55 protein-coding genes, 1 pseudogene and 1 riboswitch (1 of these 57 cut by a window edge) are annotated in these 56278 nt (G+C 72.5%); of the genes and pseudogenes, 34 read left to right on the top strand and 22 right to left on the bottom strand.

From position 1 onward, the window contains the following. The 4 genes from AB0J40_RS25675 to AB0J40_RS25660 form a co-directional block, all read left to right on the top strand. Nucleotides 1-8563 carry the final stretch of an amino acid adenylation domain-containing protein gene (locus tag AB0J40_RS25675; protein WP_364457217.1) on the top strand. Its footprint begins 9500 nt before the window's first position, so only the last 8563 of its 18063 coding nucleotides appear in the window; its start codon lies off the left edge, out of view; the stop codon is at nucleotides 8561-8563. Between the two features lie 2 nt (nucleotides 8564-8565). Further along, on the top strand, nucleotides 8566-8976 hold the full coding sequence (panD, locus tag AB0J40_RS25670) for an aspartate 1-decarboxylase (protein WP_364457215.1): 411 nt from the start codon (nucleotides 8566-8568) through the stop codon (nucleotides 8974-8976). A 97-nt stretch (nucleotides 8977-9073) separates the two neighbouring features. Beyond that, nucleotides 9074-10096, top strand: coding sequence for an ABC transporter substrate-binding protein (locus tag AB0J40_RS25665; RefSeq protein ID WP_364457214.1), 1023 nt, complete (start codon nucleotides 9074-9076; stop codon nucleotides 10094-10096). Between the two features lie 10 nt (nucleotides 10097-10106). Next, nucleotides 10107-10316: an MbtH family protein gene (locus tag AB0J40_RS25660; protein WP_364457212.1), complete on the top strand. Its 210-nt coding sequence runs from the start codon at nucleotides 10107-10109 to the stop codon at nucleotides 10314-10316. A gap of 8 nt (nucleotides 10317-10324) precedes the next feature. Here the strand turns inward: AB0J40_RS25660 and AB0J40_RS25655 are convergent, their stop codons facing one another. Next, complete coding sequence (locus AB0J40_RS25655; RefSeq protein WP_364457210.1) at nucleotides 10325-10933, bottom strand: dihydrofolate reductase family protein; 609 nt, start codon at nucleotides 10931-10933, stop codon at nucleotides 10325-10327. A gap of 75 nt (nucleotides 10934-11008) precedes the next feature. Here AB0J40_RS25655 and AB0J40_RS25650 point away from each other — a divergent pair, with 75 nt between their 5' ends. Beyond that, nucleotides 11009-11878 carry a LysR family transcriptional regulator gene (locus AB0J40_RS25650; RefSeq protein ID WP_364457208.1) on the top strand — a complete coding sequence of 290 codons (870 nt, stop codon included), beginning with the start codon at nucleotides 11009-11011 and terminating at the stop codon, nucleotides 11876-11878. On the opposite strand, the gene AB0J40_RS25645 is transcribed toward AB0J40_RS25650, so the two are convergent. From AB0J40_RS25645 to AB0J40_RS25635, 3 genes are read right to left on the bottom strand one after another with little or no spacing between them, the layout of a single operon-like run. Then, nucleotides 11861-13612 (bottom strand): ABC transporter ATP-binding protein, encoded by a 1752-nt coding sequence (locus tag AB0J40_RS25645; protein WP_364457206.1) that lies wholly within the window; start codon nucleotides 13610-13612, stop codon nucleotides 11861-11863. The two genes, AB0J40_RS25650 and AB0J40_RS25645, sit on opposite strands and share 18 nt — an antisense overlap. Continuing rightward, entirely contained in the window at nucleotides 13609-15273 is a 1665-nt protein-coding gene (locus AB0J40_RS25640) for an ABC transporter ATP-binding protein (RefSeq protein ID WP_364457204.1), read from the bottom strand. Before AB0J40_RS25640 ends, AB0J40_RS25645 begins: the two co-directional genes overlap by 4 nt. 53 nt (nucleotides 15274-15326) lie before the next feature. Then, on the bottom strand, nucleotides 15327-16181 hold the full coding sequence (locus AB0J40_RS25635) for a hypothetical protein (RefSeq protein ID WP_364457202.1): 855 nt from the start codon (nucleotides 16179-16181) through the stop codon (nucleotides 15327-15329). Nucleotides 16182-16225: 44 nt separating this feature from the next. Between AB0J40_RS25635 and AB0J40_RS25630 the strand changes: the two genes are divergently transcribed. Continuing rightward, entirely contained in the window at nucleotides 16226-16738 is a 513-nt protein-coding gene (locus AB0J40_RS25630; RefSeq protein ID WP_364457201.1) for a DinB family protein, read from the top strand. 248 nt (nucleotides 16739-16986) lie between these two features. After that, a pseudogene (locus AB0J40_RS25625) lies at nucleotides 16987-17670 on the top strand (hypothetical protein); the annotation flags it as partial. Between the two features lie 413 nt (nucleotides 17671-18083). Here AB0J40_RS25625 and AB0J40_RS25620 read toward each other — a convergent pair. Then, entirely contained in the window at nucleotides 18084-18653 is a 570-nt protein-coding gene (locus tag AB0J40_RS25620; protein ID WP_364457200.1) for a helix-turn-helix domain-containing protein, read from the bottom strand. A 48-nt stretch (nucleotides 18654-18701) separates the two neighbouring features. Between AB0J40_RS25620 and AB0J40_RS25615 the strand changes: the two genes are divergently transcribed. The 6 genes from AB0J40_RS25615 (at nucleotide 18702) to AB0J40_RS25590 (ending at nucleotide 24110) form a co-directional block, all read left to right on the top strand. After that, nucleotides 18702-19655, top strand: a complete 954-nt coding sequence (locus tag AB0J40_RS25615; protein ID WP_364457198.1) for a zinc-binding dehydrogenase — start codon at nucleotides 18702-18704, stop codon at nucleotides 19653-19655. A 16-nt stretch (nucleotides 19656-19671) separates the two neighbouring features. Further along, nucleotides 19672-20382, top strand: a complete 711-nt coding sequence (locus AB0J40_RS25610) for an MBL fold metallo-hydrolase (protein WP_364457196.1) — start codon at nucleotides 19672-19674, stop codon at nucleotides 20380-20382. Between the two features lie 126 nt (nucleotides 20383-20508). Then, the gene (locus AB0J40_RS25605; protein WP_364457194.1) at nucleotides 20509-21327 is read left to right on the top strand and encodes an ABC transporter permease; all 819 of its coding nucleotides are present in this window, start codon (nucleotides 20509-20511) and stop codon (nucleotides 21325-21327) included. Continuing rightward, on the top strand, nucleotides 21312-22013 hold the full coding sequence (locus tag AB0J40_RS25600; RefSeq protein ID WP_364457192.1) for an ABC transporter ATP-binding protein: 702 nt from the start codon (nucleotides 21312-21314) through the stop codon (nucleotides 22011-22013). Before AB0J40_RS25605 ends, AB0J40_RS25600 begins: the two co-directional genes overlap by 16 nt. Then, nucleotides 22000-23010 (top strand): ABC transporter substrate-binding protein, encoded by a 1011-nt coding sequence (locus tag AB0J40_RS25595; protein ID WP_364457191.1) that lies wholly within the window; start codon nucleotides 22000-22002, stop codon nucleotides 23008-23010. The genes AB0J40_RS25600 and AB0J40_RS25595 overlap by 14 nt, the downstream gene beginning before the upstream one ends. Further along, a complete protein-coding gene (locus tag AB0J40_RS25590) occupies nucleotides 23007-24110 on the top strand; it encodes an LLM class flavin-dependent oxidoreductase (protein WP_364457189.1) in 1104 nt (367 codons plus the stop codon). Before AB0J40_RS25595 ends, AB0J40_RS25590 begins: the two co-directional genes overlap by 4 nt. Here AB0J40_RS25590 and AB0J40_RS25585 read toward each other — a convergent pair. From AB0J40_RS25585 to AB0J40_RS25565, 5 genes are all read right to left on the bottom strand, one after another. After that, nucleotides 24107-24697 (bottom strand): class F sortase, encoded by a 591-nt coding sequence (locus AB0J40_RS25585; RefSeq protein WP_364457187.1) that lies wholly within the window; start codon nucleotides 24695-24697, stop codon nucleotides 24107-24109. The two genes, AB0J40_RS25590 and AB0J40_RS25585, sit on opposite strands and share 4 nt — an antisense overlap. Then, on the bottom strand, nucleotides 24687-25532 hold the full coding sequence (locus AB0J40_RS25580) for a DUF4397 domain-containing protein (protein ID WP_364457186.1): 846 nt from the start codon (nucleotides 25530-25532) through the stop codon (nucleotides 24687-24689). Before AB0J40_RS25580 ends, AB0J40_RS25585 begins: the two co-directional genes overlap by 11 nt. A gap of 19 nt (nucleotides 25533-25551) precedes the next feature. Further along, complete coding sequence (locus AB0J40_RS25575; protein ID WP_364457185.1) at nucleotides 25552-27360, bottom strand: glycosyl transferase; 1809 nt, start codon at nucleotides 27358-27360, stop codon at nucleotides 25552-25554. 95 nt (nucleotides 27361-27455) lie between these two features. Further along, a complete protein-coding gene (locus AB0J40_RS25570) occupies nucleotides 27456-28241 on the bottom strand; it encodes an IclR family transcriptional regulator (protein WP_364457183.1) in 786 nt (261 codons plus the stop codon). Between the two features lie 58 nt (nucleotides 28242-28299). After that, nucleotides 28300-28890: a helix-turn-helix domain-containing protein gene (locus tag AB0J40_RS25565; protein ID WP_364457181.1), complete on the bottom strand. Its 591-nt coding sequence runs from the start codon at nucleotides 28888-28890 to the stop codon at nucleotides 28300-28302. An 86-nt stretch (nucleotides 28891-28976) separates the two neighbouring features. Here AB0J40_RS25565 and AB0J40_RS25560 point away from each other — a divergent pair, with 86 nt between their 5' ends. From AB0J40_RS25560 to AB0J40_RS25545, 4 genes are all read left to right on the top strand, one after another. Continuing rightward, entirely contained in the window at nucleotides 28977-29909 is a 933-nt protein-coding gene (locus tag AB0J40_RS25560; RefSeq protein WP_364457179.1) for an oxygenase MpaB family protein, read from the top strand. Nucleotides 29910-29918: 9 nt separating this feature from the next. After that, complete coding sequence (locus tag AB0J40_RS25555) at nucleotides 29919-30944, top strand: LLM class F420-dependent oxidoreductase (protein WP_364457177.1); 1026 nt, start codon at nucleotides 29919-29921, stop codon at nucleotides 30942-30944. Nucleotides 30945-31065: 121 nt separating this feature from the next. Further along, nucleotides 31066-32379 (top strand): MFS transporter, encoded by a 1314-nt coding sequence (locus AB0J40_RS25550; RefSeq protein ID WP_364457175.1) that lies wholly within the window; start codon nucleotides 31066-31068, stop codon nucleotides 32377-32379. Next, a complete protein-coding gene (locus AB0J40_RS25545) occupies nucleotides 32366-33784 on the top strand; it encodes an aminotransferase class V-fold PLP-dependent enzyme (protein WP_364457174.1) in 1419 nt (472 codons plus the stop codon). The genes AB0J40_RS25550 and AB0J40_RS25545 overlap by 14 nt, the downstream gene beginning before the upstream one ends. A gap of 1 nt (nucleotide 33785) precedes the next feature. Here AB0J40_RS25545 and AB0J40_RS25540 read toward each other — a convergent pair whose 3' ends face one another. From AB0J40_RS25540 to AB0J40_RS25505, 8 genes are all read right to left on the bottom strand, one after another. Continuing rightward, nucleotides 33786-34058, bottom strand: a complete 273-nt coding sequence (locus AB0J40_RS25540) for a DUF6295 family protein (protein ID WP_364457173.1) — start codon at nucleotides 34056-34058, stop codon at nucleotides 33786-33788. A gap of 13 nt (nucleotides 34059-34071) precedes the next feature. Beyond that, complete coding sequence (locus AB0J40_RS25535) at nucleotides 34072-34812, bottom strand: dienelactone hydrolase family protein (protein WP_364457171.1); 741 nt, start codon at nucleotides 34810-34812, stop codon at nucleotides 34072-34074. Continuing rightward, the gene (locus AB0J40_RS25530) at nucleotides 34809-36494 is read right to left on the bottom strand and encodes an MFS transporter (RefSeq protein ID WP_364457169.1); all 1686 of its coding nucleotides are present in this window, start codon (nucleotides 36492-36494) and stop codon (nucleotides 34809-34811) included. The genes AB0J40_RS25535 and AB0J40_RS25530 overlap by 4 nt, the downstream gene beginning before the upstream one ends. Nucleotides 36495-36496: 2 nt before the next feature. Continuing rightward, a complete protein-coding gene (locus AB0J40_RS25525) occupies nucleotides 36497-36931 on the bottom strand; it encodes a MarR family transcriptional regulator (RefSeq protein ID WP_364457167.1) in 435 nt (144 codons plus the stop codon). Between the two features lie 63 nt (nucleotides 36932-36994). Further along, on the bottom strand, nucleotides 36995-38044 hold the full coding sequence (locus AB0J40_RS25520; protein ID WP_364457165.1) for a GTP-binding protein: 1050 nt from the start codon (nucleotides 38042-38044) through the stop codon (nucleotides 36995-36997). Continuing rightward, on the bottom strand, nucleotides 38041-38190 hold the full coding sequence (gene rpmF, locus AB0J40_RS25515) for a 50S ribosomal protein L32 (protein ID WP_364457163.1): 150 nt from the start codon (nucleotides 38188-38190) through the stop codon (nucleotides 38041-38043). Before rpmF ends, AB0J40_RS25520 begins: the two co-directional genes overlap by 4 nt. Next, nucleotides 38190-38444 (bottom strand): type B 50S ribosomal protein L31, encoded by a 255-nt coding sequence (locus tag AB0J40_RS25510; RefSeq protein ID WP_364457161.1) that lies wholly within the window; start codon nucleotides 38442-38444, stop codon nucleotides 38190-38192. The genes rpmF and AB0J40_RS25510 overlap by 1 nt, the downstream gene beginning before the upstream one ends. Then, entirely contained in the window at nucleotides 38441-39691 is a 1251-nt protein-coding gene (locus AB0J40_RS25505) for a GTP-binding protein (RefSeq protein ID WP_364457160.1), read from the bottom strand. The genes AB0J40_RS25510 and AB0J40_RS25505 overlap by 4 nt, the downstream gene beginning before the upstream one ends. A gap of 79 nt (nucleotides 39692-39770) precedes the next feature. Here AB0J40_RS25505 and rpmB point away from each other — a divergent pair, with 79 nt between their 5' ends. The 5 genes from rpmB (at nucleotide 39771) to cobA (ending at nucleotide 42042) form a co-directional block, all read left to right on the top strand. Further along, complete coding sequence (gene rpmB, locus AB0J40_RS25500) at nucleotides 39771-40007, top strand: 50S ribosomal protein L28 (protein ID WP_364457158.1); 237 nt, start codon at nucleotides 39771-39773, stop codon at nucleotides 40005-40007. Next, nucleotides 40007-40174 carry a 50S ribosomal protein L33 gene (gene rpmG / locus AB0J40_RS25495; RefSeq protein WP_086678646.1) on the top strand — a complete coding sequence of 56 codons (168 nt, stop codon included), beginning with the start codon at nucleotides 40007-40009 and terminating at the stop codon, nucleotides 40172-40174. Before rpmB ends, rpmG begins: the two co-directional genes overlap by 1 nt. After that, complete coding sequence (rpsN, locus tag AB0J40_RS25490; RefSeq protein WP_364457156.1) at nucleotides 40174-40479, top strand: 30S ribosomal protein S14; 306 nt, start codon at nucleotides 40174-40176, stop codon at nucleotides 40477-40479. Before rpmG ends, rpsN begins: the two co-directional genes overlap by 1 nt. Beyond that, a complete protein-coding gene (gene rpsR, locus AB0J40_RS25485) occupies nucleotides 40476-40730 on the top strand; it encodes a 30S ribosomal protein S18 (RefSeq protein WP_364457154.1) in 255 nt (84 codons plus the stop codon). Before rpsN ends, rpsR begins: the two co-directional genes overlap by 4 nt. Before the next feature lie 85 nt (nucleotides 40731-40815). Further along, nucleotides 40816-42042, top strand: coding sequence for a uroporphyrinogen-III C-methyltransferase (cobA, locus tag AB0J40_RS25480; protein ID WP_364457152.1), 1227 nt, complete (start codon nucleotides 40816-40818; stop codon nucleotides 42040-42042). A gap of 67 nt (nucleotides 42043-42109) precedes the next feature. Here cobA and AB0J40_RS25475 read toward each other — a convergent pair whose 3' ends face one another. Beyond that, nucleotides 42110-42988, bottom strand: a complete 879-nt coding sequence (locus AB0J40_RS25475) for an alpha/beta fold hydrolase (RefSeq protein WP_364457150.1) — start codon at nucleotides 42986-42988, stop codon at nucleotides 42110-42112. A 137-nt stretch (nucleotides 42989-43125) separates the two neighbouring features. Here AB0J40_RS25475 and AB0J40_RS25470 point away from each other — a divergent pair, with 137 nt between their 5' ends. Then, the gene (locus AB0J40_RS25470; protein ID WP_364457148.1) at nucleotides 43126-43968 is read left to right on the top strand and encodes a crotonase/enoyl-CoA hydratase family protein; all 843 of its coding nucleotides are present in this window, start codon (nucleotides 43126-43128) and stop codon (nucleotides 43966-43968) included. 13 nt (nucleotides 43969-43981) lie between these two features. Continuing rightward, entirely contained in the window at nucleotides 43982-45685 is a 1704-nt protein-coding gene (locus AB0J40_RS25465) for an AMP-binding protein (protein WP_364457146.1), read from the top strand. A gap of 96 nt (nucleotides 45686-45781) precedes the next feature. On the opposite strand, the gene AB0J40_RS25460 is transcribed toward AB0J40_RS25465, so the two are convergent. Both AB0J40_RS25460 and AB0J40_RS25455 read right to left on the bottom strand, forming a co-directional pair. After that, nucleotides 45782-46186, bottom strand: coding sequence for a hypothetical protein (locus AB0J40_RS25460; RefSeq protein WP_364457144.1), 405 nt, complete (start codon nucleotides 46184-46186; stop codon nucleotides 45782-45784). 34 nt (nucleotides 46187-46220) lie between these two features. Further along, nucleotides 46221-46730: a hypothetical protein gene (locus AB0J40_RS25455; protein WP_364457319.1), complete on the bottom strand. Its 510-nt coding sequence runs from the start codon at nucleotides 46728-46730 to the stop codon at nucleotides 46221-46223. A gap of 316 nt (nucleotides 46731-47046) precedes the next feature. On the opposite strand from AB0J40_RS25455, the gene AB0J40_RS25450 reads away from it, so the two are divergent. From AB0J40_RS25450 to trxA, 8 genes are all read left to right on the top strand, one after another. Beyond that, nucleotides 47047-47277, top strand: a complete 231-nt coding sequence (locus AB0J40_RS25450) for a hypothetical protein (protein WP_364457142.1) — start codon at nucleotides 47047-47049, stop codon at nucleotides 47275-47277. Nucleotides 47278-47290: 13 nt separating this feature from the next. After that, the gene (locus tag AB0J40_RS25445) at nucleotides 47291-47917 is read left to right on the top strand and encodes a CDP-alcohol phosphatidyltransferase family protein (RefSeq protein WP_364457140.1); all 627 of its coding nucleotides are present in this window, start codon (nucleotides 47291-47293) and stop codon (nucleotides 47915-47917) included. A gap of 264 nt (nucleotides 47918-48181) precedes the next feature. Then, the gene (gene gcvH, locus AB0J40_RS25440; protein ID WP_364457138.1) at nucleotides 48182-48568 is read left to right on the top strand and encodes a glycine cleavage system protein GcvH; all 387 of its coding nucleotides are present in this window, start codon (nucleotides 48182-48184) and stop codon (nucleotides 48566-48568) included. A gap of 115 nt (nucleotides 48569-48683) precedes the next feature. Beyond that, entirely contained in the window at nucleotides 48684-49154 is a 471-nt protein-coding gene (garA, locus tag AB0J40_RS25435) for a glycogen accumulation regulator GarA (protein WP_086679381.1), read from the top strand. Then, nucleotides 49151-49897 (top strand): MerR family transcriptional regulator, encoded by a 747-nt coding sequence (locus AB0J40_RS25430; RefSeq protein WP_364457136.1) that lies wholly within the window; start codon nucleotides 49151-49153, stop codon nucleotides 49895-49897. Before garA ends, AB0J40_RS25430 begins: the two co-directional genes overlap by 4 nt. Before the next feature lie 216 nt (nucleotides 49898-50113). Continuing rightward, the gene (locus AB0J40_RS25425) at nucleotides 50114-50587 is read left to right on the top strand and encodes a bifunctional nuclease family protein (protein ID WP_009078856.1); all 474 of its coding nucleotides are present in this window, start codon (nucleotides 50114-50116) and stop codon (nucleotides 50585-50587) included. A gap of 182 nt (nucleotides 50588-50769) precedes the next feature. Then, nucleotides 50770-51165, top strand: a complete 396-nt coding sequence (locus AB0J40_RS25420) for a MerR family transcriptional regulator (protein WP_364457134.1) — start codon at nucleotides 50770-50772, stop codon at nucleotides 51163-51165. Nucleotides 51166-51176: 11 nt separating this feature from the next. Beyond that, a complete protein-coding gene (gene trxA, locus AB0J40_RS25415; protein WP_364457132.1) occupies nucleotides 51177-51521 on the top strand; it encodes a thioredoxin in 345 nt (114 codons plus the stop codon). On the opposite strand, the gene AB0J40_RS25410 is transcribed toward trxA, so the two are convergent. Further along, on the bottom strand, nucleotides 51502-52113 hold the full coding sequence (locus AB0J40_RS25410) for a TetR/AcrR family transcriptional regulator (RefSeq protein ID WP_364457317.1): 612 nt from the start codon (nucleotides 52111-52113) through the stop codon (nucleotides 51502-51504). The genes trxA and AB0J40_RS25410 overlap by 20 nt on opposite strands. A 299-nt stretch (nucleotides 52114-52412) precedes the next feature. On the opposite strand from AB0J40_RS25410, the gene AB0J40_RS25405 reads away from it, so the two are divergent. Both AB0J40_RS25405 and gcvP read left to right on the top strand, forming a co-directional pair. Further along, a complete protein-coding gene (locus AB0J40_RS25405) occupies nucleotides 52413-52991 on the top strand; it encodes a MerR family transcriptional regulator (protein ID WP_308210239.1) in 579 nt (192 codons plus the stop codon). A 42-nt stretch (nucleotides 52992-53033) separates the two neighbouring features. Then, nucleotides 53034-53132: riboswitch (glycine riboswitch) on the top strand. 170 nt (nucleotides 53133-53302) lie between these two features. Then, nucleotides 53303-56179 carry an aminomethyl-transferring glycine dehydrogenase gene (gene gcvP, locus AB0J40_RS25400; RefSeq protein WP_364457130.1) on the top strand — a complete coding sequence of 959 codons (2877 nt, stop codon included), beginning with the start codon at nucleotides 53303-53305 and terminating at the stop codon, nucleotides 56177-56179. The last annotated feature ends 99 nt before the right edge of the window (nucleotides 56180-56278 follow it).

The following is a 56278-nucleotide window of genomic DNA, read 5'->3' as shown; positions in this document are numbered from 1 at the left end:
CAAGGGGGTCGTCCTCCAGCACTCGGGCGTCGCCAAGCTCGTGGCCACCCAGGTCGAGCGGTTCGGGATCGGCCCGCACAGCCGGGTGCTGCAGTTCGCGTCGCCGAGCTTCGACGTCGCCTTCTGGGACCTGTGCCTCGGCCTGCTTTCCGGCGGCCGCCTGGTCGTCGTCCCGGCCGAACGCCGGGTCGCCGGACCCGCGCTGACCGAGTACGCGCACCAGCACGCCGTGGACTTCATGATCCTGCCGCCCGCGCTGCTCGACGCCATGCCGGAAGACTGCGACCTGCCGCGCGACAGCGTGTTGCTGGCCGGTACCGAACGCGTGTCGCCGGAGCTCGTCAAACGGTGGGCGCCCGGACGGCGGATGTTCAACGCCTACGGCCCGACCGAAGCGACCACCAACTCCACACTCGGCGAAAGCGACCCCGTCGAGCTGGCGGACGCGACCGTCGTCCCGATCGGCGTCCCCGACCCCGGGACCCGGGCGTACGTGCTCGACGCCGGGCTGCGGCCGGTCCCGCCCGGCGTGGTGGGGGAGCTGTACCTGGCCGGGTCCGGGTTGGCGCGCGGCTACCTCGGGCGGCCCGGGCTGACGTCCGAACGGTTCGTCGCGGACCCCTTCGGCGAGGGCGGCCGGCTCTACCGCACCGGCGACCTGGTGAAGTGGCTGCCGGACGGACGGCTGGTCTTCCTGGGCCGCGCGGACGACCAGGTCAAGATCCGCGGCTACCGCATCGAACCGGGCGAGATCGAGACCGTCATCGCCGAGCACCCGGCCGTCGGCCAGTCCGTCGTGATCGCCCGGGACGGGCGGCTCGTCGCCTACGCCGTCCCGGCCGCCGGCCGCGACGAAGAGGCCGAGCTGGATCACGTCGGCGAATGGCGCGAGCTGCACGAGAACGTCTTCACGGAGGCGGCGTCCGGCGGCCTCGAGGAGAACTTCACCGGCTGGAACTCCAGCTACGACGGCTCCGAGATCCCCCTCGGCGAGATGCGCGAATGGCACGCCGCGACGATCGAGCGGATCCGATCGCTCCAGCCTAAGCGGGTACTCGAAATCGGCGTCGGCTCGGGGCTGATCCTCTCCCGGATCGCGCCGGACGCCGAGGCGTACTGGGGCGTCGACCTCTCCGAGAAGGCGATCGCCAACCTGCGGCGCGAACTCGCGGCGACGCCGTTCGCGGACAAGGTCCACCTCGCGGCCCGCCCGGCACACGACCTGGGCGAGCTGCCGGCCGAGCCGTTCGACACCGTGATCGTCAACTCGGTCGCGCAGTACTTCCCGAGCGTCGGCTACCTCGCCGAGGTGCTCCGCGCGGCCGCCGCGCGGGTCGCCCCGGGCGGGGTGATCTTCCTCGGCGACATCCGGAACCTGCGGTCGCTGCGGGCGTTCCGGACGGCGACCGAGCTGCGCCACGGCCGCCGGACCACGGCCGCGGTCGACCAGGCGATCGCCCGCGAGGGCGAGCTGCTGCTGGACCCGGACTTCTTCGCGACGCTGGCCCGTGAGCTGGACGGCTTCGACGACGTCGACCTGTGGGTCAAGCGCGGTCACGCGCACAACGAGCTGACCCGGCACCGCTACGACGTCGTCCTGCGGAAGGCGCCGAAGCCCGCGGCGGTCGAGGAGACCGTCGTCCCGTTCACCTCGCTCGACGAGCTGGTGCGGCTGCTCGCCGAGCGCCCGGCCCGGCTCCGGGTCACCGGGGTGCCGGACGCGCGGTTGTCCGGTGAGCTGGCCGCCGTCGCCGCGCTCGCCGAGGGCGATGCCGACGCCGCACTGTCCGCGTTGGACGCCGAGCCGTCCGGAGTGGACATCGAGAAGCTGCAAGACCTCGGCTACCGCGTCTTCGCGGCCCCGGCACAGGAGGGCTTCCTCGAAGTCGTGTTCACCACCGGCGAGCCGACGCGGATCCACCGGGGCAAGCCGGTCCGGGCCGCGCTGGAGACGCTGGGCAACCACCCGGCCGGGCAACGGGACACCGGCGCCCTGGTCTCGGCCCTGCGCGCCCACGTCCGCGACCGGCTGCCGCAGTACATGGTGCCGTCCGCGTTCGTCGTGCTGGACCGGCTGCCGCTGCTCGCGTCGGGCAAGCTCGACCGCCGCGCCCTGCCGAGCCCGGACACCCACGCCGGCACCGTCGGCCGCGCCCCGCGGACGCCGGTCGAGGAGGTCCTCTGCGGACTGTTCGCCGAGGTCCTCGACACCGCGTCGATCGGCGTCGACGACGACTTCTTCGCCCTCGGCGGGCATTCGCTGATGGCGACGCGCCTGGTCGCGCGGCTGCGCGCCGTGTTCGGCGTCGAGCTGCAGGTGCGGTCGGTCTTCGAGACGCCGACGGTCGCCGGGCTCGCCGCCTTGCTGTCCACTTCGGACACGTCGGCAGCCCGGCCCGCGCTGGATCGGGTCGAGCCGCGTCCGGACGTCCTGCCGCTGTCGTTCGCCCAGCAGCGGCTGTGGTTCCTGCACCGCTTGGAAGGTCCGTCGGCGACGTACAACATGCCGACCGCGGTCCGGCTGACCGGCGACCTCGACACCGATGCGCTGAGGCTCGCCCTGTCCGATGTGGCCGGCCGCCACGAGGCCCTGCGCACGGTCTTCCCGGAGGTCGACGGCCAAGCCCGGCAGCGGATCCTCGACGACGTCACGATCGCGCTGCCCACCCGCACGGTCACCGAGGCGACGCTCGCCGACGCCGTGTCCGAAGTGGCGCACACGGTGTTCCGGCTGGAGTCGGAGATCCCGCTGCGCGCGGAACTGCTGCGGCTCGGCGCCCGGGAGCACGTCCTCGTGCTGGTGTTCCACCACATCGCCTCCGACGGCTGGTCGACCGCGCCCCTGTGGCGAGACCTCGCGACGGCCTATACCGCGCGACAGGCCGGGCAGGCTCCCGGCTGGACGCCGTTGCCGGTGCAGTACGCGGACTACACGCTGTGGCAGCGGGACGTCCTCGGCGAGCCGGTGATCGAGCCGCAGCTGGCCTACTGGCGCGAAACCCTCGCCGGTCTCCCGGAGCGGATCGAGCTGCCGACCGACCGGCCGCACCCGGCCGAGGCGTCCTACCGCGGCGAGCAGTTCGCCTTCGGCTGGGACGCCGAGCTCCACAGTGGACTCGTCGAGCTGGCCCGCGCCTGCGGCGCGAGCGTGTTCATGGTCGTGCACGCCGGGCTCACCGCCGTGCTCACCCGGCTCGGCGCGGGCACTGACATCCCGGTCGGCACGTCCATCGCCGGCCGGACCGACGCCGCGCTGGACGACCTCGTCGGGTTCTTCGTCAACACGCTGGTGCTGCGTGTGGACACCGGCGGCGACCCGTCGTTCCGCGAGCTCGTCGCCCGGGTGCGGGACCGCAGTCTCGACGCCTACGCGCACCAGGACGTGCCGTTCGAGCGGCTGGTCGAAGCGCTGAACCCGGTCCGGTCGCTGGCGTACCACCCGCTGTTCCAGACGATGCTCGCGTGGCAGAACAACGCCGTCGCCGACCTCGCGCTGCCCGGCCTGGCCGTCGCGGAGGAACCGGTCCGCACCGGCACCGCCCGCGCCGACCTGACGTTCTTCGTCGGGGAACGACCCGGTCACCAGGCCGGGATCCGCGGCACCGCGGAGTACAACAGCGACGTCTTCGACCGCGCGAGCGTCGAGGCCATCCTGGACCGGCTCCGGATGCTGCTGCAGGCCGTCGTGGCCGACCCGGACACCCGGATCGGCGCGGTCGACCTGCTCACCGCGGCGGAGCACGAGCGGCTCGCCGCCGATCCCGCGACGCCGTTGCCCGCGGAGACGGCCGCCGGACTGTTCGCCGCGCAAGCGGCCCGGACGCCGGACGCACCGGCCCTGGTGTTCGGGGCCGAAACGCTCACCTACGCCGAGCTGGACGCGCGGGCGACGACGCTCGCCCGCGCCCTGCTCGCGCGCGGTGCCGGGCCGGAACGGGTGGTGGCGGTCGCGCTGCCGCGCTCGGCCGACCTCGTCGTCGCGCTCCTGGCGGTGCTCAAGACCGGCGCCGCCTACCTGCCCCTGGACCTGAACCATCCCGCCGAGCGCGTCGAGCTGATGCTCGCCGACGCCGATCCGCACCTGGTCATCGCCCGGGACGGCTTCGGAGACCGGCTCGTGCGGCCCGGCGACACCGGGCCCGAACCGGTGTGGCCGCCGATCCGCCCGGACCACCCGGCGTACCTGATCTTCACGTCCGGGTCGACGGGCCGCCCCAAGGCCGTCGCCGGTACCCAGCTCGCGTTGGCCAACCGGCTGCACTGGGGGCGCCGGATCGCCGGAGGCGTACGACTCGCGAAGAGCGCGCTGACCTTCATCGACGGCTCGACCGAGCTGCTCGGCGGGCTCGTCGCGGGCGACCCGGTCGTCCTCGCCGACGACGCGACCGCGACCGACCCGCACGCGCTCGCCGAACTCGTCCGCGCGTCCGGCGCCCAGGTGCTGACCGTGGTGCCGAGCCTGCTCGACAGCTTCGCCGAAGACGGCCCGGCCGGGGCGTTCGACACCGTGACGACGTGGATCACGAGTGGTGAACCGCTTTCCGAAGCGCTCGCCGAGAAGGTGCGGCGGCGGTGGCCGTCGGCGAAGCTGATCAACTTGTACGGCTGCTCGGAGGTGGCCGGCGACAGCCTCGCGCAGGACTGCGGGCCGGTGGCCATCGGGCGGCCGGTCGCGAACACCCGCGCGTACGTCCTCGACGCGGCGTTGCGGCCGGTGCCGCCGGGCGTCAGCGGTGAGCTGTACCTGGCGGGTGCAGGCGTCGCGCGGGGCTACCTCGGCCGTCCGGCGCTCACGGCCGAACGGTTCGTGGCGTCACCGTTCGAGCCGGGGGAGCGGGTGTACCGCACCGGCGACCTCGTCCGCCGCCGCGCCGACGGCGCCCTCGAGTTCGTCGGGCGGGCGGACCAGCAGCTGAAGATCCGCGGTTTCCGGGTCGAGCCGGGCGAGGTGGAAGCCGCGCTGACGGCCGACGCCTCGGTCGCCCGTGCGGTCGTGATCGCCCGCTCCGGCGCCCTGATCGCTTACGTCGCGCCGGCCGGGGACCCGGCCGCGCTGCGGGCGCGGCTGGCCGACCGGCTGCCGGACCACCTGGTGCCCTCGGCGATCGTCGTGCTGCCGGAACTGCCGGTGAACGCCAACGGCAAGCTCGACCGCGCCGCGCTGCCCGACCCGGTGGTCCGGACCTCGGGCCGCGAGGCGCGGACACCGGCCGAGCAGGCGCTGTGCGACCTCTTCGCCGACGTCCTCGGCGTGCCGCGGGTCGGCCCGGACGACGGCTTCTTCGCCCTCGGGGGGCATTCGCTGCTGGCGACGCGGCTGGTCAGCCGGATCCGCGCGTTGCTCGGCGTCGAGGTCCCGATCCGGGCGGTGTTCGACGCGCCGACCCCGGCCCGGCTCGCGGACCTCCTCGACCCGGGCCGGGAAAGCCGTCCGGCGCTGGTGCCGGCCGAGCGGCCCGCGGTGCTGCCGCTGTCGTTCGCCCAGCAGCGCCTGTGGTTCCTCGACCGGCTGGACGGACTGAGCGCCACCTACAACATCCCGTGGGCGTGGGAGCTGACCGGGCCGGTGGACGCCGACGCGCTGCGGGCGGCGCTCGCCGATGTCGTGGCGCGCCACGAAGTCCTGCGCACGATCCTGGTCGAGGACCGAGGTGCGCCCCGGCAGGTGGTGCTGGCCCCCGGCGACGACCGCGCGCGGCCGGTGCTGGTCACGGAGACGGCGGCCGACCTCGACGAGAGCGTCACGGCGGCGGCGTCGTACTGCTTCAGCCTGGACGCCGAGATCCCGGTCCGGGCGACCCTCGTGTCGGCCGGACCCGAGCGGCACCTGTTCGTCCTGCTGGTGCACCACATCGCGGGCGACGGCTGGTCGTTGCCGCCGCTCAAGCGGGACCTCGACACCGCGTACGCCGCCCGGCTGCGCGGTGGAAGTCCACAGTGGACGCCGTTGCCGGTGCAGTACGCCGACTACACGCTCTGGCAGCGCGAGATGTTCGGCCGGGCCGACGACCCGGACAGCATCCTCGGCCGGCAGGCCGCGTTCTGGCGGGACACCCTCGCCGGGCTGCCGGACGAGCTGGCGCTGCCCGCGGACCGGCCCCGCCCGGCGCGCTCGACGAACCGCGGTGCGGCCGTGCCGTTCACCGTGCCCGCCGAGGTCCACGGTGGACTTCGCGAGCTGGCCCACGGCAGCGGCACCAGCACGTTCATGGTGCTGCAGGCCGCCCTCGCGGCCCTGCTGACCCGGCTCGGCGCGGGCACCGACATCCCGCTCGGCACGCCCGTCGCCGGCCGGACGGACCACGCGCTGGAAGACCTGGCCGGGTTCTTCGTCAACACCCTGGTCCTGCGCACCGACACCGGCGGCGACCCGACGTTCCGCGAGCTGCTGGCCCGCGTCCGGGAGGCCGACCTGGCCGCGTACGCCCACCAGGACCTGCCGTTCGAGCACCTCGTCGAGCTGCTCAACCCGGCCCGGTCCCTGGCCCGGCACCCGTTGTTCCAGGTCATGCTCGCCGTCTACCACTCGGGGGCGGAGAAGGAGTCACTGCTGGGGCTCGACGCGTCCTATCGGGACACCGGCCTGCGCCGGGCGAAGTTCGACCTGTCGTTCGACCTCGTCGAGACACCCGCCGGCATCGAGGGCGACCTCGAGTTCAGCCTCGACCTGTTCGACGAGCCGACCGCCCGGACGCTCACCGAGCGCCTGGTGCGGCTGGTGACGGCCGTCGTCGCGGACCCGGACCGGCCGCTCAGCCGGATCGACGTCCTCGAACCCGCCGAGCGGCACCGGATCCTGCGCGGCTGGGGCGCGGGCGAGCCGCTGACGACGTCGGCGCCCACCGTGGTGGACCGGCTGGCCGCCCAGGTCGCCGCGACGCCCGGCGCGATCGCGGTGAGCGACGCTTCCCGCAGGGTCACCTTCGGGGAGTTCGCGGCCCGGACCGACCGCCTGGCCCGGTGGCTGGCTTCGCGGGGCGCGGGACCGGAGAAGGTCGTGGCGCTGGTGTTGCCGCGCTCGGCGTCGGTCGTCGAGGCGATCTTCGGCGTGTTCAAGACGGGTGCGGCCTACCTGCCGGTGGATCCGGACCAGCCGGTCGAGCGGATCTCGGCGATCCTCGCCGACGCCGGGGCGACGCTGGTGCTCACGAGCCGTTCGCTGGCTTCGCCCGTTCCCGGTGCGCTGTTCGTCGAGGACTTGCCTGAGGACACAGTGGACAGTTCCGTCGTACTCACCCCGCCGTCGCCCGCGAACCCGGCATACGTGCTCTACACCTCCGGCTCCACGGGCAAGCCCAAGGGCGTCGTGGTCCCGCACTCCGGGCTGGTGAACCTGTTCCACAGCCACCGCGAGACGCTCTACCGCCCGGCGGTCGCCGCGGCGGGCGGGCGCCGGCTGCGGGTCGGGCACGCGTGGGCGTTCTTCTTCGACGCCTCCTGGCAGCCGCAGCTGTGGCTGCTCGACGGGCACGAGGTGCACGTCGTCGACGACGACACCCGCCGCGACCCCGACCGGCTGGCCGCGGTCGTGCGCGAGTGCGGGCTCGACTTCCTCGAACTGACGCCGTCGCACTTCGCGCAGCTGGCCGCGGCCGGCGTCGTCGAGGACGGGAAGTGCGCCCTCGGGGTCGTCGGGGTCGGCGGGGAGGCCGTGTCACCGGCGCTGTGGGAGCAGCTGCGGTCGATGCCGGGCACCGAGGCGTACAACCTCTACGGCCCGACCGAGGCCACTGTGGACGCTCTGGTCGGTCGCTTCGCCGATTCCGATCGCCCGGTGGTCGGCCGCCCGGTGCACAACACGCGCGCGTACGTCCTCGACGGTGGCCTGACCCCGGTCCCGGCCGGTGTCCCCGGCGAGCTGTACCTGGCCGGCGCCGGACTGGCCCGCGGCTACCACGAACGGCCCGCGCTGACCGCCGGCCGGTTCGTGGCCGACCCGTTCGGGCCGCCGGGGGAGCGGATGTACCGCACCGGCGACCTGGTGCGGTGGCGGCCGGACGGGCAGCTCGAATACCTCGGCCGCACCGACGACCAGGTCAAGGTCCGCGGCTTCCGGATCGAGCCGGGCGAGATCGAAACGGCGCTGGCCCGCCACGACGACGTGGAGCAGGCACTGGTCGTCGTCCGCGAGGACCGGGACAAGCGCCTGGTCGCCTACACGACCCCGGCGACGGCGGATCCGGTGCGGCTGCGGGAGTTCGTGGCGCGGTCGCTGCCGGAGTACATGGTGCCCGCGGCGATCGTCCCGCTCGACGCGTTCCCGGTGACGCCCAACGGCAAGCTCGACAGGGCCGCGCTGCCGGTACCCGAGTTCGAAACCCGGGGCCGGGCCCCGGAAACACCCCTGGAAGAGACCCTCTGCGAGATCTTCGCGGAGGTCCTGGACGTCGGCGCGGTCGGTGCCGACGACGACCTGTTCGCCCTCGGCGGGCATTCGATGCTGCTCGTGCTCCTGCGCACCCGGATCGCCGAGCGGCTCGGGACCGAGCTCCCGATCGCCGAGTTCTTCCGTACCCCGACAGCGGCCGGCCTGGCCGCGCTGGTGACCCGAGACGCGAGGTAGAAGTGCACCGCACCCTGATGAACGCCAAGATCCACCGCGCCACCGTGACCCAGGCCGACCTGCACTACGTCGGGTCGCTGACGATCGACGCCGACCTGATGGCCGCCGCGGACATCGTCGAGGGCGAAAAGGTGCAGGTCGTCGACATCTCCAACGGCGCCCGCCTCGAGACCTATGCGATCACGGGAGAGCCGGGCACCGGGGTCATCGGCGTCAACGGCGCGGCCGCGCACCTGGTGCACCCCGGCGACCTCGTCATCATCATCACGTACGCCCAGGTCGACGAAGCCGAGCGGGCCGGCCACCGGCCGCGGGTCGTGCATGTCGACGCCGGCAACCGGCAGGTCCACTTGGGACACGACCCGGCCGAGCCGGTGCCGGGTGCGGAAGCCCAGCTGTCGGGTCGGAACTGACGCGCGTGGGCGTGGACACAGGTCGGCAGCGGTGGTTGCTTTTGACAGGGTTGCCTAAATAAGGTGTGCCTATCCTAAAGCTTGGCGAGAGGTTGACATGTCCGTGTTCCAAGGCGCCGCCGGGCTCAGCCGGCGTGGATTCCTGATCGGCACCGGCGGGCTCGCCGCGGCCGCGGCCCTCACCGCGTGCGGCGGCGGCACCGACAAGCCCGCCGCCTCCTCCGGCCCGTGGGAGTTCACCGACGACCGCGGCCAGAAGGCGGCGCGCGACCAGCGTCCGACGCGCGTCGTGGCCTACGTCAGCTCCGCGGCCGCGCTGTGGGACTACGGCGTCCGCCCGGTCGGCGTGTTCGGCCCGCAGAAGACGGCCGACGGCGGCAAGGAGATCCAGGCCGGCAACATCGACCTGAACGCCGTCACCTCGATCGGCAACGCCTGGGACGACTTCAGCATGGAGAAGTTCGCCGCCACCAAGCCGGACCTGGTGATCACCGGCCTCACCGGCGCCAAGCCGACCGACCTGTGGGTGCTCAAGGACGACCTCGGCCCCAAGGTGCAGCAGGTCGCGCCGATCGTCGCGCTCTCGGAGTACAAGGTCACGCTGCCGAAGGTGATCGAGCGCTACGAGCAGCTCGCGGTGGCCCTCGGCGGCGACGCGAACTCCGACGTCATCAAGAAGGGCAAGGACGACTTCCGGAAGGCGTCCGACGACCTCAAGGCGGCGATCAAGGCCAAGCCCGGCCTCAAGGTCCTGGTCGTGTCCAGCGACAAGGACAACCTCTACGTCTGCAAGCCCGAGTTCTTCGCGGACCTGGCCTACTACCGCGACCTCGGCCTCGACATCGTCAACGGCGCCGGCTCGGACGACTACTTCGAGACGCTCAGCTGGGAACAGGCCGGCAAGTACCCGGCCGACCTGATCCTGACCGACAGCCGCACGTACGCCCTGTCGCGCCAGCAGCTGGCGGCGATCCCGACCTGGGCGCAGCTGCCCGCGGTCAAGGCGAATCAGCTCGCCGACTGGTCGACCGAACCCCGGTTCAACCCGGTGCTCGCGGCCCCGGTCATCCGCAAGCTGACCGAGGTCGTCACGGGCGCCCGCACGGACGTCACCGCCTGAGGAGGCCCGCATGACCAACCCGTTCGAAGATCCCGACGGCACGTACCTGGTGCTGGTGAACGCCGAGAACCAGCACAGCCTGTGGCCGGAGTCCGTCGACGTCCCGGCGGGCTGGACGGTCGCGTTCGGCCCGGCGGCCCGTCAGGAGTGCCTGGACCACGTGGAAGCGAACTGGACGGACATGCGGCCCAAGTCCCTGGCCGACGCCATGGACGACTGAGCCCGTCCTCAGTGTCGGACGCGGTAGACCAGGTGCGTCACGGATTTCGCCGCTCGGGCCTCGACCTGCTCGAGGTCGAGCGGCGGGACGCCGTCGAACAGGCGTGAGCCCGCGCCGAGCATCAGCGGGACGACGTGCAGCCGGATCTCGTCGATCAGCCCGGCGGCGAGGTACTGGTTGACGGTCTGTGCACCGCCGTGGATGGAGATGTCCCCGCCGCCGGCGGCTTCGCGGGCGCGGTCGAACGCCGCCTCGATCCCCTCGGTGACGAAGTGGAACGTCGTGCCGCCGTCCATCGGCTGCGGTTCGCGGGGGTGGTGCGTCAGCACGAAAACCGGCCCGTGGTACGGCGGGTTGTCGCCCCACCAGCCCGTCCACGGCCGGTCCCAGTCGCCGCGCACCGGGCCGAACATGTTGCGGCCCATGATGAACGCCTTCGCGGTCATCATCCGCGCGAACTCGTCCGGGTGCTGTTCGGCGCCTTCGCCGTACCAGGCGTGCAGCTTGTCGCCCCAGCCGTCGCCGCCGTCGTCGCCGAACGGGCGCTGCTCGGTCTGGTTGTTCCCGGCGGCGTAGCCGTCGAGGGAGATCGTGAGGTCGCAGGTCACCTTCGTCATGGGGACCAGCTTGCAGTGCGCGATGCATGACGTCCAATGCCAAATCGGCCGCGAACGCATTGATAACGTTGATGAATGCTGAACCTGGTCCACCTCAAGGTGCTGGCCGCCGTGGCGCGGCACGGATCGGTGACCGAAGCGGCGCGCGAGCTGCACTATTCGCAGCCGTCGGTGAGCCACCACCTGTCCCGGCTGGAGGCGGCCACCGGCGCCCAGCTCGTCCAGCGGATCGGCCGCGGCATCCGGTTGACGCCGGAAGGCAGGCTGCTGGCCCACCGGGCCGCGGAGATCGTGGGCCGGGTCGACGCGGCGGCCACCGAGCTGGCGGCGCAGGTCGGCCTGCAGGCGGGCTTGGTCCGGCTGGCCGCCAACGCGTCCACCCTGGCCACGATCGTCCCGAAAGCCGCGGCCGCGCTGGCGCGGGAGCATCCGGGACTGCAGCTGAGCCTGGTCGACGAGCACCCGGTCGAAGCGCTGCGGATGCTGCGCCACGGCGAGATCGACGTCGCCGTCGTCTTCAGCCACCCCGGCAGCCCGGTCGAGGAGGGGTTCCGCCTGCGGCACCTCGGTGCCGACCCCGTCCACCTGATCAGCCGGAAAGCCGGTGACCGCCTCGAGAACCACCGGGACTCCGGGTGGATCGGCGGCTGCCCCCGGTGCCAGGAGGAACTGGGCGCGGTGTGCGCCCGGGCGGGCTTCAGCCCGCGCATCGCCTGCCTCAGCGACGACATGGTCGTCGTGCAGTCGCTGGTCGCCGCCGGAGCGGGCGTCGCCATCCTGCCCGGGCTCGCGCTGGAGGCTCACCGCCGACCCGGCGTCCACGCGACCGAAACCGGCTTCCGGCGCCGGATCCACGCCGCCACCTACGGCGAGCCGCCCGACCCGCCCGCGGTCGCGGCCGTGCTGGCCGCGCTCACGGACGCGGCGTCAGGCGCGCTGGCCTGACCAGGCCGCCCACAGCTTCGCGTACCGACCGCCCGCGGCGACCAGTTCGTCGTGGGTGCCGGACTCCACCACCGCGCCCGCGTCGAGGACCACGATCCGGTCGGCCGCCGCCGCCTGCGTCAGCCGGTGGGCCACCACCAGCGCCGTGCGTCCTTCCAGGGCCGCGGCGGCCGCCGCCTCCAGGACCCGCGAGCCCGCGCTGCCCGCCTCCGCCGTGGCTTCGTCGAGGATCGCGATCGGTGGGTCGGCCAGCACCAGCCGGACCAGGGCGAGCTGCTGGGCCTGCGTCACGGTCAGCTGGTGGCCGCCTTCGCCGACGACTGTCGCGAGGCCGTCCGGCAGGCTGTCCACCCAGGACAGTGCGCCCACTTTCGCCAGTGCTGCCCGGAGTTCCGAGTCGGTCGCCGACGGGCGCGCCAGGCGGAGGTCGTCGGACAGGGGTCCTGCGAAAACGTGGACCTCCTGGCTGATCAGCGCGACCGTCCGGCGGGTCGCCTCGGGTCCCAGCTCCTCCAGCGGGACGCCGCCGAGCGTGACCGAGCCCGTGGTGGGTGCGTGGATCCCCGCGATCAGCTTGGCCAGCGTCGTCTTGCCCGCTCCGCTCGCCCCGACCAGCGCCACCCGTTCACCGGGGGCGACGCCGAGGTCGATGTCGCGCAGCACCGGATGACCGTCCACATAGGAATAGCCGGCCGCCGCGGTCTTCACCGACGCGTCGACCGGCCGGGCCGGCCGCGCGGGCGCGGCTTCGGCGGGCAGGTCCGCGACGCCGATCAGCCGCGCGAGGCCGGCCGCGGCCGCCTGCGCGTCGTCGACCAGTGCCAGCGCCGTCGTGATCGGGCCGAAGAGGCTGTGGAAGTACAGCGCCGCGGCCGTCGCGCCGCCGACCGTCACCGCGTCCGCCCCGACCAGCAGGAACCCGGTGGCCAGCACGGCCGACAGCCCGACGAACTCCGCCAGGTTGAGCCGCGCGTAGAACCGCGTCACCAGCCGGATCCCGCGCAGCGCGAGCTCGACGGCGGTGTTCGACCGTTCGCGCACCCGGTCCAGGTGGGTGTCCGCCAGCCGGAACGCGCGGACGGTCTTCGCACCGCCGATCGTGTCCAGCAGCTGCTGCTGTTGCGCCCCGACGGCCTCGCGCTGGCTCGCGTACAGCGGTTTCGCGCGCGGCACGTACCAGCGGACGGTCCACAGCTGGATCGGCACGGCGACGAGCGCGGCCAGCAGGAATCGCCAGTCCAGCACCGCCAGCGCGCCGAGGGTGAGCACCACCGTCAGCACCGAGCGGCCCAGCTCGGGCAGTGCCTGCCGGACGGCTTCGGCGACGACCGAGACGTCGTTCGTCACGCGGGTGGTGAGGTCGCCGGACCCGGCGCGCTCCAGCTGGTCGAGCGGCAGGCCAAGGGCCCGCTCGACGAACCGTTCGCGCAGCTCGGCCAGCATCGTCTCGCCCAGCCGCGCGACCAGCGAGACACCGATCGCCGTCGCGACCGCCTGGGCGAGCGCGACGAGCACCAAGCCCACCACGGGCGCCACGAGCTCGGCCGCCGGGTGGCGGGTCGCGACCAGGTCGACGACCCGGCCGAGCAGGGGAGCGGTGAGCAGCCCGATCGCCGTCGCCGCGACGAGCATCGTGAACGCGGCCGCGGCCCGGCCCTTCGACCGGCCGGCGAGCTCGCCGACGACGGCGCGGATCCGGCGGCCGTCGGCCACGGGGAGGAGTTCGCGGGTCACGACAGCACCGCCGCCCGGTAGTCGGCGCGACCGGCCAGCTCGGCGTGGCTGCCTTCGCCCGCGATCCGCCCGTCGTCGAGGAGGACGACGCGGTCGGTCGCGGCGAGCAGCGCCGGGCTGGTGGTCACGAGGATGGTGGTGCGGCCGCGCCGCAGTTCGGCCAGGCCCGCGGCGATCCGGGCTTCGGTGACGGTGTCGACGGCGGTCGTCGGGTCGTGCAGCACGAGCACCGGCGCGTCCACGGCGAGGGCGCGGGCGAGCGCGACCCGCTGCCGCTGCCCGCCCGAGAGCGACCGCCCGCGTTCGCTGACGGCGGTTTCGACGCCGTCGGGCAGCGCCTCGGCCACCTCGTCGACGGCAGCGGCGGTCATCGCCGGTTGGGCCAGCGGCCCGGTGCCGCAGTTCTCGGCGACGGTGCCGGCGAACAGGTCCGCGTCGTGCGCGGCCACCAGCACCACCTCGCGAACCCGGCTGGGGTCCACAGTGGACAGGTCGACCGCGTCGACCGTCACCGTGCCGGTCGCGGGGTCGGCCGCGCGGCCCAGGCAGTCCAGGAGGTCGGTCGCGGCGGCCGGGTCGGTGGCGACCACGCCGAGCAGTTCGCCGGGGCGGGCTTCGAAGTCGACGTCCCGCAGCGCGCCGCGCCCGAGCGCGGACAGCTTGACGTGGCCCGCGGCCGGCGTCGGGAGCGTGGCGTCCCCGGCGTCGACGGCGGGGGGCGCGTTGAGGACGTCGGCGATGCGCCCGGCCGACGCCCGGCCCTGGGCGAGTTCGCCGTTGACCCACGAGAAGATCGAGAACGGCGTGATCAGGTACTGCGCGAGCCCGACCGCGGCGACGAGGTCGCCGACGCTGATGTCGCCCGCGGCCGCGAGGTTCCCGCCGACGAGCGCGACGACGGCGATGAAGATCCCGGTCAGCGCGAGCAGCGCGCCGTTGTGCCAGGCCTGGGCGCGCGCCGCCCGCAGCGTCGCCTTCAGCGAGTCCCGGCTGGTGCGGCGGTAGCGGTCGACGGCCGCGCGTTCGGCGCCGACGCCCTTGAGGACGCGCAGGCCGGCGACGAGGTCGGTGGCGACACCCGAGGCGAAGGCGGAGCGTTCCTGCTCGGCTTCGCTGCGGCGTTCGAGGGGTTTGCCGATCAGGTGCGCGAGGTAGAGCATCGGCGGCGTGCCGAGCAGCACCAGCAGGCCGAGCGGGACGCTCATGGTGAGCAGCACGACCGCGCTGACGAGCAGCCCGGCCAGCCCGGCGGCACCGAACGGCAGGACGCCGTTGACCTGGCCGACGCGCTTCGCGTCCGACGTCCCGACGCTGACGAGCTCGCCCGCGAGGGACTCCGCGCCGCCGCCGGGGTGCAGGACTCGGCGGCCGACGTCGAGGCGCAGGTCGTGGGCGGCGCGTTCGGCGGCGCGCTCGCCTAAGCGGGCGCCGAGGCGGTAGCTGGTCGACAGCACGGCGAAGAGCACGCCGAGGATCGCGAGCCAGAGGAGCAGCGTGCCCACCGATCCGCCCGCGACGGCCTGGTCGATCACCACGCCGATCACCACCGGCACCAGCGCCTCGCCGCCCTGGTGGCCCGCGGTCAGCAGCGCCGCGAGGGCCACCGATCGCCGTTGCCCGGTGATCGAACGGCGGAGGACTTCCCGTCCGGTCGTGCGCACCCGCGCCTCCCTGTCCTGTCGTGGGATAGGTAAGGCTAGTCTAAGTAAAGAAGTTACGGGAGCACGGTCGGCTTCGTCTCACTCGTGTCCGGCTCGCCGAAGCGGGCGAGGGCGAGCGCGGCGGCCACGGCGAGGACGAACCCGGCGATCGCCGGCACCGTGAACCCGGGGCGGGTCCGGTCGCCGAGCACGAGCACGCCCACCAGCGACGGGAAGACGGTCTCGCCGAGCACCATCATGGCGGTGCTCGTGGTGACGCTCCCGCGTTGCAACGCCGTGGCGTAGAAGAGCATCGCCATCCCGCCCGCGACCGCGACGGTGTAGGTCGCCGGGTCGGTGAGCAGGTCGAGCGGCGCGAGGCTGGGGATGATCCGGCCGGCGATGGCGACGACGCCGAAGCTGAGGCCGGCGACGAGCCCGAGCGCGGGCGTCCGGATGTGGCGGCTCGCCTTCCCGGCGGCGATCCCGGCGACGGCGAGGACGGCGACGGCCCCGATCAGCCCGAGCCGGAAGCCGAGCCCGACGGGATCGGAGCCTTCGCTCTCGGCGGCGGCACCGAGCAGCGCGAGCCCGGCGCACACGACGGCGACGGCGGCCCACTCCTGCGTCCCGAGCCGGACGCCGAGGAACCGTGCGGCGACGGCGGTGACGGCGAGACTGGCGGCGAGGGCGGCCTGCACGACGAAGAGCGGAAGGACGTGCAGGGCGGCGATCTGCGCGACGAACCCGAGGACGTCGAGGGAGAGGCCGAGCACGAACTTCCACTGCTTCAGGACCCGCACGAGCAGTTTCGGGTCGACGCCGGTGCCGGTCCCGGTGTCCGTGGCCTTGGCGGCGACCGACTGCATCACCGAAGCCACGCCGTACGCGATCGCCGCGCCGAGCGCGCAGAGCAGTCCCCACCACATGGCGATCACTCTATTTTGTCGGTGCGGTGGGGTACGTTGCGGTCATGTCGAACACGAGTTCGAAGACGCAGCGGTCGTGGCCCGGGCGCCTGGCCTTGGACGAGTTGCGCCTTCAGCTGGACTTCTTGCAGTTCCTCCGCGCGACGGCGGTGAACAAGCTGGCGGGGCTGCCGGTGGGGTTGGCGGTGGCCACGCCGTTGCCTTCGTCGCCGCGGTTGAGTGCGCTGGGGGTGGTGAAGCACCTGACGGCGGTCGAGCGGTGGTGGTTGTCGATCGAGGCCGGGGGAGCGGATCTGCCGTCGTTGTGGGCCGGGTCGCCGGATCCCAGCTGGGATCTGGGGCCGGACGACACGCCGGCGTCGGTGGTGGCGGCGTACAAGGCCGAGTGGGCGCGGGCGGAGAAGTCGCTGCGGCGGCTGGGGCCGGACGACCGGACCCGGCGGCGGGGGGAGTTCACGGTGCGGTGGGTGGTGGCCCATGTCGTCCAGGAGACCGCGCGGCACGTGGGGCATTTGGATCTGCTGCGGGAGCTGGCGGATGGGGAGGTGGGGGAGTAGAGCCTGGTTGCCGGCGGCCGCGGTGGTCTCGGCCGGAAATTCGCGTGACGTGTCCGGCTAACCTGGGTTCGTGGCCGTCGTCGCGGAATACCGCCGATTTACCGGCCCCCTGGCCCTTCGCGGGCGCCAGCGGGGTTCCGGTGTCACGCTCGGCACTGTCTGAACAACGTCCCGAACGGACCTCGCCGGGTGCCCGGGCCAGGGGAGCGCTTTCGCTCGCCCGTCCCGCTCACCCAGGAGGCTCCGTCATGCCCGAACCACTCACCCCCGCCCAGCTCACCCGCGACCTCGCCGTCCGCGATCTCACCGATCCCGCCGCCGGGCCGCACGCCCTTCAGCTCGTGGTCGACCTGGCCGTCTCCGCCGTGGCCCGCCCCGGCACCGAAATCCGGCGGTGGCTCGGCGACCGGATCGTCACCGTCGCCGACAACTACGACCACCTCGGCTACCACCCCGCCGACGTCACCCGCGACGCTCGCTACACCCGTTACGTCGACGACAGCCACGTCCTGCGCAGCCACTCCAGCGCCCTGATCCCCGCGGCGCTCCGCGCGCTCAAAGCCCGCCCCGCCGACGACGTCCTGCTCGTCTGCCCCGGCGTCGTCTACCGGCGCGACAGCATCGACCGCCTGCACACCGGCACCCCGCACCAGCTCGATCTCTGGCGCATCACCCGCGCGACCACCGACGGAACCGACCTCCAACGGCTCGTGAAATCCCTCGTCGAAACCCTCCTGCCGGGACGGCGATGGCGGCTCGAACCCCGCCGTCATCCGTACACAGTGGACGGTGCGCAGCTGGACGTCGAGCACCGAGGCGAGTGGGTCGAGGTCGCCGAGTGCGGGCTCGCCCACCCGGCCGTCCTCGCGCGGGCCGGGCTCGGGGACGGCTGGTCCGGCCTCGCCCTCGGCTTGGGCCTCGACCGGGTGCTCATGCTGCTCAAAGGCATCCCCGACATCCGCCTGCTGCGCTCGGCCGACCCGGCCGTCGCCGCGCAGCTCACCGATCTCGCGCCCTACCGGCCGGTCTCGGCACTGCCGCCGGTGCGTCGGGACCTCTCGATCGCCGTCGCGGCCGACGATCGGGCCGAGGACCTCGGCGACCGCGTCCGCACCGCCCTCGGCGAAGACGCCGACGTCGTCGAGTCGGTCGAGATCCGGGGGGAGACGCCGTGCGCGCGGCTCCCACCGCAGGCCCTGGCCCGCTTGGGCGCGGCGGAACACCAGAAGACCTCCTGGTCCGCCTGGTGCTCAGGCCCCTCGACCGGACGCTGTCCGACGCCGAGGCCAACGTCCTGCGAGATCGTGCCTACGCTGCCCTCCACCAGGGCAGCGCGTACCAGTGGTCACGCCCGGAGCCCTCGTAGCGCGAGGGCGGCGAAGCGTCGCGAAGCCGCGACGCGCGCGGCCGGTGACGCCGCTCGGATCCCGCTGTTGGCCATGAGGATCAGGACGAGGTCGTCCAAGACGACGTCGGCCCGCACCGCGCCCGCCTCCTGCGCGCGGCGGATCAGCTCCGCGATCGAGCGCAACGCCCGTTCGCGGTCCGCGGTGAAGTCGATCGCGTGCGGGAACGCCGCCGTGAACGCCGCCGTGAAGCCTTGGTCGCGCGCCTGGATGTCGCACAGCTTCTCGACCACCAGGGTGAGGCCGCGCCACGGGTCCGGGTCGGCCAGTCCTTCGTCCACGACGGCGTAGCACGCCCGCATCTGGTCGGTGAACGCCTCCGTGACCAGCAGTTCCTTCGTCGGGAAGCGGCGGTACAGCGTCGCCGGTCCGACGCCGGCGCGCCGGGCGATCTCGCGCATCGGGACGTCCAGGCCGTCGGCCGCGAACACCTCGCGGGCCGCCTCGAGGATGCGCGAGCGGTTGTCGCGGGCGTCGGACCGCAGCTTGTGAGGCAAAAGATCGACCACGCTCTCAGTTTAGCCAAGTGGACGCCGGCGTCCACTACCGTCGTGCGCATGAAAGCTATTGCGGTACAGGCGTTCGGCAGCCCCGAGGGGCTCGCGGTCGTCGACCTCCCGGACCCCGAACCGGGCCCCGGGCAGGTGCTGGTCACGACCGAGGCGATCGGCGTCGGCGGGGTCGACGCCGTGATCCGTAGCGGCGCGCTCGCCGCGTACGGCTTCCGGCCCGGCCACATCCTCGGCGGCGAAGTCGCGGGCACGGTGACGGTGGTCGGCGACGGCGTCGATCCGGCGTGGCTCGGCCGGCGCGTGTGGGCCTTCACCGGCACCGGCGGGGGCTACGTCGAACGGGCCGTCGCCGCGGCCGACACCCTCGTCGCCCTGCCGGAGACGCTGACCCCGGTCGACGCGGTGACGCTCGGCAGCTCCGGCATGGTCGCGCACTTCGCGCTGCGGCACGCGCACTTCGCCGACGGCGAGTCGCTGCTGATCCGCGGTGCGGCGGGCGGCATCGGGATCATGGCCGTGCAGCTCGCCGGCAAAGCCGGCGCGATCGCGGTGACGACGTCGTCGCCGGAACGCGGGCAGCGGCTACGGGACCTCGGCGCGACACAGGTGCTGAACCGCGACGGCGACGGCCCGGACACCTACGACGTCGTCCTCGACATCGCCGCCGGCCCGGCGCTGCCCGCGTTCTTCGCCAAGCTGAACCCGAACGGCCGCCTGGTGGTGGTCGGCGTCGTCGGCGGCGAACCGCCGGCGGACTTCGGCAGGGAACTGTTCACGGCGTTCCGCAGGTCCCTGTCGTTCGCGGTGTTCAGCGCGGACAGCATCCCCTGGACCGACCGGCGCGCGGTACTGGCGGACGTGTTCGCCGCCGCGACCCGCGGCGAGCTGACCTCGGTGGTCCACGAGGTGCTGCCCTTGGAAGACGCGGTGGCCGCGCACCGGAAGATGCGGGACGGCGAGGTGTTCGGACGGATCGTGCTGACCCCGTCGGAAAGCTGACCCGTAGGGTGGGGCCATGGCAGATCGGCTCTACTTCCGGCAGCTGCTCGCCGGGCGGGACTTCGCCGTCGGTGACCCGGTGGCGACGCAGATGGTGAACTTCGCCTACCTCATCGGCGACCGGGACACCCGGGATGCGGTGATCGTCGATCCCGCCTATGCCGTGCAGGATCTGCTCGACGTGCTCGAAGCCGATGGCATGCGGCTCACCGGCGTGCTCGCCACCCACCACCACCCCGACCACGTCGGCGGCTCGATGCTCGGCTTCGACCTGCCGGGCATCGCCGAACTCCTCGCCCTGCGGCCGGTGCCGATCCACGTCAACGGCGCCGAAACCGAGTGGGTTCGCCGCGTGACCGGGGTGGAGACCACCGATCTGCGCGCGCACGACCACGACGACGTCCTCGAGGTCGGGTCCGTTCCGATCCGGATGCTGCACACCCCGGGCCACACGCCCGGCAGCCAGTGCTTCCTCGTCGAGGACAAGCTCGTCTCCGGCGACACGCTCTTCCTCGAAGGCTGCGGCCGCACCGACTTCCCCGGCGGCGACGCCGAGGAGATCTACCGCAGCCTGCAGGCCCTCGCCGGGCTGCCCGGCGACCCGGTCGTCTACCCCGGCCACCAGTACTCGGCCGAGCCGTCGGCCGCGCTGTCCGACGTCAAGCGCACCAACTTCGTCTACCGGCCGCGGTCGCTCGACGAATGGAAGGCCATGTTCGGCGGCTGAGCAAGGGCGTTCCACGGGCTGAAACCCCGCGGTTTCACGGACTGGGCACCGATTGACTTGGCCCGCCCGGGGCCCGATGGTCGGGACCACTCAGGTCCCGAACATCCCCGTCCCCGGGAGAAATCCGTGTCGATCTCCACCACGGGCGTGCTCCCGCGCGCCCGGAAACGCGCCGAACGGCCCCCGCGCCGAAGCGCACACCGGCCCGACCTGCGGCGCTGGATCAGCCCGGTGGTGCTCGTCGCCGCCTGGCAGATCGCCAGTGCCACCGGCGTCCTGCCACCCGACAAGCTCAGTTCACCGTGGACGGTGGTGCAGGCCGGCGTCGAGGTCGCGCGCAGCGGCGAGCTCGGTGACGCCTTCGCCGTGTCGCTCGGGCGCGTCGGCGCCGGGTTCGCGATCGGCGCCCTCGTCGGCGCGGTGCTGGGCATCGTGTCCGGGCTGTCCCGCTGGGGCGAGGTGCTGGTCGACCCGCCGGTCCAGATGCTGCGCACGCTGCCGTTCCTGGGCCTGATCCCGCTGTTCATCCTGTGGTTCGGGATCGGCGAGGAGACCAAGATCGTGCTGGTCGCGCTCGGGGTGGCGTTCCCGCTCTACCTCAACGTCCACTCGGGAATCCGCGGCGCCGACCCGAACCTCGTCGAGGCGTCGCGGGCGCTCGGGTTCAGCCGCGCGGAACGGCTCTGGCACGTGGTGATCCCGGGCGCGCTGCCGCAGGCGCTGGTCGGGCTCCGGCAGTCGCTCGGGATCGCCTGGCTGGCGTTGATCGTCGGCGAGACGGTCAACGCCGACGCCGGCGTCGGCTACCTGATCAACAACGCGCGGGAGTTCCTGCGCACCGACGTCGTGGTCGTCGGCCTCGTCCTGTACGCCCTGCTCGGCCTGGTCACCGACGCGCTGGTTCGGCTGCTCGAACGGAAGGTGCTGCGGTGGCGAACCCGGTAGCCGAGGTCCGGAACCTCACGAAGAAGTTCGGCGACCGGACCGTCCTGAGTGGACTGGAGCTGACCGTCGGACGCGGCGAGTTCGTCGCCCTGCTGGGCCGCAGCGGCTCCGGCAAGTCGACGCTGCTGCGGGTGCTCGCGGGCCTCGACGACGACGTGGACGGCCAGGCCACCGTGGCCGGAACCGTCTCCGTCGCCTTCCAGCAGCCGCGGCTGCTGCCCTGGCGGAAGGTCTGGCGCAACGTCGTCCTCGGCCTGCGTCAGGACGGCGTCTCGAAGGCCCGCAACCGCGCGCTGGCCGAGAAGGCCCTGGCCGAGGTGCACCTGACCGGGCACGCCGACGACTGGCCGCTGACGCTGTCCGGCGGCGAGGCCCAGCGCGTCTCGCTGGCCCGCGCCCTGGTCCGCGAACCCGGCCTGCTCCTGCTCGACGAGCCGTTCGGCGCCCTCGACGCGCTGACGCGGATCGCGATGCACGGGCTGGTCGTGGACCTGTGGCGGCGGCACCAGCCCGGCGTGCTGCTGGTGACCCACGACGTCGACGAGGCCCTGCGGCTCGCCGGCCGGGTCCTGGTGCTCGACGGCGGCCGGATCGTGGCCGAGCACCGGCCGCGCGAAGCCGATCACGACGACCTTCGCCGGCGCGTGCTGGCGGACCTGGGGGTGACCGAAGATGCGGTGGCGTAACGGAATCGCGGTGGTCGCGGCGGCACTGGCGCTGGCCGGGTGCGGCTCGGCGACCGGTGCCGATCAGGCGGCCGTGCCGGGCCCGGTGAGCGCGGCGGACCTGGCCAAGGTGACGCTCAAGGTCGGCGACCAGAAGGGCGGCGTGAAATCGCTGCTCACCGCGGCCGGCCAGCTCGACGGCACGCCGTACAAGATCGAATGGTCGACGTTCACCTCCGGTCCGCCACTGCTCGAAGCTGCGTCGGCCGGCGCGATCGACACCGGCCGCGTCGGCAACACGCCGCCGATCTTCGCGGCCGCGGCGAAGGCGAAGATCAAGGTCATCAGCGTCTCGCGCAGCAACGTGGAGCGGGAGGCCATCCTCGTCCCGCCCGATTCGACGCTGCCGAACGTCGCCGCGTTGAAGGGCAAGACGATCGGGGTCGCCAAGGGCTCGTCGGCCCACGGCCAGCTGCTGAACACGTTGCACAACAACGGGTTGTCCACGAAGGACGTGAAACTGAGCTTCCTGCAGCCGTCGGAGGCCTACGCCGCGTTCACCCAGCACACGATCGACGCCTGGGCGATCTGGGACCCCTACACCGCGCAAGCCCAGATCGAAGCGCACGCCCGGGTGCTGGCCGACGGCCGGGGCGCCTCGAACGGCCTCGGCTTCCTGACCGCGAGCACCGCCGCGCTGGCCGATCCCGGCAAGAACTCGGCGCTGCGGGACTTCGCCGTCCGGGTCGTCAAGGCGCAGAAGTGGGCCGACACGCACCGGCCGGACTGGGCCCGCGCGTGGGCGAAGGAGACCGGGCTGAAGCTCGAAGTCGCGCAGAAGGCCGTCGACGCGGGCCGCGACCGGCCGATCGCGCTGGACGATTCCGTGGTGGCGTCCGAACAGCAGCTCGCGGACGCGTTCACCGAAGAGAAGACGCTGCCGGGCAAGGTGGACTTCGCCGCGTTCGCCGACCGGCGGTTCGCCCCCGAGCTGGACCAGGCTAGGAGCAACGGATGACCATCGCGCTGCACTGGTTCCTGCCCACCAGCGGCGACGGCCGCACGATCGTGGAGCGCTTCCACGCCAACCGGTCCCAGGGCCCGTCGGCGCAGCGGCAACCCGACCTGGACTACCTGGCCCAGGTGGCGCGCGCCGCCGAGCGGCAGGGCTTCGAAGGCGTTCTCACCCCGACCGGCACGTGGTGCGAGGACGCGTGGCTGACCACGGCCGCGCTGATCCGCGAGACGAAGCGGCTGAAGTTCCTCGTCGCGTTCCGCCCCGGCGTCATCTCACCGACCCTGGCCGCGCAGATGGCCGGCACCTTTCAGCGTCTCTCGGAAGGCCGGGTGCTGCTCAACATCGTCACCGGCGGCGACGCGGTCGAGCAGCGGCGCTTCGGCGACTGGCACGACCACGACGCCCGGTACGCGCGCACGGACGAGTTCCTGACGATCGTGCGCGGCGTCTGGTCCGGGCAGCCGTTCGACTTCGCGGGCGAGCACCTGCGCGTCGAAGGCGCGACGACGCTGGCCGCGCCGGACCCGGTGCCGCCGATCTACTTCGGCGGTTCGTCGCCCGCGGCGCTGCCGGTCGCCGCGCGGCACGCCGACGTCTACCTGACCTGGGGCGAGCCGCCCGCGCAGGTCGCGGAGAAGATCGGCAAGGTACGCGAGCTGGCGGGCGACCGGCCGATCCGGTTCGGCGTCCGGCTCCACACGATCTCGCGCGACACCTCGGCCGAGGCGTGGGCGGAGGCGCAGAAGCTGCTGGACGCGTTGAGCCCCGAGCAGGTCGCCAAGGCGCAGGCGCAGCTGGCGGCGAGCGAGTCGGTCGGGCAGCAGCGGATGGTCGCGCTGCACGGCGGCCGGACCGACGGCGGCGTGCGCGGGCTGGAGATCCACCCGAACCTGTGGGCGGGCGTCGGCCTGGTCCGCGGCGGCGCGGGCACCGCGCTCGTCGGCAGCCACGAAGAGGTCGCGGACCTGATCGAGGAGTACCACAGCATCGGCGTGCGCGAGTTCGTGCTGTCGGGCTACCCGCACCTGGAGGAGGCGTACTGGTTCGGCGACGGCGTCCGGCCCGAGCTGGCCCGGCGCGGGCTGCTCAAGGAGTACTAGCCCCAGCGGGTCGAGGCGTAGACGACGATGTTGTCCCGATAGGACCGTTTCGCCGCGTCGAAGCTGCCGCCGCAGGTGATCAGCCGCAGCGCGCTGCCCGGTGCGGGCCCGTACACCGCGTCGGTCGGGAACGCGTTCTTCGGGTAGCGCTGGACGGCGTCCACGACGAACCGCGCCTGGACGCCGTCCGACCGCCCGACGAACACCTCGTCGCCGTCGCGCAGGTCGCGCAGCCGGAAGAACGGCGCCGGGCCGGACCGGGAGTCGACGTGCGCGGCGATCACCGCCGGCCCGGGGTCGCCCGGCACCGGGCCGGCGGCGTACCACCCGACGTCCTCGAAGCGCGCCGGTGCTTCGAGCTGGTGGTCCGCGCCCAGCCCGAGCGGGACGAGCGCGGGCGCGTCGACGCCGATCGCCGGGATCCGCAGCCGCACCGGGCGGACGTCGGCCGCCGTGGGCAGCGGCTTCGGCCCGGTCGCCACCTCGGTCGTGGTCACCACCGCCGGCGGTGCCACCGGTGCCGGCGCCGGGGCACAGCCCGCCACGAGCAACGCCGCGACGAGCAGTGCTCCGAGGTCAGCGCGCACGAGCCGCCCGGCGTCCCACGAGCAGCGCGGCCAGCAGCCCGATCGCCGCGAAGGCGGGCCAAAGCGGCGACCCGGACGGCGACGCCGTACCACCGCCACCGGTTTCGACGCCCAGCTTCGGCGGCTCGGGCAGCGAAGCGCCGTCGGAAATCGGGTTCGCCTTCAGCACGCCGTTGTTCTCGAGGACGAACACGCTCGTCGAACTGCCGGCCTTGACGTCGATCTCGGGGCTGGTCTTGGCCGTGCCACTGCGCAGCTGCAGCGGCCAGCGCCCCTCCGGCACGTCGACGTAGGGCGAGGTGAAGCCGTAGGGCGCGTCCTTGGCGAGCAGGACGCCGGGGCCGTCGACGGAGACCGGCGCGATCGCCGCCGACCCTTCGACGATCCGGAGCCGGCCCTTGCCCGCCGCGGGCGCGGTGAGGTCGTCGGTCACCAGGGTGCCCTTGAGCGTGTTGCCGGGACCGTTCGCGAAGACCAGCAGCGAGTACGCGGACTGCCCGGCGATCTCGATCGTCGCCGACAGCGCGGGCGGGGTGCTCGACGCGGCGTCGGCGGGGCGCATCGACAGCGTGTACTTGCCGGGATCGAGTGAGGAGTACGGCGTGACGGCGCCGTAGCCGGCCTTGCGGATGACGACCTTCTCGGCCTGGCCGAACGGCGCGAAGTAGATGTCGACCGGCGGGACCTTGGGGGAGAGGTGGCCGACCCGGATCCAGCCGACGCCCGGGCCGGGGGCGGTCGCCGCATCGGCCGTGACCGGCGTCAGCGCGACGAGGAGGAGGGCCGCGGCGGTCAGCCCGCCGGGTCTGAGCAGGAGCTGGGGCAGAGTGCGCATCGTCGGGCCTCTTTTGCCGTCAGGGGGAGGAGAACGGGACGAGCAGTCCCGGGGGTGCGAACAGCGGGTAGGTGACCAGCACGCCGCCGCCGGTCCGGGTGACCGACGAGGGGCGGAACAGGTCGCGCTGGCCGGTGTAGAACGCGGCCGCGCCGTCTTCGCCGCCGGTCAGCAGCACCCGGCGGCGGGGTTGCCCGGCGGGGTCTTCGCCGGGGACTTCGGGGAACGCCGCGACCCGGACCGGCTGCAGCGCCGCGAGCGCGGCGATCGTCGCGATCAGCCGGGGGTCGACGCGGCCCGCGCGCAGCGGGCCGGCGGCGTCGGAGGTGACCGTGATCCGGGTCGAGGCCAGCAGGGCTTCGCCCGCGTGGGCGCGGGCCGACGATTCCGAGGGCGCGGCCGGGTCTGCGGGCGGCAGCCCGAGGCGCGAGACGGTGACGCGGTCGTCGCCGGTGCCGAACACCGCGGTCGCGGCGGCGGTCTCGAACGCGGTGCCGATGTCCGGGTACCGGTGCCGCAGACCGGTCTCGCCGGCGGTGAACACGGCCCAGTCGGCGGGTGGGCAGCGGTCGGCGCACGCGGCGGCCGAGACGAGCATGCCGGTCGGCCAGCCCGCCCTCGCCAGCTCGGCCCAGGCGGCGTCGCCGACCAGCAGGCGGGAGCCGGAAGCGTTGACCCGCAACCAGTCCCGTGCCTCGGCGAGGGGTCCGCTCGGGCCGGCCGCGGGCCGCAGAGCGGGGTAGCCGTACGCCCAGCCGACGGCGATCGTCGCGGCCAGCACGACCGCGGCCAGTGCGACACCGGTGCCGCGCCGCGTTTCCCACCGGTGGGCCGCGCCGCGCTGCCGGGTCACGGCCTGGACGACGCCGGCCAGCAGCAGCGGCGTCACCGGCAGCAGCAGGGCGAGCACCGCGGTGTCCGGGACCCCGGGCACGAGCAGGGTGCCGGCCAGCAGCAGGCCGGACACGGCGAACGGCCGCAGCGACCGCACCGCGAGGGCGGCCACCAGCGCGACGGTCGACAGGACCGCCCAGGACGGGTCGAGCGCGACCCAGTCGGCGACCGAGGGACGACCGGCGGCCGCGAGGTGCGGCCGCAGGAGACCCGCCGCGGGACCGAACGCGAGGCCGAGCCCGAGGTTGAGCAGCACCGCCACGAGCGCGGCCCGCACGGGCGCGCGCCGCACCAGCAGCCAGCCGGCCGCGGGCAGGAAGACCAGCGCCAGCGGCGAAGTGAGCACCGCCGCCAGCAGGCAGAGCGCGGCGAAGACGTCGTGCCGGATCCGCGCGCCGGGCCGGGTGAGCAGCACCAGCGCGCCCAGCGCCCACACCGCCGCCAGGTGCTCGACGACGACCAGCCGCTGCAGGCCGAGCGCCAGCGGGGACGCCGCGAGCAGCAGCACCGCGGCCGCCGCCGCCCACCGCGTCAGGCCGAGCCGGCGGGACAGGACCCACAGCAGCAGGGCGCCGGCCACCGCGACGACGAGCATCGCCTCGCGGACCGCCGCGAGCGCCGTGGCCGAGCGCCCGAAGGCGTCCGAGAGCATCGTGTACGCCGAAAGCTGCCACCAGCCGAACGGGCTGGCCCCGGCGCCGCCCGCGTCGGTGAAGGCCGTGAGGTGCCCGAGCGCGTACGCGTGCGCGACGTTCGCGGCTTCGGCGGGCAGGGCGGGTGCCGGCGCGGCGAGGTAGAGCACCCGCAGGCCGCCGGCCAGCGCCAGCAGCGCGAGCACGGTGTCGAGCGACAGCAACCGGTGCGCGGCCGCCGGTTCGGAGAGCGTCGCGGGGGAGCGGCCCGAAACCGTCGTCCCCCGGCTGTGCTGGGCCATTGGACGGATCGTAGCCGCTCCCGATCAGCCGTCCAGCTCGGGAGGGTTACGTCAGCCGGTCGGCCCAGTGACTGCGAAAGCCTTGTCCCGCAAGATTATTTCCGACTGTCCGGAGTGGATCCGGAGAGTGTCCGGGTCAACGCGAGCGCGACCGTCCGGACGGCGGGCGCGACCCGTTCGGTCCGCATCCGGTTGGCCCAGCCGGAAATCGAGACCGCGGCCACCGCTTCGCCGCGCGCGTCGAGCAGCGGGCTCGCCGCGCACACGACGCCGACGCCGGATTCCTCGCGCTCCAACGCGATCCCGTCTTCGCGGACCCGCGTCAGCTGACGGCGCAGCAGACCGGGCGCGGTGATCGTCTTGGGGCTCATCCTGGGCAATCCGGCGTCGATCACCTTGTCCACCACGGATTCCGGAGAAAACGCCAGGATCGCCTTGCCGACTCCGGTCGCGTGCGCGGGGAACCGGCCGCCGATGCGCGACGGCAGGGTCGGCGCGTCCGGGCCGCGCAGCACGTCGAGGTAGACGACCTCGGTGCCCTCGAGGATCGCGAGGTGGACGGTGTTGCGGGTCGCCTCGCGCAGGTCGGCGAGGTACGGCCGGGCCGCTTCGACCAGCCCGCGGCGCGGCGAGGCCAGTTGGCCGATTTCGAACAGCCGCAGCCCCAGCCGCACCGCACCCCCCTCGCGGGTGAGCAGCCCCGTGTCGGCGAGGTGACCCGCCAACCGGTGCACGGTCGTCTTCGCCAGGCCGGTCCGGCGGGCCAGCTCGGAGACGCCGAGTGCCTCGTCGCCCGGCCGGAAGGCCTCCAGTAGCGCGGCGAGCCGGGCCGCGACGAGACCGTCGCCGCTCGCGCCGTCGTTCCGCCCAGCGGTACGCATGGGTTGAGTGTGCCCGATCTCCCGCGCGACTGTCACGAGGTCGGCAAGGAGGTGGACGTCAGTGGTCGTCGGCGCCGAGCACGAGTTTCACGCAGTGGGCGACGAGCCGCTCGCGCGAGACCTTCAGCGAGCCGTCGAGGTAGGCGATGAAGACGTTGCTGAGCGCGCCCACCAGCCCGATCGCGACCATCCGGCGTTCGGTCTCGTCGCCGTGGGACAGCTGCTCGCCGACGAGCGCGGCGAACACCGGCAGCAGGTGCAGGCCCCGGCGGGTGAGCGCGGGGTCGGTCAGCGGCGCGAGCAGCAGGATCCGGCCCTTGCGGGGGTCGTCGACGATCAGCTCGACGAACGCGCGCACGGCGTGCTCGGCGCGCAGCACCGGGGTCGGCGCGTCCCGGACCGCGTCGACGAGGGCCTGCCGGGCCTGCTCGCCGACCTGCTCGTAGACGGCGGCGACGAGCTCCTCGCGGTCGGTGAAGCTCTCGTAGAAGTAGCGCTCGGTGAGCTTCGCGTGCCGGCACACGGCGCGGACGCTCGTCCCGGCCGAGCCCTCGGTGCCCAGCAGCTCCAGGCCTGCGGAGACGAGCTGCGCGCGCCGCTGCGCCTTCCGGTCGTCCAGGGTCGTGCCCGCCCACGTGCGGCCCGGCATGATCACTCCTCGGTTGACTACGTGTGTTGTCAGATCCTAGCCTGACAACAGCCGTGGTCAGTTTCGACTCGACGAGGAGTGCGCCGATGGACGTCCCCCAGCCGCTGGGCCCCGACTCGCTGACGTGGAAGTACTTCGGCGACTGGCGGGGCCTGCTCATCGCGCTGTGGGCGGGGTCCATGCAGAACATGCACCCGGGCCTCGGCGCCGGCGTCGAACAGCACTCGCGGTTCTTCGAGGAGCGCTGGCAGCGGCTCTTCCGGTCGCTCTACCCGATCGGCGGGGTCGTCTACGACGGCCCGCGCGCCCACCGGACGGCCCTGGAAGTCCGCGGCTACCACGACCGCATCAAGGGCGTCGACGCGCGGGGCCGCCGCTACCACGCCCTCGACCCGGACACCTACTACTGGGCGCACTCGACGTTCTTCGTCAGCACGATCCTCATCGCCGACCACTTCATGGGCGGCATCGGCGAGGCGGAGAAGCGGCGGCTGTTCGACGAGCACGTCACGTGGTGGCGGATGTACGGCATGACCATGCGGCCGGTGCCCGAAAGCTGGGAGGACTTCCAGCGCTACTGGAAGCACATGTGCGCCGAGGTCCTGGAGGACAACAAGGCCACCAGGGACGTCCTCGACCTGCGGGGGATCGCCAAGCCGCCGTTCCTGCCCTGGCTGCCGGACCTGCTGTGGCGGCCGGTGAGCGCGGTGATCGCGAAGAACTTCGTCTGGCTGACGATCGGGCTCTACGACCGCGAGATCCGCGACCTGCTCGGCTTCCGCTGGTCGGAGCGGGACGCCCGGCGGCACCGCCGCGTGGGCAAGCTGATCAACGCCGTGTTCAAGCTCGTCCCGCACGACCGCCGGTACCACCCGCGGGCCCGCGCCGGCTGGCGCCGCGAGCGCGGCGAGGTGGCTCCGGACGCGCCGGTGGTCGAGACTCCACCCAGGAACCTGCCGCCGCTGTCCGAGCGGGGCAAGCCGGAGCACTACGCGCCGAACGTCCGTCGAACCACCTAGGAGGCATTCGTGAAGCTGGGATTCCACGTCGGGTACTGGGGCAGCGGCCCGACCCCGGGCGCGCTGGAAGCCGTGGTGAAGGCCGAGGAGCTCGGCTTCGACTCGGTGTGGACGGCGGAGGCGTACGGCTCGGACGCGTTCACGCCGCTGGCCTGGTACGGCGCGTCCACCAGCCGGATCCGGCTCGGCACGAACATCGTGCAGATGTCCGCGCGCACCCCGACGGCGACGGCGATGAGCGCGATGACGCTCGACCACCTCTCCGGCGGCCGGATGGTGCTCGGGCTGGGCGCGTCCGGCCCGCAGGTCGTCGAGGGCTGGTACGGGCAGCCGTACCCGAAGCCCCTGGCGCGGACGCGGGAGTACGTGGACATCGTGCGGCAGGTGATCGCGCGCGAGGCCCCCGTGACGATCGACGGCCAGCACTTCCAGCTCCCGCTCAAGGGTGGCACCGGTCTGGGCAAGGCGCTGAAGCCGACCGTGCACCCGCTGCGCAAGGAGATCCCCATCTACCTGGCCGCGGAGGGCCCGAAGAACGTCGCCCTCTCGGCCGAGATCGGCGACGGCTGGCTCCCGCTGTTCTTCTCCCCGAAGAGCAACGGCTTCTACAAGGCCGCCCTGGAGGAGGGCTTCGCCCGCGAAGGGGCGCGGCACACCCTGGAGACGTTCGAGGTGCCGTGTTCGATCCCGGTGATCGTGCACGACGACGTCGAGGAGGCGGCGAGCTGGATCAAGCCGTCGCTGGCGTTGTACATCGGCGGCATGGGCGCGAAGAGCGTGAACTTCCACCACGACGTCTTCGCCCGCCTCGGCTACGAGGACGTCGCCGACAAGGTCCAGGAGCTGTACCTGGCCGGCCGCAAGGACGAGGCGACCGCGGCGATCCCGACGTCGCTGGTCGAGGACACCTCGCTGATCGGGCCGCCGGCGAAGATCCGCGACGAGCTGCAGGCCTGGGAGGAAACGGTGGTCACGCAGCTGCTCCTGCGCGGTGACGCGGCGGCACTGGAGAAGATCGCCCGCGCGCTCGGCTAGCGCGGGCCCCTGTCGTGGCCTTGGTCACGACGATGGCACGATTCCCCTCGACCACTACCGGGTGCGCGCCGAGATCGAATACTCATGGCCTGCACCCGGTACGCCTGTTTCGAGGAGGACCATGGCGACGCTGTCCGGCCGGACGAGGTTCCGCTATTCGCTCGGCTCGTTCGTCACCGGGTCCTTCGGCACGGTGCCCGGCCTGGTCCTGGTCAAGTACCTGACCGACACCATGGCCGTGCCCGCCGGCTGGGCCGCCGCCATCGTGTTCGTGCCCAAGGCCTGGGACTTCTTCTTCAACCCGGTCGCCGGCCGGCTGTCCGACGCCGACCTGCTCAAGACCGGCAGCCGGCGCCGCTTCCTGCTGATCGGCGGTGTCGGCGTCGCGATCCTGTTCGCGGCGATGTTCGCCCACCCCGGCTTCGGGAACCCGCTGCCGGACGCGCTGTACGTGGCGGTCCTGTTCGCCGCCTGCGCCACGGCGTACGCGCTGTTCCAGGTCCCGTTCAACGCGCTGCCCGCCGAGCTGACCGAGGACGCGACCGAGCGCACCAAGCTCACCAGCGTCCGGATCGGCGTGCTGGCCGTGACGATCCTGGTCTGCGGCGGCGGCGCCCCGGCGATCACCGCCGCGATCGAGGGCGTCGCCGGCTACCGGGTGATGGCCGTGGTGATCGGGCTGATCGTGCTGGCCGCGACGCTGCTGGTGTACTTCGGGCTCAAGGACGCGCCCGTCGGTTCGCTGCGGCCGAACACCGTGAGCCTGAAGGAACTCGTCAGCACGCTGGCCGGCTGGCGGCCGTTCCGGTGGCTGCTCGGCACGTACTTCATCCAGGCGCTGGGCATCGGCACCGTGCTCGCCGCGATCCCGTTCTTCGCCCAGCGCATCCTCGGCGACGACGCCTACGGCACGATCCTGTTCGTCATCTTCGTCGGCCCGGCCCTGGTCACCATGCCGCTGTGGCCGCGCCTGGGCGACCGCGTCGGCAAGCTGAACGGCTTCCGCCTCGCGACCGGGGCGTTCGCGATCGGCCTGCTGGGACTGGTGTTCGCCCAGTCGATCCCGCTGGTGCTGACGTTCGTCTTCGTGGCGCTGTGCGGCGTCGGGTACGCCGGGATCTCGGTGTTCCCGCTGGCCATCCTGCCGGACCTGATCACCGCCGAGGAGGAACGCACCGGCGAGACCCGCGCGGGGATCGCGGCCGGCGTGTGGACGGCGGGGGAGACGCTCGGGCTGGCCTTCGGCGGCGGGCTGTGGGCGCTGATCCTCGCGTTCGGCGGGTACGTGTCGAGCACGGACGCCACGGCGTTCCAGCCGCACAGCGCGATCGTCGCGATCCTGATCGGGTCGTCGGTCATCCCCGGCCTGCTGATCGCGCTGGCGCTGCCGCTGCTGCGGCGCAAGGTCCTGGAGCCGCGGCATGAGCCGGCCTGACGACGTCCTCGCGGAACTGCGCGAGCTGCGGGCGGGTGACCTGCCGACGCACGGCGGCCGCACCCTGGCGTACGTCTACGACAGTGGTCTGTCCGAAGTGGACTCCCTTGGCGCGGCCGCGCACGCGCTGGCGTCGTCGGCCAACGGCCTCGACCCGACGGCGTTCCCGAGCCTGCTGCGCATGGAGAACGACCTCGTCTCCGCGGCTTCCGCGTTGCTCGGCGACGTTCCCGGCGTGGTCGGGTCCGTGACCTCCGGCGGCACGGAGTCGTGCCTGCTGGCGGTGCTCGCGGCTCGGGACGCGCACCCGGAGATCGCGGCGCCGTCGATCGTGCTGCCGACGACCGCGCACGCGGCGTTCCACAAGGCGGCGCACCTGTTCGGGCTGCGGCGGATCGACGTCCCGGTCGACCCGGTGACCTTCCGCGCCGACCCGGCGGCGATGGCCGCGGCGATCGACGGCTCGACGGTGCTGGTGGTGGCGAGCGCGCCGTCGTACGCGCACGGCGTGCTCGACCCGATCGCCGAAATCGCCGCGGCGGCTTCGGCGCGCGGGGTCCGGATGCACGTCGACGCGTGCATCGGCGGCTGGGTGCTGCCGTACTTCGCCCGTCTCGGCGCCGACGTGCCGCCGTTCGACTTCCGCGTCCCCGGCGTCACGAGCATCTCGGTGGACCTGCACAAGTACGCGTACTGTCCAAAGGGGACGTCGGTGCTGCTGCACGCGTCGGCGGAGCTGCGGCGTTCGCACTACTTCGCCAGTGCGGCCTGGCCCGGCTACACGATGCTGAACACGACGATCCAGAGCACCCGCTCGGGCGGTCCCCTCGCGGCGGCGTGGGCGGTGGTGCGCCACCTCGGCTCCGAGGGCTACCTGGCGTTGGCGGAGTCCACGCGGGAAGCGGTTTCCCGGATCCGGTCCGGCATCTCCGAAGTGCCGGGCCTGCGGGTACTGGGCGACCCGGTGTCGACGCTGATCGCGTTCACCGGTGCCGAAGACGGCTTCGACCTGTTCACCGTGGCCGACGAGATGAAGGTCCGGGGCTGGTACGTCCAACCGCAGTTCGCTCATCTGTCGTCGCCGGTGAACCTGCACCTGACGGTGACGGCGGCCAACCACGGCAGCGAGAAGGAGTTCCTGACCGACCTCGCGGCTTCGGTGGACGCGGCCCGCGCGGCGGGACCGGTGGTCGTCGATCCCGCCGTCGCCGAGTTCGTCGCCGCGTTGGATCCGGAGACGCTGACGTCGGAGCAGTTCGCGGGCCTCCTCGCCGCCGCGGGTCTCGGCGGCGCTTCGCGACTGCCGGACCGGATGGCGGAGATCAACGCGCTCCTCGCAACGGCACCGGCGCCGTTGCGGGAGCGGCTGCTGCTCGAGTTCCTGGGCGCGCTCTACACGCCCTGACTCACTGGTTCCGCGAAGCCAGGCCGGCGGGCGCCGACTTGACGGCCGCGTGGATGGCGTCCGCCAGCGCGAGGGCGTCCTCTTCGGTGAGTTCCAGGGCGACGCGAGCCGACGGGCCCAAGCCCGGATTCCGGAAGTCGATGTTCACCGTGTGCGCGTACGGCGCGTGGACCGGGTGGTCGACGTACACGGTTCCCTCGTTCAGCCGGAACCAGCCGCGGGCGCCCTTGCCGCTGCCCTCGAGTTCGAACTTCTCCGTCAGGTAAGTGCACATGAGCGAGGTCCTCTCAGGCGGTCAGCGTGCGGGAGTAGAAGTCGAGGATGCGTTCCCAGCCGTCCTTGGCGGCTTCCGGCCGGTAGCTCGGGCGGTCGACCGCGAAGAACGCGTGGCCCGCGCCCGCGTAGGTGTGGAACTCGTGCTCCTTGCCCAGCTTCTCCAGTTCGGCCGCCAGCACGGCGACCTCGTCCGGGCTCGGGAACTGGTCGTCCGCGCCGAAGATGCCCAGCAGCGGGCACGACAGCTGCGGGGCCAGGCCCAGCAGCGGTTTCATCTGCTTCATGGCCTCCGGCGGGTCGTTGACGACGAAGGCGCCGTAGCAGTCGACGGCCGCGTCGAGGTCCAGGGAACACGCGGACAGGAACGCGTGCCGCCCGCCCGAGCAGTGCCCGATCACGCCGACCCGGCCGTTGGCGTTCTCCAGCGCGCGCAGGTAGTCCGCCGCGCCCGAGACGTCGCCGACCAGGCGGTCGTCCGGGATGCCGCCGGCCGCGCGGACGGTCGCCGCCGCGTCGTCCGGGTCCGCGCCCGGCGCTTCGCGCGTGTACAGGTTCGGGCAAAGCGCGTTGTAGCCCTCGACGGCGAAGCGGCGCACCATCTCCTTCGTCGCCGCGTCGTAGCCGGGCATGTGGTGGATCACCACGACGCCGCCGCGCGGGGTGTCGTCGGTCGGCTTGGCCAGGTACGCCTCGAGCTCGTCCCCGCCGTGGCCGGTGATGGTGACGGTCCCGGCGACGATCTCGTCGGTCATCGGTTCTCCTTCGATCCCTCGGGGGTGTGGAAGTAGCGCTTGCCGCGCGAGGCGGACGCCACCGCGGCGACGACGGCCATCACCGCGGCCGCGGTGAACACGACCACCAGGCCGTGGTGGAACGGGCCGGACACGAGCCGCGGGAAGAACTCCCCGCCGGTGAGCGCGCTCCGGTCGGCCGGGGAGAGGCCGGCCAGGACGTCCGGGCCGAGCAGGTGCCCGACCGGGTTGCTGCCGAGGAACGCCGCGAACAGCGTGCTGACCGGCGGCAGCTGGGCGACGCCGTCGGCGACGGCCGCCGGGACGCCGTGGGCCTGCAGCCCACCGGTCAGCGTCTGCGGGAGCGACGAAGCCAGCCCGGCGATCATCAGCGAGAAGAACACGCCGATGGACAGCGACGTCCCGGAGTTCTGGAACGTCGCCCGCATGCCGGAGGCGACCCCGCGCTGCTCGGTCGGCACGCTGCTCATGATCGCCGACGTGTTGGGCGCGGAGAACATACCCTGGCCGATCCCGCTGACGACGAGCAGCGCGGCGAACGCCGGGTACGGGAAATCGACGGGCAACGCCAGCAGCCCGAGGAACGCCGCCGCGACCAGCAGCAGGCCGCCGGTGGAGAACAGCCGCGCCCCGAACCGGTCGGACAGGTAGCCCGACACCGGCCCGGCGACCAGGAAGCCCACGGTCAACGGCAGCAGGTAGATGCCCGCCCACAGCGGTGTCCGCTCGTAGTCGAAGCCGTGCAGGGGCAGCCAGATGCCCTGCAGCCAGATGATGAGCATGAACTGCATGCCGCCACGAGCCACCGAAGTCAGCAGCGCGGCGATGTTGCCGGCGGCGAACGCGCGGATCTTGAACAGGCCGAGCTGGAACATCGGCGCGGCGACCCGGGTTTCGATGACGCCGAACAGCAGGAGCAGCAGCACGCCGGCGCCGATCCCGCCGAGCACCCACGGGTTGCCCCAGCCGGTGGCGGCGCCGCCGTGGGGCTGGATGCCGTAGGTGATCGCGGCGAGCAGCACTGCGGTCCCGGCGGCGAAGGTGACGTTGCCGCCCCAGTCGACCTTCGCGCGTTTCGGCGTCCCGACCTCGCGGAGGCTGCGGATCGACCAGATCGTGCCGAGCAGCCCGAACGGGACGCTCACCCAGAACACCGCGCGCCAGTCGATCTCGGCGAGCAGCCCGCCGACGACCAGGCCGAGGAACTGCCCGGCCAGCGCGGTGATCTGGTTGACGCCGAGCGCCATCCCGCGCTGCTCGGCGGGGAAGGCGTCGGTCAGGATGGCGGCCGAGTTCGCCGTCAGCATCGACCCGCCGACGGCCTGCACGACCCGCCAGCCGATCAGCCACAGCGCGCCGCCGCCGGCGTGGAACGGGTCGAACGACAAGGCCACCGACGCGACGCTGAAGACGACGAAGCCGAGGTTGTACATCTTGACCCGGCCGAACATGTCCCCGAGCCGTCCGAGCGTCACCACGAGCACGGCCTGCACCAGCAGGTAGCCGAGGATCATCCAGAGCAGGTAGCCGATGTTGCCCGGGGCGAGCGGGTCGAGGCCGATGCCGCGGAAGATCGCCGGCAGCGAGATGATCACGATCGAGCCGTCGAGCGCGGACATCAGCACGCCGAGCGTGGTGTTCGAGAGCGCGACCCACTTGTAGCGGCTCGGGGCTTCGGTCACCGTCACAGCTCGTCCGCCAGCCGTTCGATGAGCGGGATGGCCGTGATCAGCTCGCGTTGCTCGGCCGCGGTGAACTTCTCGGCCAGCGCGCTCGCCATCTTCCGCGTCGTCCGCGAACGGCGGTCGGTGAGCAGCTTGACCCCGGTTTCGGTGACCGACATCAGCACCTTGCGGCCGTCGGAGTCGTCCTTGCGCCGCTCGACGAGCCCACGCTCGACCAGCCCGGCCAGGGTCACGCCCATGGCCTGCGGCTTGACGCGTTCGAGGTCGGCGAGGCACCCCGGGGTGGCCGGGCCCTCCCGGTCGAGCCGGGAGAGCACCGACCGTTCGGGCAGCGTCAGCTCCCCGACGACGTACCCCTGCCGCAACCGCCGGATCACCCGGCCCAGCGCGACGCGCAGGTCCGCGCTCGCCTGGAGGAGCTCCTCGTCCGTCACGATAGTCAACCTAGACTGATAAACCTGGGTTGATCAACTCGGACGTTTCGCCCGGTCGGCTGCTTAGTGGACGTGCACGGGCTCCCACTCGGGGAACGGGTCCGGCCCGTTTGCCTCTCCGAGGCAGCCGCGCAGGGCCGCGAGGAGCGCCTCTCCGGCCAGGTCCACGCCGATGAACACCAGTTCCTGCCGCGGTTCCGCGGCCACCCCCTGCGGCTCGAACCGCACCACCGCGCCGGCCTGGGACCACAGCCCGGTCACCCCGGGTCGGGACGCCAGCGCGAAGAACCCCTTGCTCCGCAACACAGTCCCGAACTCGCCCGAGTCGAGCCGCCGCGTCACGAAGTCCCACAGCGCCACCGGGTCGAACGCCCGCGCGGCGCGGAAGACGACGCTGGAGATGCCGTACTCCTCGGTCTCCGGCACGTGGTCGCCGTTCAGCTCGGCCACCCAGCCGGGCGCCTCCTGAGCCCGTTCGGCGTCGTACCGGCCGGTCCCGAAGACCCGGTCGAGGGGCACCTTCCCGAAGCTGCCGGTGACGACGTCCGCGGCGGGGTTGAGCCGCCGCAGCATCGCCACCAGGCGGTCGGCGTCGGGGACGAGGTCCGTCTTGTTGAGCAGCAGGACGTCGGCGAACTCGACCTGGTCGATCAGCAGGTCGCCGACCGTCCGCTCGTCGCCTTCGTACTGGTCGAGCCGGCGCTCCACGAGGGAGTCGCCGCCGGCCAGTTCGCGGGCGAAGCTCGCCGCGTCCACCACGGTCACCATGGTGTCGAGGTGGGCGACGCCGTCCAGGAACGTGAACGTCGCCGCCACCGGCATCGGCTCGGAAATCCCGCTCGACTCGATCAGGACGTGGTCGAAGCGGTCGTCCGAGCAGAGCGCGGCCACCTCTTCGAGGAGATCCTCCCGCAGGGTGCAGCAGATGCACCCGTTGGTCAGCTCGACGAGGCGCTCGCGCGAACGCACGAGCGCCGCGTCGATGTTGACCTCGCTCATGTCGTTGACGATCACCGCGACCCGCAGCCCCGCCCGGTTGGCGAGGATGTGGTTGAGCAGAGTCGTCTTGCCCGCGCCGAGGAAACCGGACAGCACCGTGACCGGAACGGTCACGAGTGGAAGTGCCGCATCAGCCGGCGCGGAACCAGCCGGACCTCGCCGCCGACCTTGATCGGCACCAGGTCCGGCACCGCCGCCTTCCACTGCGACCGCCGGGAGCGGGTGTTGCTGCGCGACTTCTTCCGCTTGGGGACGGCCATCAGCGCGTCCCCCGCTTCCCGTAGCGGCGGTGGAACTTCTCGACCTGGCCGGCGCTGTCCATGATCCGCTGGGTGCCGGTCCAGAACGGGTGCGACCACGAGCTGATGTCGACCATGACGAGCGGGTAGGTGTTCCCGTCGGTCCACTCGATCGTCTTGTCGGAGGTGATGGTCGAGCGGGTCAGGAAACCGTCGCCGGTGGACGAGTCCTTGAACACCACGGGGTGGTAATCGGGGTGGATTCCGGTCTTCACTGGTCTTCCTTTCGGTTCGCCGCGGTCGCGTCGTGCCGCGCCGGGTCGGGTTCGGCGTCCTCGCACGGTTCTTCGTGCCAGTCGCCGAACGGGTCGGGGTAGCGCGCCCACGCCTCGGGTCCTGCCGCGAGTTCCTCTTCGGTCAGTAGAGCGCCGCGCAGGGCCGCATCGATCTCGTCGGGCGTTGTCTGGTCCGTCACGACGACGAGCTCCTGCGCGCGGTCGCCGTGCACCGGGTGCCACCGCAGGGACGCCAGCGTCCGGCGCTCGGGGGAGACGTCCGTCCACTCCGGACCGTCCGGGGCGGCGAGCCACGGCCCGGCGTGGCCGATGCCCAGCCCGCCGCCCGCCGACTCGATCCAGAACGCGACGTCCGGCCGGCTCGCCACCCACGCGCGCCCGCGGGTCCGGACGACGCCGTCGAGCAGCACGTCCAGCGCGTCGTGCAGCCGCTCGGGGTGGAATGGCCGCTGCGCGGTGAAGGTGACCAGCCCGATGCCGCAGTCGACGTGCACCGGCGGCTCGCCGCGCAGGAGGGCGCCGTGCATGTCGGAGACCTCGCCGCGGCGGGCGTCCGCGGGCACGGCGTCGAGCACGCTGTGCCCGTCGATCCGGGTCAGCTCGACCCGCGGGACGGACGGCGCGACCCGGTCGAGGACCGCGGCCGCCTTCGCGGCGGTCCACGCGTCGGGGGCCGCGCCGGCCAGCACCAGGACGTCGGCGAACTCGGCCTGCGAGAGCGCCACCTGGGCGACCGTGCGCTCGTCCTCGGGGCTGGCCTGCAGGTTCCGTTCGGCCAGGACGTCGTCGCCGGTCGCGTCGGCGAGGAAGGTCGCGCAGTCGACGACGGTGAGCACCGCGCGCAGGTCGACGTCGTCGCGCACCGGGTGGTCGCCGACCAGGACGTTGCGGATCGCCCAGCTCACCGGTTCCGGCTCCATGGCCTCGTCGAGCCGGACGACGATCCGGCGCACCTGCGGCATCCGCGCGAGGCGCCGCAGCAGCGGGAGCAGGTCTTCGCGCAGCGTGCAGGACACGCAGCCGTGCGCCGGCTCGAGCACGGTCAGCTGGTCGCGCTGCTCGAGCCGCAGCCGGCGGCGGACGACGCCGGAGTGGATCTCGCGCAGGTCGTGGTGGACGACGGCGGTGCCGGGCTCGGCCACGCGCAGCAGTTCGGCCAGCGCGGCGTTCGGGCCCGGGGCGAGCCCGCTCACGAGGACGAGCGGGACGCGGGGGTGGTGGGTCACTTGCGCTCCAGGAATACGGGCGGGGTACGGTGCGTCAGAGTAAATGAAAACGACAACCACTATCAACTAGGGAGGTCCCGTGTCCGCCGTGTGCCAGGTCACCGGCCGCAAGCCGGGCTTCGGCAAGCAGGTCTCGCGCTCGCACCGCCGCACGTCCCGGCGCTGGGAGCCGAACCTGCAGAACCGTCGCTACTTCGTGCCCGGTGAAGGCCGCTGGGTGCGGCTGCGCGTCTCCGCCAAGGGCATGAAGACGATCGACAAGCGCGGCATCGAGGCCGTCGTGGCCGAACTGAAGGCAAGGGGAGTGAAGCTGTAATGGCGAAGAGCACCGACGTCCGCCCGATCATCAAGCTGCGGTCCACCGCGGGTACGGGCTTCACGTACGTCACGAAGAAGAACCGGCGGAACGACCCCGACCGGATGGTCCTGCGCAAGTACGACCCGGTCGCGCGCAAGCACGTCGAGTTCAAGGAAGAGCGCTGATGGCCAAGAAGTCGATGATCGCGAAGAACGAGCAGCGGAAGGTGGTCGCGGCGCGGTACGTCGAACGGTGGCGCTCGTTGAAGGCGGTCATCGCGTCGCCGTCGGCGTCCCCGGAGGAGAAGGCTTCGGCGGTGGTCGCGCTGCAGAAGCTGCCGCGTGACGCGAGCCCGACGCGCATCCGCAACCGCGACGCCGCCGACGGGCGCCCCCGCGGCTACCTGCGGAAGTTCGGGCTGTCCCGGGTGAAGGTGCGGGCGGCCGCCCATCGGGGCGAGCTGCCCGGCGTCACGAAGTCGAGCTGGTGAGCGGGATGCCGAAGCCGAACCGGGACCGCCCGGGCAAGCGCAAGGTGAACCTGTTGCACGCCAACCGGATCACCGAGGTCGACTGGAAGGACGTCGATCTGCTCCGGAAGTTCATTTCGGACCGGGGCAAGATCCGCGCCCGCCGCGTGACGGGGCTGACCCCGCAGCAGCAGAAGCGGGTCGCGACGGCGATCAAGAACGCGCGGGAGATGGCCCTGCTGCCGTACCCGGCACCGGGCCGGACCAGCTGACGGCGTCACGCCACCCGGGAGGTTCCCGGGTGGCGTGACCCACGCTGGGCTGGCGCACGGGTGGACCGCCAATAAACTCCCGCCCATGGACGACCCGCACTACCTTTCCGGCCTCCAGCTCACCGGCCGCCGCGTTGTCGTGTTCGGCGGCGGCACCGTGGCGCAACGGCGGCTACCGCGGCTGATCAGCGCGGGCGCGCGCATCGAACTGGTGTCGCCGCACACGACGCCGTCGGTGCAGGGGATGGCGGACGCGGGCGAGCTGGTCTGGCACCAGCGCGGCTACACCGAGGGTGACCTTCGGGCTGCTTGGTACGCCCTGGCCTGCACGAACGACCCCGAGGTGAACGCGGCGATCTGCGCCGAGGCCGAGCGCGAGCGGGTCTTCTGCGTCCGCGCCGACGAGGGCGAGTCCGGTTCCGCGGTCACCCCGGCGTCCGGCAGGCACGGCGGCCTGCTGTTCGGCGTCCTGTCCGGCGGCGAGCCGCTGCGCTCCGCGGCCGTCCGCGACTCGATGCTCGACGGCCTCCACAACGGCACGATCGAAGACGGCCGTCAGCCGCACCCCGAGGGCACCCTGCCCGGGGTGGCCCTGGTCGGCGGCGGCCCGGGCGACCCGGAGCTGATCACGGTCCGCGGCCGCCGGCTGCTCTCGCGCGCCGACGTCGTCGTGGTCGATCGCCTGGGGCCGCGCGAGCTGCTCGACGAGCTCGCCCCCGAGGTCGAGGTCGTCGACGCCGCGAAGATCCCCTACGGCCGGGCGGCCAGCCAGGACGTCATCAACCAGACGCTGATCGAGAAGGCCAAGGAAGGCAAGTTCGTGGTCCGCCTCAAGGGCGGCGACCCGTACCTGTTCGGCCGCGGCTTCGAAGAGGTGCTGGCCTGCGCCGAGGCGGGCGTCCCGGTGACGATGGTCCCGGGCATCACGAGCGCGTTCGCGGTCCCGGCGGTGGCGGACGTCCCGGTCACGCACCGCGGCGTCGCCCACGAGGTGGTGGTGGTCTCCGGCCACGTCGCCCCGGGCGACGACCGGTCGCTGGTCGACTGGGAGCTGCTGGCCCGGATGCGCGGCACGATCGTGCTGATGATGGGCGTGGAGCGGCTGCCGCAGTTCGCGAAGGCCCTGCTGGACGGCGGCCGCCCGGCGGACACCCCGGTGGCGATCGTCGAGGACGGCACCATGCGCACCCAGCGCACCCTGCGGTCCACATTGGACACGGTGGTCACGGACGCGGCGGCTTCGGGCGTCCGCCCGCCGGCGATCATCGTGATCGGCCCGGTGGCCGGGCTCGCTCCGGTTCGCGCTTCCTGAGGGGCGCGGCGGCGGTGAGGATCGCGCGGCCGGTCCGCCGGCCCCGGTCACCCACACCAGCGGCAGCTCAGTCCTCGTAGCAGCTCGCCGCGAAGTCCCGGATCGCGTCGGACAGCCGGGTCGGGTCGAACCTCAGCTCCACCGGGCTGCGGGCCTGGACGAACTCCGCGTCCGGCATGTCGATCGCGAGGGTGTCCGCGTCGCCGAACGGGTGGATCGGGTCGCCCTGGTGGCCGATCACCAGCGCCCGCGTCGTGATCTTGCGGCGGACCGACTTCGGCGGCGCGATCCGGCCGAACAGCACCCCGTGCAGCAGCGCCGCCATCGGCGCGGGACGCTGCGAGAGCGTGTCGGTCACGACGTCGACCCACTGGTTGCCGTGCGGCACCAGGGACGCCGCCAGCGCCACCGCCTGGACCGTCACCGGCAGGAACCGGGCCGCCATCAGCAGCGGCGCGAACGTGATCAGCCCCGCCACGATCGCGTTGTCCAGCACCGGCATCTCGACGATCAGCCCGCGCACCCGCGAAGGGTCCTTGACCGCGACTTCCAGCGAGACGTTCGCGCCCAGCGACGTCCCGCCGATGACGGCCGAGGAGACCTCCAGGTGGTCCAGCAGCGCGAGGGTCTGCTCCGCGAACGACGGCATCGAGTAGAGCCACGACTCGGTCGGCCGGTCGGAGTCGCCGTGGCCGAGCAGGTCGAGCGTGACCACCCGGAACCCCGCGCGGGCCAGCCGGCGCGCGAGGGGCGCGTGCATCCGGCGGGTCAGCATGATGCCGTGGGTGAGCACGACGACGCGGTCGCCGCTGCCGAACTCCGTGTACCAGAGCCGGTGCCCCTCGTGCTCGAACGAGCCGGTCAGCTCGATCGGGCGGGACGCGCGCCGCGCCGGGGCGGCGGGGGGATCGGGCTCGATCGCGGTCGCGCTGCCGGCCGGGCTCATGTCCCACCGTCCTTCCCTGTGTCGTGATCGCCTGCGTTCAGGAAAACATCCCCTGACCACGTTGGCACAGTGACTCGCGCGTCAGTTGACAAGGCGCCAATGGCGGCCCGGCGCGGTCATGGGTGAAGATGACCCCCATGACCGCTACTGCTGACAGCTTGCCCGACCTCGTCTCCCTGAAGGTCGACGTCGCCGGCCCCGTGGCCGAAGTGACGCTTCTCGGCCCGTCGAAGGGCAACGCGATGGGCCCGGACTTCTGGCGCGAGCTGCCGCTGGTCTTCCGCGCGCTGGACGCCGACCCGCAGGTCAGGGCGGTCGTGCTGACCGGTGGCGGCAAGCACTTCTCCTACGGCCTCGACCTGCCGGCGATGATGGGCGACTGGGCGCCGATGCTCGGCGGCGAGAACCTGGCCGGCCCGCGGACGGCCTTCCTCGACCAGGTCCGGTCGCTGCAGGCGGCGGTCAGCTCGATCGCGGAATGCCGCAAACCGGTCGTAGCGGCCGTTTCGGGCTGGTGCATCGGCGGCGGGGTCGACGTCGTCGCGGCCGCGGACGTCCGGCTGGCCAGCGCGGACGCCAAGTTCAGCGTCCGCGAGGTGCGTGTCGCCATCGTGGCCGACCTCGGGAGCCTCCAGCGGCTCGCCTCGATCATCGGCGAGGGCCACCTGCGGGAGCTGGCCCTGACCGGCAAGGACATCGACGCCGCGCGCGCCGAGAAGATCGGGCTCGTCAACGACGTCTACGCCGACCAGGACGCGCTGCTGCAGGCCGCGCGGGAACTCGCCGGGGAGATCGCTGCGAACCCGCCGCTCGTGGTGCAGGGTACGAAGCAGGTACTGGCGACGAACACCGAGCGCCAGGTCGCCGACGGCCTCCGGTACGTCGCGGCGTGGAACTCGGCGTTCCTGCCCAGCAAGGACCTCGGCGAAGCGGTCCAGGCGTTCCTGGAGCGCCGCCCGCCGGAGTTCAAGGGCGAGTAACTAGGAGGCAGCCGTGACCGCTTCGGAGGTCCACCACGCGTTCCGCGTCGCGCGGGACTACCTGCAGGCCCACCGCGAGGACTACGAGACGGCCTACCGCGACTTCGCGTGGCCGGAGCTCGACGAGTTCAACTGGGCGATCGACTGGTTCGACGTCGTCGCGCACGACCCGGACAACGCCGAGCGGTACGCGCTGTGGATCGTCGAGGAGGACGGCAGCGAGAACCGCTGGACCTACCCGGAGATGTCCGGCCGGTCCAACCAGGTCGCGAACTGGCTGCGCTCGCTCGGCGTCCGCCGCGGCGACCGGCTGATCCTCATGCTGGGCAACCAGGGCGAGCTGTGGGAGACCATCCTCGCCGCGATCAAGCTCGGCGCGGTGATCATCCCGGCGTCGACGCTGCTCGGCCCGGCCGACCTGACCGACCGGGTGGAGCGCGGCGCGGCCAAGCACGTCGTGGTCCGCTCGGTGGACGCGCCGAAGTTCGCCGACGTCGCCGGCGACTACACGCGGATCGCCGTGGGGGAGCCGGTCGAGGGCTGGGAGCGGTACTCGGCCGCGTTCGCGGAGTCCCCCGAGTTCACCCCGGACGCGCCGACGAAGGCCGGCGACCCCCTGCTGCTCTACTTCACCTCCGGCACGACGGCGAAGCCGAAGCTGGTGCAGCACACGCACGTCTCCTACCCGGTCGGCCACCTGTCCACGATGTACTGGATCGGCCTCGAACCGGGCGACGTCCACCTGAACATCTCTTCGCCGGGCTGGGCCAAGCACGCGTGGAGCAACTTCTTCGCGCCGTGGAACGCCGAGGCGACGGTGTTCCTCTACAACTACGGCCGCTTCGACGCGGCCGCGCTGATGGCGCAGATGGAACGGTGCGGTGTCACGAGCTTCTGCGCGCCGCCGACGGTGTGGCGGATGCTCATCCAGGCCGACCTGACGGCGCTGAAGACGCCGCCGAAGAAGGTCGTCGGGGCGGGGGAGCCGCTCAACCCTGAGGTGATCGAGCAGGTCCGGAAGTCGTGGGGCGTCACCATCCGCGACGGCTTCGGTCAGACGGAGAGCAGCGTCCAGATCGCCAACACGCCGGGTCAGGACGTCGTGCCCGGCTCGATGGGCCGCCCGCTGCCCGGGTTCGTGGTGGCGCTGGTCGACCCGGTGTCCGGGAAGCGCGCTTCGGAAGGCGAGATCTGCCTCGACCTGCAGCACCGCCCGGTGGGGCTGATGACGGGCTACGCGGACGACGACGAGCGCACGTCGGCCGCCTTCGCGGACGGCTTCTACCACACCGGCGACGTCGGCTCGATCGACGAACGCGGCTACATCACCTACGTCGGGCGCACGGACGACGTGTTCAAGGCGTCGGACTACCGGATCTCGCCGTTCGAGCTGGAGAGCGTGCTGATCGAGCACGAGGCCGTGGCGGAGGCGGCGGTGGTCCCGGCACCGGACCCGATCCGGCTCGCGGTGCCCAAGGCGTACGTCGTGCTGGCGTCGGGCTTCTCGCCGGACGCCGCGACGGCGCGATCGATCCTCGCGTACTGCCGCGAGCACCTGGCGCCGTACAAGCGGATCCGGCGGCTGGAGTTCGCGGAGCTGCCGAAGACGATCTCGGGCAAGATCCGCCGCGTCGAGCTGCGGGGCCGCGAGAACGACCCGGCCCGCGGGGCCGGCACGGAGTTCCGCGAGGAGGACTTCCCCGACCTCAAGTCCTGACCGCCGGAGCGCCCCAATGTGGCCTTGGTTGCGTCTCACGCACCCAATGTGGCCTTCGGTGCGTCACACGCACCGAAGGCCACATTGGGGCGCTGGTCAGCCGCGGGTGCCCTCGACCTGGCGGCCGTCCTCGGTCGAGCACGCCGTCACCGGGTCGCCGGCGCCGCTGCCGCACGTCCATTCGCCGAGGACGATCGGGCCCGGGCCGTCGGCGTCGTTCGCGTCGGCCGGCGTCAGCTTCGCGAAGTAGTCCTTCAGCAGCTCGGTCGCCGCGGCGCAGTCGACCTGGCCGTGCGCGACGACCGCCGTCTTCGCGCCGCCCGTGCCGGTGACGTCGCCGCACGGCACGCCGGGTGCCGTCGACCCGGCCGCCGCGGCCGCGGCGGGGACCGGCGCGGGCTCGCCGGAGGACGGCGCGGCGGGCACAGGGTCACCGCCGCCGCAGCCGGCCAGGAGGGCGGTCGCGGCGACGAGCAGCAGGGGGTAGGCGAATGTCTTCATGGGCCCTTCAGGAGCGGGAACGGATCGGGAGGGGTCACTCGGAGGGCACGACGGCGGCGAACACCGTCTGCTCGCCCTTCGTGCAGGTGGTGCCGCCCTGCGCGGCGGGCGGCCCGGAGGTGCACAGCCAGCCGTCGACGGTCTCGTTCACCGCGTCGTTCGAGCCGGCGCCCTGGCGCCCGGCGATCTTGCGGTGGAAGTCGCCGACGAGCTTCGTCGCCGCGGCGCAGCTGACGCCGGCCGAGCCGCTGTCGAACACGTAGAGCGTCAGCCCGCTGGCGGCGGTCACCGTGCCGCAGGACCCGGGCACCGACGGCGGCGCCCCGGACGGCTTCGTCACCGGCGCGGGCGCGGACGAGCTGTCGCCGGCGGGCGGCGGCGGGGGAGCGGTGGTCGAGGCCGACGCCACCGCGGACGTCGAAGAGGGGGCCGACGGGACCGGGGCCGGCGCGGCCGGCTCGCCGGAGCAGGCCGCGAGCGCGGGTACGGCGAGGCAGGCGGCGAGCAGCGGCCGCCACGTCCTCGTGGTGGTCGGGTGGGGCACCGCGATCGTTTCCTCCCCGGTCAGGTGGACCCGGTCATTCTGGCCCATCCGGGGCGGGGCGCCGTGGAGCGGCTCGCCCACAGGTGTGCCGCAGATTACTCCAGCCGGGTGGCGACCGGTCACGGTGGGCACTCCCTCACCGTCCACAGTGGACGATTAACATTCCGTTCACGCTCCGAAACCTCACGCTGCCATCAAGAATCGATCGGTCTAATTCCGGCCGCGCCCGTTAACGATCCGGCTCCGCGTGCCGAAGATCTTGGTGGAGGCCGACGAGCTTCCCGTCCCCGACACCCGTCCCGAGCCCGTGAGAGCGATGAACTCCGACGCTGTGACCAGCCCCGAAACCAGCACCGCCGAGACCACCGGCCCGGCCGGCCCGCCGACCGTCCCCAGCAGCGTCGTCTGGTGCTGCGGGCGGCCGTACGTCCTGGAGGCGCGCCCCGGCCGCACCCGCTGGATCGGCACCGACTACCGGGGCCGTCCCGAGGCGCTGAGCAGCGCCGAACTGCAGCGGCGCGGCTGGAGCCGCCGCCGCGCCTGCTGACTACGCTGGGCGGGTGAGCACAGCCGCACCCGAACCAGCCGCTCAGGCGAGCGCCGCCGAGCCGTCCCTGCTGAAGCAGGCGTTCAACGTCCCCAACATGCTGTCGCTGCTGCGGCTCGCCGGCGTCCCGGTGTTCCTGTGGCTGCTGCTGGGGCCGGAGGAGGACGGCTGGGCGCTCGCGCTGCTGGTGTTCAGCGCGCTGACCGACTGGCTCGACGGCAAGCTGGCCCGCTGGCTCAACCAGATGTCCCGGCTCGGCCAGCTGCTCGACCCGGCGGCCGACCGGCTCTACATCCTCGCGACGCTGATCGCGTTCCTGGTCCGCGGCATCATCCCGTGGTGGGTGGTGGTGCCGCTGGTGCTGCGCGAAGCGGTGCTGGGGGTGTGCGTGGTCGTGCTGCGCCGCCGCGGCTTCGCCCCACCGGAGGTGACGTACATCGGCAAGGGCGCGACGTTCGTGCTGATGTACGCGTTCCCGTTCCTGCTGCTCGCGCAGGGCGGCTCGGACGTGGCGGCGGTGGCCCGGCCGATCGGCTACGCGTTCACCATCTGGGGTGCGGTCCTGTACGTGTGGTCGGGCGTGCTGTACGTGGTCCAGGCGCGCAACGCCCTGCGCGGGGTCGCCGCTCAGGAGGAGTGAGGCCCGGGCCGGTCCGCGCCGGCCCACGCTCCGCGCCGCTGCCTGCCGGGCGGCCACTGCCTGCCAGGCCGCCGCAGGGGCGCCCGGGTTCCGGCCTGCCGCGCGCCCACCGTCCCCCGCGTGGCCCAGCCGTAGCCGGCCTCGCCAAGCCCCGCCGGCGACTCAGCGCCACCTTTTCCCGGCCCGTGCCGGGCGGCTGCGCCGTGTGGGTGTAAGACTTCGCCCAGCACGTTTCGCCAGTGAGGGCATGAAAGGGGACCGCTGGTGTCCGCTCCAGAAGAGCTTCGCTACACCGAGGAACACGAGTGGGTCGCCACCCGCGGCGAGGACACCCTCGTCCGCATCGGCATCACCGAGTACGCCCAGGACCAGCTCGGCGACGTCGTCTTCGTCGACCTGCCCGAGGTCGGCCGCCAGGTGAGCGCGGGCGACGTGTTCGGCGAGGTCGAGTCGACCAAGAGCGTTTCCGAGCTGTTCGCGCCCGTCGACGGCGAGGTCGTGGCGGTGAACGACGCCGTCGCCGACTCGCCCGAGCTGATCAACAGCGACCCCTACGGCGAGGGCTGGCTCATCGAGATCCGGCTCGACGACCCGGCGGGCCTGGAAGCCCTGCTCGAAGCCGAGGCGTACGACGCTCTGACCAACGGCTGAAGCCCGCTCCGCCGGTTCGGGGAGCCGGGGCTCGGAGAATCGATCAGGCACGGTACGTTGGCAGCTACACGTTCTTGAGTACTAGGCATCACAGCATGTGTGGAGGAGAGCTCAGGTGAGCACGAACGACGGGCCCGGCGGCGTTCCCCCGGAGCAGTCTCCGGAGCGGACCTCTGTCTTCCGGGCCGACTTCCTGGCCGAAGCCGAAGGCCACGAGCCCGCCCCGGCCGCGGAGGCGCCGGTCCAGGGTGTCGACGCCCTGCCGCCGGGTTCGGCCCTGCTGGTCGTGAAGCGCGGACCCAACGCGGGTTCGCGGTTCCTGCTCGACCGCGACACCACCAGTGCCGGGCGGCACCCGGACAGCGACATCTTCCTGGACGACGTCACGGTCTCCCGGCGGCACGCGGAGTTCCGGCGCGAGGGCGGCGAGTTCGTCGTCATCGACGTCGGCAGCCTCAACGGCACCTACGTCAACCGCGAGCCGGTCGACCAGGCCGTCCTCGCCGGCGGCGACGAGGTGCAGATCGGCAAGTTCCGCCTGGTCTTCCTGACCGGCCCGGGTCACGGGGGCCAGGGGGCGCAGTGACGGCGGCCGGGCGGCCACAGAACCACGGACTGAGCATCGGGGCGGTACTCGCGCAGCTGCGCGGGGACTTCCCCGATGTCACCATCTCCAAGATCCGGTTCCTCGAAGCGGAAGGCCTGGTCACGCCGGGCCGGACGCCCTCGGGCTACCGGCAGTTCGCCGCGGCGGACGTGGAGCGCCTGCGGTTCGTCCTGGCCGCCCAGCGGGACCACTACCTCCCGTTGAAGGTCATCAAGGAGCAGCTGGACGCGGTGGACTCGGGCGCCGAGCCCACCGCGGCCCTGCCCCGCCCGCCGCGCCGGCTGGTGCCGATCGACGCGCCGGCCGAGAACGTCGGCCTCCCCGTGGCGGACGACTTCGCCGCGGCCAAGGAGCTGCGCCTGACCCAGGAGGAGCTCCTGGAGCAGGCCGGCATCGACGCCGCCGCGCTGGCCGAGCTGCAGCAGTACGGCCTGGTCCGGCCCGGCCCCGCCGGGTTCTTCGACCCGGACGCGGTGCTGGTCGCGCGCACGGTGAAGGCGATGACCGAATTCGGTATCGAGCCGAGACACCTGCGTGCCTTCCGCGCCGCGGCCGACCGCGAGGTCGGGTTGCTGGAGCAGATCGTGACACCGGTGTATCGGCACCGTGACCCGGAAGCGAAGTCCAGGGCCGACGAGGTGGTCCGGGAGGTCGCGGCACTGTCCGTGACGCTCCACACGCTCCTCGTCAAGGCGGGAATCCGCGGCGTCACGGGGTGTTGATCCGTAACGGGGCAGTGAGATCCTCTTTGCGGTCCCATGTCAATGACTGAATGTTCGGTGCCGCATGCCGTACCGTGAAGGCAGGGGTTTGCGGCAGGCGAACCGAGATAGTCTCGACAGCGAGCACAGCGTGGGAATGACGGGTAGCGTCGGCAGTGGCGGCGCCGAGACGTTCCAGCACCTGCGCCCGCGTGCACGAGAGGGAGGCGAAGCCCGATGAGCGAAATGCGCGTCGTCGGTGTGCGGGTCGAGCTGCCCGCGAATCAGCCGATCTTGCTGCTGCGGGAGACCGAGGGTGAACGGTACCTGCCGATCTGGATCGGCTCGGTCGAAGCGACCGCCATCGCCTTGGAGCAACAGGGAGTCCGGCCCGCCCGTCCGCTCACCCATGACCTGCTGAAAGAGGTCATCGGTGCGCTCGGCCGGGAGCTCGAGCAGGTCGTCATCACCGACCTCAAGGAAGGCACGTTCTTCGCGGAACTGGTCTTCGACGGCGACATCCGGGTGTCCGCCCGGCCGAGCGACTCGGTCGCGCTGGCCCTGCGGATCGGCGTCCCCATCCACGCCGTCGACGCGGTGCTGGAAGAGGCCGGCCTGATCATCCCGGACGAGCAGGAGGACGAGGTCGAGAAGTTCCGCGAGTTCCTCGACTCGGTGTCTCCGGAAGACTTCCGCGGGGCCGACACCTGAGACGCTTCGGGCTTGGGTGGGATGTGCTCGCGTGGAGCGCTCGCCAAAGCCCTTCGCGGTTTCGTCTGGGGGTGCAACCCCCCAGACCCCGCCCGGGGGCTCGCCCCCGGACCCCCGCTTTCTCCCGCGGCAGAGCATCAGAACTTGCCTTGACGCGGACGTCAACGTCTAGCGTCGGGGGCATGCGGATCGGAGAGCTTGCGCAGCGCACGGGTGTCACCACCCGTGCGCTGCGTTTTTACGAGTCCCAGGGCCTCCTGGCGGCCCGTCGCGCGGCGAACGGCTACCGCGAGTACGACGAGGAAGACCTCCAGCTGGTCAAGGAAATCCAGACCCTGCAGACGGTCGGCCTGACCCTCGAGGAGACCCGCCCGTTCGTCGAGTGCCTGCGCAGTGGCCACGAAACCGGCGACTCCTGCGCGAGTTCGATCGAGGTCTACCGCCGCAAGCTCGAAGAAGCCGACGCGCTCCTCGCGCGGCTCGGCGGCATCCGCGGCGAGCTGGCCGCGAAACTCGCCGGCGCGCTCGCCCGGCAAGCGCCCGATCCGTGTGTCGTGCCCGCTTCCCCGCGCCCGTGAAGGAGCCCCTCGTGTCCGAAAACACCACAGTCAGCGAAGTCACCGACGCCACGTTCGCCGAGGTCGTCGGCAGCGACGTCCCCGTGCTGGTCGAGTTCTGGGCCACCTGGTGCGGCCCGTGCCGGATGGTCGGCCCGGTGCTGGAGCAGCTGGCCGCCGAGCGGGCCGGGACGCTCGCCGTCCGCAAGATCAACGCCGACGAGAACCCGGAGACCACCCGCTCCTACCAGGTCATGTCGCTGCCCACGATGATCCTCTTCCGCGGTGGCGAGCCGGTCGAGACGATCGTCGGCGCGTTCCCGAAGGCCCGCATCGAAGAGCGCCTCGACCGCGCCCTCACGGTGCCGTCGCTTTGACGAAGGTGTCCGCCACCTCGCGCCCGTAGGTCTCCAGGTCGAGCGACGGGTCGGCCGCGTACGCCGCGGCCACCCCGTCGATCGCCTGCGCGATGGACATCGCCATCACCTCCGGCGTGAACTCGCCGAACACGCCTTCGGCCTGTCCCTGCTTGAGCTGACGCGCGAGGCCGTGCACGCGCATGTCGTCGACCAGCACCTTCGTCATCACCCAGCCGTCCTCGTCGTCGGCGTTGGCCGACAGCTCGGTCAGCACGCGGACGCACTCCGGGTACGCGCGCAGGAACGCGATCGACGTCTCGATGTGCGCCCGCAGGTAACCGGGGCGGTCTGCGGGATCGAGCCCGCCGCCGGTGCGTTCCTTCAGGAACTCGTTCTTCGTCTCGACCACCGTGCTCAGCACGGCCTGCATCAGGCCGGCCTTGTTCGTGAAGTGGTACGAGATCAGCCGGGTGCTGCTGAGCCCGGCCCGCTCCTTGATCTTGGCGAACGTCGTCCGGCGGTACCCGAGGTCGGCGAGGACGCCGATGGTCGCCCCGATGATCTGCGCGCGGCGGGCCGCCTCGGTGCCGCTGAGCCCCAGTTCCGCCATGAGGTCGGTGTTTACTTGCATGAGTAAAAAGTTACTCGGCTGAGTAAATCGGCGCAACAGGTTTGAACCACTCCATCGCGGGTACGGCGAACGGTGCAAAGGCTCAGCCGACCGTTGAGGCTTGCCGCGCGTCGCGTTGACCGGCACTGTCCGGGCGCTTACCGTCGAAGGAGGTAAATCGCCACGGTGTCATTAACGGTCTGGGGCCGGATCGTGGCGGTTGATCTCCGGCGGGTCCCGCTCCTGGGGCCGTCCGGCTGTCATTCGCCGGCCGCCAGGTCGGGCGAGGGGAGGCTTGCGTGGTCGAGGCTGGTTCCGAGAAGCAGCCTGTTGAGGTCGCGAGTGGCGAGCAGGGTGAGCTGTTCCCCGACAACTCGCTGCCGGACGAGCTGGTGGGCTACCGCGGCCCGGCCGCGTGCCAGATCGCCGGGATCACCTACCGCCAGCTCGACTACTGGGCCCGGACGAAGCTGGTCGCACCCAGCATCCGCACCGCGCACGGCTCCGGCTCGCAGCGGCTGTACTCGTTCAAGGACATCCTGGTCCTCAAGGTCGTCAAGCGGCTGCTGGACACCGGGGTCTCGCTGCAGAACATCCGCGTCGCCGTCGACCACCTGCGCGTCCGCGGGGTCCGCGACCTCGCGCGCGTGACGCTGTTCTCCGACGGCACCACCGTCTACGAGTGCACCTCGCCGGAGGAGATCGTCGATCTGCTCCAGGGCGGCCAAGGCGTCTTCGGCATCGCGGTCAGCGGCGCCATGCAGGAAATCAGCGGCACCATCCACGAGTTCCCGGCCGAACGCGCCGACGGCGGCGTCGTCGAGACCCACGAACCGGACGAGCTGACCCAGCGCCGCAACGCCCGCCGGACCGGGTGATCACCGCTGCGGCGGACGGAGTAAGGTTCACCGTGCGGTCGACGAATCCGCGCGGGAGAGTCCGAGCCTCATACTGAGCTCGGCGCCGAAGGAGCAAGTCCTCCCCGGAACCTCTCAGGCACCCTGGACCGCGCGGACGAGACGCCTCTGGAAAGCGGGTCGTCAGCACACAGCCTGATGGCCCCGCCGACGGTGCAAGCCCGGTTCAACCTGCGGGCGAAACTCTCAGGCGCCCCTCGGGGTACGGACAGAGTGGGGAGGGCCAGGACAGCGAAGTCCGGGCCCAGCCCCGCCGTCCCCAGGAGGCCATCGTGGAACCGTCACTCGCCTCCCTGGAACAGGGGCTTCCCTTCGCCGACCGGCACATCGGTCCCGGCCCGGACGACCTCCGCCGCATCCTCGACGTCCTCGGCGTCGCTTCTCTCGACGAGCTCTCCGAGCGTGCCGTCCCCGAGTCGCTCCGCCGGTCCGCGCGGCCGCTCGAGCTCCCGCCCGCCGCCACCGAAGCCCAGGCGCTCGCCGAACTGCGCGAGCTCGCCGGCCGCAACCGGCCCATGGCCCAGATGATCGGCCTCGGCTACCACGACACCGTCACCCCGCCCGTCATCCGGCGGAACGTCCTCGAGAACCCCGCCTGGTACACCGCCTACACGCCCTACCAGCCGGAAATCTCCCAGGGGCGGCTCGAGGCGCTGCTCAACTTCCAGACCATGGTCGCCGACCTGACCGGCCTGCCGGTCGCCAACGCCTCGATGCTCGACGAAGCCACCGCGGCGGCCGAAGCCATGACGCTGGTGCGCCGGGCGGGCAAGGCGTCCTCGAACCGGTTCGTCGTCGACCACGACACCCTGCCGCAGACCCTCGCCGTGCTCCGCACCCGCGCCGAGCCGCTCGGCGTCGAACTGGTCGTCGAGGACCTCTCCCAGGGACTGACCGGCCTCGGCCTCGGCGGCGACTTCTTCGGCATCCTGCTGGCCTACCCCGGCGCGTCCGGCGCGGTGCGCGAACTGGACCTGACGATCGCCGACGCCAAGAAGCACGGCGCCGCGGTGATCGTCGCCGCCGACCCGCTCGCCCTGACCCTGCTGCGGCCGCCCGGCGAGCTCGGCGCCGACGTCGCCGTCGGGTCGACCCAGCGATTCGGCGTCCCGCTCGGCTTCGGCGGCCCGCACGCCGCCTACCTCGCCGTCCGGAAGGGCCTCGAGCGGCAGCTGCCGGGCCGGCTCGTCGGCGTCTCGGCCGACGCCGACGGTGCCCCCGCCTACCGGCTCGCCCTGCAGACGCGGGAGCAGCACATCCGCCGCGAGAAGGCGACGTCGAACATCTGCACCGCGCAGGTCCTGCTCGCGGTGATGGCGTCGATGTACGCGGTGTACCACGGGCCGGAGGGGCTGCGCGACATCGCCGTGCGCGCCCACCGGATGGCCACCGTGCTGGCCGCCGGCCTCTGCGAAGGCGGCGTCGACGTCGTGCACGGCGAGTTCTTCGACACGATCACCGCCGCGGTCCCGGGCCGGGCCGACGCGGTCGTCGCGGCGGCCCGCGACCTCGGCGTCAACCTCCGGCGCGTCGACGACGACCACGTCGGCGTCGCCTGCGACGAGACGACGACCCGCGAGCGGCTTTCCTGCGTGTGGAAGGCGTTCGGTGTCTCGGTGTCCGATGTGGACGGCCTCGACGCCGACACCGCGGACGCCCTCCCGGCCCCGCTGCGGCGCACCAGCAGCTTCCTCACCCACCCGGTGTTCCACACCCATCGGTCGGAAACCGCGCTGCTGCGCTACCTGCGCCGGCTGGCCGACAAGGACGTCGCCCTCGACCGCAGCATGATCCCGCTCGGCTCGTGCACCATGAAGCTCAACGCCACCGCGGAGATGGAGCCGATCACCTGGCCGGAGTTCGCCGGCCTGCACCCGTTCGCGCCCGCCGAGGACGCCGCCGGGCTGCTGGCAGTGGTCGCCGACCTGAGCGCGTGGCTCGCCCGGATCACCGGCTACGACACGGTTTCCCTGCAACCCAACGCGGGCAGCCAGGGCGAGTTCGCCGGGCTGCTGGCCATCCGCGCCTACCACCGCTCGCGCGGCGAAGGCGAGCGGAACGTCTGCCTCATCCCGGCCAGCGCGCACGGCACCAACGCGGCGAGCGCCGTGATGGCGGGCATGCGGGTGGTCGTCGTCGCCTGCGACGACGACGGGAACATCGACCTCGGCCACCTCCGGTCCACTGTGGACGACCACCGCGCCGACCTGGCCGCGATCATGATCACCTACCCGTCGACGCACGGGGTCTACGAGGACACCGTCGGCGAGGTGTGCGCGCTGGTGCACGACGCGGGCGGGCAGGTGTACGTCGACGGCGCCAACCTCAACGCGCTCATCGGCGTGGCGCAGTACGGCCGCTTCGGCGCGGACGTCTCACACCTGAACCTGCACAAGACGTTCTGCATCCCGCACGGCGGCGGCGGACCCGGCGTCGGGCCGATCGGCGTCCGCGCGCACCTGGCGCCGTTCCTGCCGAACCACCCCCTGCAGCCGGCGGCGGGCCCGGCGACCGGGGTCGGCCCGGTCAGCGCGGCGCCGTGGGGAAGCGCGTCGATCCTGCCGATCTCGTGGGCGTACGTCCGGATGATGGGGGCCGACGGCTTGCGCCGGGCGACGCTCGTGGCGGTGGCCAACGCGAACTACATCGCCCGCCGCCTCGGGGAGCACTTCCCGGTGCTGTACGCGGGCCACGGCGGGCTCGTCGCGCACGAGTGCATCCTCGACCTGCGGCCGCTGACGAAGGCGACCGGCGTGACGGTCGACGACGTGGCCAAGCGCCTGGCCGACTACGGGTTGCACGCGCCGACGATGTCGTTCCCGGTGCCGGGCACGCTGATGGTGGAGCCGACCGAGAGCGAGGACCTGGCCGAGCTGGACCGCTTCTGCGCCGCGATGATCGCGATCCGCGCGGAGATCGACCGGGTCGCGGCGGGGGAGTGGGCCCTGGCCGAGTCCCCGCTGCGGCAGGCCCCGCACACGGCCCGCTGTGTCGCCGGTGAGTGGGACCGGCCGTACAGCCGCGAGGTCGCGGTGTTCCCGGCGGGCCCGGCGGAGGCGAAGATCTGGCCTCCGGTCCGCCGCATCGACGGCGCGGCAGGCGACCGCAACCTGGTGTGTTCGTGCCCGCCCCCGGAAGCCTTCGCCTGACGGGTCGTGTGGTTGGTGAACTAGTATTTAATAAAAGAGACAAGAAACCACCCCCCCCCCCCCCCGGGCACAAAAAAAAAACACCCCCCACACCCCCAC

The organism is Amycolatopsis sp. NPDC049691, assembly GCF_040675005.1.
Classification (GTDB): Bacteria; Actinomycetota; Actinomycetes; order Mycobacteriales; family Pseudonocardiaceae; genus Amycolatopsis.
Note: the sequence above shows the minus strand (reverse complement) of the source record. Positions and strands in the feature narration are given on the sequence as shown.

Bases quoted from the DNA above. Each gene is read 5' to 3' on its own strand.
- AB0J40_RS25665 (WP_364457214.1), top strand. From the start codon at position 9,074: ATGTCCGTGTTCCAAGGCGCCGCCGGGCTCAGCCGGCGTGGATTCCTG.
- AB0J40_RS25660 (WP_364457212.1), top strand. From the start codon at position 10,107: ATGACCAACCCGTTCGAAGATCCCGACGGCACGTACCTGGTGCTGGTG.
- AB0J40_RS25655 (WP_364457210.1), bottom strand. From the start codon at position 10,933: ATGACGAAGGTGACCTGCGACCTCACGATCTCCCTCGACGGCTACGCC.
- AB0J40_RS25650 (WP_364457208.1), top strand. From the start codon at position 11,009: ATGCTGAACCTGGTCCACCTCAAGGTGCTGGCCGCCGTGGCGCGGCAC.
- AB0J40_RS25635 (WP_364457202.1), bottom strand. From the start codon at position 16,181: ATGTGGTGGGGACTGCTCTGCGCGCTCGGCGCGGCGATCGCGTACGGC.
- AB0J40_RS25630 (WP_364457201.1), top strand. From the start codon at position 16,226: ATGTCGAACACGAGTTCGAAGACGCAGCGGTCGTGGCCCGGGCGCCTG.
- AB0J40_RS25615 (WP_364457198.1), top strand. From the start codon at position 18,702: ATGAAAGCTATTGCGGTACAGGCGTTCGGCAGCCCCGAGGGGCTCGCG.
- AB0J40_RS25610 (WP_364457196.1), top strand. From the start codon at position 19,672: ATGGCAGATCGGCTCTACTTCCGGCAGCTGCTCGCCGGGCGGGACTTC.
- AB0J40_RS25595 (WP_364457191.1), top strand. From the start codon at position 22,000: ATGCGGTGGCGTAACGGAATCGCGGTGGTCGCGGCGGCACTGGCGCTG.
- AB0J40_RS25590 (WP_364457189.1), top strand. From the start codon at position 23,007: ATGACCATCGCGCTGCACTGGTTCCTGCCCACCAGCGGCGACGGCCGC.
- AB0J40_RS25580 (WP_364457186.1), bottom strand. From the start codon at position 25,532: ATGCGCACTCTGCCCCAGCTCCTGCTCAGACCCGGCGGGCTGACCGCC.
- AB0J40_RS25575 (WP_364457185.1), bottom strand. From the start codon at position 27,360: ATGGCCCAGCACAGCCGGGGGACGACGGTTTCGGGCCGCTCCCCCGCG.
- AB0J40_RS25570 (WP_364457183.1), bottom strand. From the start codon at position 28,241: ATGCGTACCGCTGGGCGGAACGACGGCGCGAGCGGCGACGGTCTCGTC.
- AB0J40_RS25565 (WP_364457181.1), bottom strand. From the start codon at position 28,890: ATGCCGGGCCGCACGTGGGCGGGCACGACCCTGGACGACCGGAAGGCG.
- AB0J40_RS25560 (WP_364457179.1), top strand. From the start codon at position 28,977: ATGGACGTCCCCCAGCCGCTGGGCCCCGACTCGCTGACGTGGAAGTAC.
- AB0J40_RS25550 (WP_364457175.1), top strand. From the start codon at position 31,066: ATGGCGACGCTGTCCGGCCGGACGAGGTTCCGCTATTCGCTCGGCTCG.
- AB0J40_RS25545 (WP_364457174.1), top strand. From the start codon at position 32,366: ATGAGCCGGCCTGACGACGTCCTCGCGGAACTGCGCGAGCTGCGGGCG.
- AB0J40_RS25540 (WP_364457173.1), bottom strand. From the start codon at position 34,058: ATGTGCACTTACCTGACGGAGAAGTTCGAACTCGAGGGCAGCGGCAAG.
- AB0J40_RS25535 (WP_364457171.1), bottom strand. From the start codon at position 34,812: ATGACCGACGAGATCGTCGCCGGGACCGTCACCATCACCGGCCACGGC.
- rpmF (WP_364457163.1), bottom strand. From the start codon at position 38,190: ATGGCCGTCCCCAAGCGGAAGAAGTCGCGCAGCAACACCCGCTCCCGG.
- rpmG (WP_086678646.1), top strand. From the start codon at position 40,007: ATGGCGAAGAGCACCGACGTCCGCCCGATCATCAAGCTGCGGTCCACC.
- rpsN (WP_364457156.1), top strand. From the start codon at position 40,174: ATGGCCAAGAAGTCGATGATCGCGAAGAACGAGCAGCGGAAGGTGGTC.
- cobA (WP_364457152.1), top strand. From the start codon at position 40,816: ATGGACGACCCGCACTACCTTTCCGGCCTCCAGCTCACCGGCCGCCGC.
- AB0J40_RS25475 (WP_364457150.1), bottom strand. From the start codon at position 42,988: ATGAGCCCGGCCGGCAGCGCGACCGCGATCGAGCCCGATCCCCCCGCC.
- AB0J40_RS25470 (WP_364457148.1), top strand. From the start codon at position 43,126: ATGACCGCTACTGCTGACAGCTTGCCCGACCTCGTCTCCCTGAAGGTC.
- AB0J40_RS25460 (WP_364457144.1), bottom strand. From the start codon at position 46,186: ATGAAGACATTCGCCTACCCCCTGCTGCTCGTCGCCGCGACCGCCCTC.
- AB0J40_RS25450 (WP_364457142.1), top strand. From the start codon at position 47,047: ATGAACTCCGACGCTGTGACCAGCCCCGAAACCAGCACCGCCGAGACC.
- AB0J40_RS25425 (WP_009078856.1), top strand. From the start codon at position 50,114: ATGAGCGAAATGCGCGTCGTCGGTGTGCGGGTCGAGCTGCCCGCGAAT.
- AB0J40_RS25420 (WP_364457134.1), top strand. From the start codon at position 50,770: ATGCGGATCGGAGAGCTTGCGCAGCGCACGGGTGTCACCACCCGTGCG.
- AB0J40_RS25410 (WP_364457317.1), bottom strand. From the start codon at position 52,113: ATGGCGGAACTGGGGCTCAGCGGCACCGAGGCGGCCCGCCGCGCGCAG.